The sequence below is a fragment of the Thauera sp. 28 genome (assembly GCF_000310145.2).
Taxonomy (GTDB): Bacteria; Pseudomonadota; Gammaproteobacteria; order Burkholderiales; family Rhodocyclaceae; genus Thauera; species Thauera mechernichensis.
In genome coordinates, this window is the sequence record NZ_AMXA01000004.1 from 172,087 (window position 1) to 225,573 (window position 53,487).

Genomic DNA, 53,487 nt, shown 5'->3' on the forward strand with positions numbered 1-53,487 from the left:
CCGAACACGAGCGCGCCCGCGCGGTAGAAGGCGTCGACCATCGCCATCGTCTGCGTCGGAAACAGTGCGCTCAGCATCGGCAGGCCGATGAGCAAGGCGGCGAAGAGGCCGAGCGCAAGCACGCCCGCCCGGCGCCCCACCGTGATCGGCAAGGTGTCCTGGGGCGCAGCCTCGCGCGCCGGCAGCGCGGCCAGGCCGATGGCAGCGGCCGCAGCGATCACGCCGACCTGCACCCACGCCGAGGGCAGCAGCAGCACGCAACAAGTGGCCGCCGCCATCATGGAGACGCGCGCCGTGTCGGGGCACAGGCTGCGTGCCATGCCCCACACCGCCTGCGCCACCACCGCCACTGCGGCAATCTTGAGCCCCTGCAGTACACCAGGCGGGATGGCCTCGGCATGGGTGGCGATGCCTATTGCGAACAGTGTCAGCGCGACCGCCGACGGTAGGGTGAAGCCCGCCCAGGCTGCCAGTGCCCCGCCATAGCCTGCGCGGCTGAGACCGAGCGCGATGCCGACCTGGCTGCTGGCCGGGCCGGGCAGGAACTGGCAGAGCGCGACCAGATCCGCATAGCTGCGCTCGCTCAGCCACTGGCGCCGGGTCACGAACTCGTCGCGGAAGTAGCCGATGTGTGCCACCGGGCCACCGAACGAGGTCAGGCCCAGGCGCAGGAACACCAGGAATACCGCCCAGGGGCCGCGATCGGGCCCTGCCATCTCGCGCATCGTTACGCCTCTTGGTATATGCCGGGAACGCGCAATCATAAGCGCGATGCTGCCGCGTGAATGTGACACTCGACGTCGCCAGCCGTGCGGCGCCATCGGCGGCGCGGGCGAAAGTCCGGCTATGCTTGCCGCCTGCCGGCCGTGAGGCCGGAACGAGCAGCGGGAATCATCCATGTTCAATGATCTGAGCCAGGCAGCGTTTCGTCCGTTCTTCCTGCTGGCCGGCGTCGCCGCCGTGGCCGGTGGGTTGTCGTGGCTGGCGCCTGGCGAGGATGCCGTGTTCGTCCACGTTCACCTCCTGCTCTTCGGCATGGGCGGTGCGGCGATGGCGGGCTACCTGCTGACGGCGCTGCCGAGCTGGACCGGCCGGCACCACCTGCCGGCGGCCGTGCTGTGGGTCTTGGTGGGTCTGTGGGGGCTGGGGCGCGCCGTCGTGCCCCTGGCGGGGCATCTGCCGGTGGTGGCGCAGGTGCTGCCGGGCGCTGCGTTCCACGTCCTGCTCGCGGCCTGGCTGGTGCATGGCGTAGCCGGTGCCGGCATGTGGCGGCGTGTGCCGCTTGCGCTCGCGCCGCTTGGCCCTGGCATGGCTGAACAGTATCTGCTTGCGAGCCAGCGGGCGGGTGGCTGGGTGGGCGATGCCGGCCTGCTCGGGGTACTCGTCTTCGCCCTCCTGATGGTCGCGATCGGAGGGCGCGCGGTGCCCGCGTTCACCCAGGCAGGGCTGCGCCATCTCGGCCGTGCCGATAGCGTGCGTGCGCCGGACTGGCCGCAATGGGTATCGCTCGGCCTGCTGTCGGCGAGTCTTGCCATGGCGCTTGGCAAGGGTGCGGCTGGATGGACGGGGGCGCTGCTGCTTTGTACCGGCGTCCTGCAGTTCATGCGCTGGCTGGGCTGGTGGCCGTGGCGGCTCGGCGGCCTGCCTGCCGTGTGGATGTTGCATGGCGCCTGGGTCTGGCTGGCGCTTGGGCTGGTGCTGCAGGGGGCGGCACTGCTTGGCTGGGCTTGGCCCGGGGGCCTGGGGCCGGGTACGGCCCTGCATGCCTTGACCATGGGGGCGATGGGCGGGATGTGCCTCGGCATCATGCTGCGCGCAGCAATGCTGCGCACGCGCAGCGGGCTGCAGCCGACCGGCATGCAGATGCTGGCTGCGGCCCTGGTGCTGGTTTCGCCCGTGCTGCGTCTTCAGCCCCTGTCCATGCTGGGCGATGCCTTGCGCCAGCCCGCGGTGTGCTGGTGCTTGGGCTGGGGGCTCTTCGTGCTCGCCATGTGGCCCGCCATGCGCGGCCCGGTCGTGCATCCGGTGCTGAGTGGCCTGCGCCCTCCGGCCGAGGTCGCTCCCAGCTGAGGTTTTACAGACTGCCATGAGGGACGAAATGGCAGCATGGTTGGCGTAGATCTGTCATCGGTGACGGGGTGCATGACGCCATGGAGCCCGGAGATGCACCCGCATGCGGCCAACGCCCGCCTTTATGGGGACGATGCGGCCAGGCACAGTGTTTGCTTATATAGTGATAGAGGCGGGGTCGAGTCGTGCTCACCAAAAGGATCGTTCCCCTCTGCGATCACCCCCCGTGGTGACGGCCGGCGCTGTTCTCCGGCCCCGCTTCCTTTTCAAGCGCGCAAGCCTGCGCCACTACACCGCCCCCAGGAGACGCAGACCATGTCCGATACCCTCAAGGAGCGCCGTCGACTCCTCATTGCCACCTCCAGCGCCGGTGCGGTGGCCGCAGCTGCCACCGCCGTGCCCTTCATCGCCAGCCTGACCCCATCCGAGCGCGCACGCGCGGCCGGCGCGCCCGTCGAGGCCGACGTCGGCAAGCTCGCACCCGGCGAGATGATGACCGTGGAGTGGCGCGGCAAGCCGGTGTGGATCGTGCGACGTACGCCCGAGATGGTTGCGGGCCTCGAGGCCCACGAGGACCGTCTCGCAGATCCCGCGTCAGGTGAGGCGCAGCAGCCCGACTATGCCGCCAACCGCCATCGCTCGATCAACCCGGAATACCTGGTGGTGATCGGCATCTGCACCCATCTCGGCTGCTCGCCGTCGGAAAAGTTCACGACGGGCGCGGCGAGCGGCATCGCCGCCGACTGGCCGGGGGGGTTCTTCTGCCCTTGCCACGGCTCGATCTTCGACCTCGCCGGGCGGGTCTTCCGCAGCCAGCCGGCGCCGACCAACCTCGAGATCCCGCCGCACAAATGGTTGTCGGCCAGCCTGGTGCTGATCGGCGAGGATGACGGGACGGCCTGAGCAGTGCGACCACGCCACTCGACAGCGCCGGCAACAGCCAGGCCGCGGTGGCGTCGAAGGCCGGGCCAACTGCGCGCTGGCACGGCCGCCTGGTACGAAAGGGCCTTTAGAAACCGATTACCTTGCGGTTCGGTTCCAGCAGGGCCGCGCCCATCTCTGCAGGCTTGGCCGCTTTGATGCCGTCCTTGAGGTCTTCCGCGGTCTTGCCGCTGTTGGGCAGGTAGAGCGCGCACACCGATGCCGTGGCGCCTTTCTTGAGCGCGGCGTCGAGCAGTTGCGCCGGCGTCACGTTGTTGGGCTTCAGTGCTTCGCCGCCCGCGTCCTTGAGCGCCAGGTCGCCGGCATGGTCGCAGAGCAGCACATGGACCTGCGCACCCTGCTCCTGCATCTGGTTGGTGAGCACCATGGCCATGCCCTGGGTCATGGTGCTTTGGGCGGTGAGTACCACGGTGACCGGCTGCTTGTCGGCGAGGGCAGCACTGGAAGCAAGCGCAATGGTGAGGGCGACGAGGGTCTTCTTCATGGTGAAACTCCTTTGCTGGGTGGTTAAGCGCTCATTAATATAAGCCAATACTAATCAATGGGCCAGGTTTTTGTATGACGGATGCGATGGCTCGAACGCCATGAAAGGCGCGCGCAACAGGCGCACGGATGACATGCAGCAGCGCAGGAGAGGGGTGAGGAGAGCCGCTCCGGCGCCCCCAGGGGGGCGGCCGGTGTCACGGCTGGCAGCTGTGTCAGCGAACGAGCCGGCTCCAGGCGAGACGGCAGCCGGTGAGACAGAAACCGATGCCCAGCAGTGAGAGCACGATGATCAGTGCATCCCGGAGCAGGGGACGGGCGGCGAGGTAGGGGAAGTCAAGGCGGTGCAGGCCCTGGTACAGCCAGCGCTGGGCGAAGTCGTGGCGGTTGCTGGTGTGTGCAACGTGGCCGCTGCCTGGCGAGATGTAGAGCACCGTGGCGGCTTCGTCCCCGAGTTCGACGCGTACCACGGGGAAGGTGCGCGGGTGGTGGCGCAGGGCGTAGTAGCGGCTGTCCGCCTCCGCTTGCCATGCGATGCGGGCGATGGTGATCCCCGGAATGGCTTGTAGCGCCTGGTCGATGTCGGCCAGCGTGAGGCTGTCCTGCGCGGACTGCCCGTCGATGACGATGCGCGAACCCTGCGCCTGGCGGTCGACGCGCAGCGCATGGCCTCCCAGACCGCTCCATTCCAGTTCGCGGCTGTCGGGTGCCGGCTGCGGCAGTGCGCCCAGCGTGGCGACGGCCGGTAGCGTGTTGCCGACGATCCGCTGTGGGCCGGATGCCAGGCCGAACGGTGCCATCGACAGCCAGCCACTGAGCAACCAGCCGAGCAGGATGAGCGTGCTTGCCATGCCCGCCAGGAGGTGCCAACGCTTCCAGGGATCGCGGTACGGTGTCATCCGGCCGCCGCTGTAACGGCGCTTGATGCGCAGGCGCTGCCAGCCAAGCCAGAAGCCGGTGGCCGTCAGCGCCAGGGCCAGGAAGCTCGCCCACAGCACCACGTTGCGCCACAGCGGGGTGTTCTGCCGCAAAGGCGTGACATAGATCCAGTGCGTCACGCTGCCGAGCCAGTTCCACGCGCGTTCGGCGGTGCTGGTGTCGAGTGCGATCTCGCCCGAGCGGGTGGACACATAGAAGTGGCGTCCGTCGCCAAGCTCGACGCGCCAGAACGGACGCAGGGCGTCGAAGCGGCGGTAGTCGGTCCACTGATCGACCTCCACCGCGGCGACGCGGGCGACTTCGTGCCCGTCCGCCAAAGCCTGCACCAGGCGGCGTGCGGCCTCGGCGTCGGGCGCCGGCAGCACCGCCCCCGTGGCAGCATCGACCGCATGCCAGTGCTGCCCGGCGAGGATGCGGTAGGCCGGGCGGCCGTCGGCTGCGTTCAGCCGGATCGCCTGTGGCTGGCCTGGCAGGCCCAGGGCCTGCCAGGCGGCGGCAGGGGTGACGCGCACGCCTGCTGGGTCGAGCACAGGCAGCGCGGCCAGGCGCTCTGTCTGGTCAAGCTGCGGCCGGGCCACGAACAGCATGACCAGGCCGGAGACGAACCAGAGCAGCGCCATCAGGCCGAGCCCGACGCCCAGCCAGCGGTGGGCCAGATGCAGCCAGCGCGCAAGTCTGCCTTGGGTCATGTCAGAACTTCAGCTCGGCGACCAGCTCGAAGCGCCGCGGTTCGCCGAGGATGAACTGGTTGTTGTAGGTGCGTGTCGCGTACACCTTGTCGGCGAGGTTGCGGCCGAGCAGGCGCAGCGTAGTGCGCGCATCCATCTGCCAGGCGATGCTCGCGTCCGCGACCGTATAGGCTCCAATTGCCAGCGAGTTGGCATTGTTGGCGTAGCTCTTGCCGACGTGGCGCAGCCCGACAGAGGTCTGTACCGCGCCGATGCGATAGTGGCCCCAAAGGTTGGCGACCAGGGTGGGTACGTTGGCGGGCACCTTGCCGGCCCGCGAGACCGCAACACCGCCGACGCGTTCGTTGAACTCGGTGAACTCGGCCTGCAAGCGGGTGATGTTGCCCTCCAGGCGCAGGCTCTTCCACGGCGTGATCGCAGCAGCCAGCTCAACGCCTTGCGAGTACTGGCTGCCGCCCTGGATCGAAAGGGCCGAGTTGTCGGGGTCGCGGGTGATGATGTCGTCCTTGTCGATGCGGTAGAACGCGGCCGTCCACTCGCCGCGCCCGTCGGCCAGCCTTTGCTTGACGCCAACTTCGACCTGCTTGCCGCGGGTCAGCTTGAAGTCGGCGTTGGCCAGGTTGAGCGAGATCATCGATGTGACCGGGTCATGGCCGGTCGCGTAGTTCGCATACAGGCTGGTGTCGTGGCTCAGGAAGTGGGTGAGGCCGACACGCCAGGCGTTGCCCTTGAGCGTGCGGCTGAAGTCGGTGCCTGCCACCAGTTCGTCGCGGTCCACGCGGGCGCGGTCGTGGCGGAAGCCGGCGAGCACGAGCCAGCGCTCGCCGAGCTGCCAGGCGTCCTCGGCATAGAAGCCGTGCAGGGTCGATGCGGTATCGAACTTGGCCAGCGTCGGGTCGGGGCTGAGCCAGTTGCCGTGTTGCGGATCGCGGATGCTGACGTTCGACGACCCGCTGTAGGGTGAGTTGTTGATGTGGCGGAAGTCCACGCGGGCAGCCTCCCAGCCGACCACCGCGCGGTGTGCGCCGTGCTTCAGTGCTGCCTCGAGCCGGTTGCCGGTCTGTACCAGTTCGTGCTGGATATGCAGGTAGTCGCTGCGCTCCACCCGGTCGGCGGCGAGGTTGAGCCTGTAGTTCTCGATGTTCATCCAGCGCCGCTGCGACTCCAGGCGGTAGATCTCGTTGCTCAGCGCGATCCGCTCGTCGAGCTGCCAGTCGGCACGCGCACGCAGGCGGGTGTCCTCATAGCGGATCACGGCATCTGCGGCGTTGTAGTTCTCGCGCCTGAGCTCGGGCAGGATGCGGCCGTTGTCATGCGGCGTGCCCCAGTAGCGCTCGGGGTACTGCACGCTGTGGTCTGCGGTCAGGTCGATGCGCAGGTCACTGCGGGGCTGCAGGCGCAGGCGGTTCATGATCTTGCCGCCGTGCGAGTTGCCGAGGTCGCGGTAGCCGTCGATGTGGGTCCCGTAGGCATCGATGCGGTAGGAGGCGATTTCGCCGAGTGCGCCGGTGGCACCAAGGCCGAGCCGTTTCACGCCATCGCTGCCGGCGGCGACCATGAGCTCCTGCGCAGCAACGCGGCTGGGCTCCTTGCGTACGGCGTTGATGGTCGCCCCCACGGTGCCGCTGCCGAACACCACCGATGCCGGGCCGTGCAGCACTTCGACGCGTTCATAGCCCCAGGCGCTGCCAGGATAGTTCTGGGTGCCTGCCCCGGTCTGAATGCGTATGCCGTCTTCGGCGATGCCGACCGAGTTGGTGCCGGTGTAGCCGCGTGCCGAGAACGACAGGCCGCCGGTGCCGCCTGAGCCGATGTCCGTGATGCCGGTGGCGCGCGTGATGGCCTCGCGCACCTGGAAGTCGCCGCGCTCCTGCATCTGTGTGCTGTCCACGCTGCTTGTCGTGGCCGGCAGTTCGCGCGCGGCGACGCCCGTGCGGCTACCGGTGGTGCTCGGTTCGTCCAGGTACAGGCTGGGGGCGTCGCGGTTGGCGCTGACCTCGACCGGTGACAGCGTCACCTGCGCGAAGACCGGAGCATGAACGACAAGCGCAATGGCTGCCGCAAGACGGGTGGGGGGAAAGCGGAATCGTTTTGCCATGTTGGAGGTCCGGTGCGGGCAGGGCGGATCTCCGACGGACAGGCGTGCGGCGCCATGCGCACGGATGCGCCGTGCGCTGCACTCGAGCCGTCAGGAAAACGAGCAAGTGAAATGGTGTGAGCCATGCCTCTTGTCAGGGACACCCCGCCCCAAACTGTTGAAGGTGATGTGCATGGCAGGTCTCCTGGCTCACGGGTCATCGCCTTGCGCCAGCCTTCCCGGAAAGATTCCAGTGGCAGAGAGGGCGCAGGACTCGCCGATTACAGTTGCGGGGGCAGCTCCGGGTTGAGCGCGCGGGGCGCGGCACCGGATTCCCTTTTCATGTCTGCTGGTTAGGGCAGACAACCATGAACGGCGCGCAGGTTAGCGTGCCGGTCGACGGGCTGTCAAACCTGCGCGCTCGTGCAGCCTGCAGGGTGTTGCCATGCTTGTGCATCCCGATGGTGTCGCCCGGGTGGCACGCCATCGATGCTATCAGTTTATTGCAACAGACTTGCAAAAACGAAGGCAGGCCCCTACCATCGCGGCCTCATCGGCTCACGGCCCTGACTTCCATCCGAGGTTGAACATGCCAACTACCAGCCGCAGGCGCCGGTACGACGGGTTGCCGATGAACTCGGCTGGCCGCTGCATGCGCTTGCACTCGAGCCCGCGACGGCCGACGCCGAGAGCTACTTCGCTCTCATCGAGCACTGGGTGGACAGCCTTGCGCAATGAGTGCGGCGGCGCTGTTCCGGGCGCGTGGCCTGCAGGCGGGGCCGTTCAGCGTCGCCGACCTGCTTGCCCTGGCGGGCATGCCCGAACTCGCGCACGCGTGGGTGCCGGACGACCGTGGCCAGCGTGTTGACCGGCTCAGCGGCGGCCAGCGCCAGCGTCTGCTGCTCGCAATGGCGCTCGCCACGCCCTGTGATCTGCTGCTCCTCGATGAGCCGACCCAGTATCTCGATGCAGCGAGCCGCCATGTCTTCGTGGCTTGGCTGACGACCGCCTCGGCGCGTGCCGGCGGCCCTGCGATCGTGGTCGTCACGCACGACGCCGAGACCGTCGAGTCCGCACATCACGTCCGCCTCCAGGCCATCACCGATGCTTGAACAGCTACTGCTCTTTGCGCCCGGCTTCGTGCTCGGCCTGTTCATGTCTGCCGTGCTCGCGGCGCTCGGCGTAATCCTGCGCCTGCGCGACGAGGCGCTGTCGGCTTTCAGCCACGCACAGGTCGCAGTGCTCGGCGCAATGCTCGCCGTCATCGCTGGCTGGCCGCTACTCATCGGTGCCTGGGGGCTGGCGATGCTGGTGGCCGTTGCGGGGCTGTGGCTCATCAAGCCAGTCGCGGCCGTAGCGAGTTCGCGTCATCTCCTCGTCCTGCTGCTGGCATGGAGTGCTTGTCTGCTGCTCGCTGACAACCACGCCCAGGCACGGCTGTTGTCGGCCTCTGCGGTCGAGGGGCAGTTGCTGCTCGTGCAATGGCGGGACGTCGTCGCCCATGGTGTCGTCGGTGCGCTTGGTGCCGCCGTGCTCGGCGGCGTGTCCAAGGCCTTGCTGGCTCATCAGCTGCTGCCCTGGCTGCCCGGCGCTCCCGGACGTGCGCATGCGCTCGCGCGCGAGCTCGCCGTGGTAGCGATCCTCGCCACCGGCGCCCTGGCCAGCGGCATCTTCGTCACCTTGGCGCTCGTGCTCATCCCGGCCTGGTCGGTGTGGGCAAGTGCCAGAGGTTTGCGCGCCGCAGTGCTGCAGGCCGCCATATTGGGCGCGAGCGCTCATGTGCTGGCCTTCGGCCTCGCGCTCGTGCTCGACCAGGTCTATCCGGCGGTGATGATCGTGGTGCTTGCACTCATGGCGGCCGCCGCGTCGCTGCGCAGAAAAGCCCTCGGCCGCTAGTCTGGATCCGCCTGCGTGAGGCGGTGTGCGACCTCGCAGCGTGATGCAGCCCAAAAACCATGAGCGGCTTGTGACTATTTTTGCCTGCAACCCATCTTGAGGTGGCATAATCGGCAGGCCTGCGGGCAAACGAGTGGCTCTGCGCCGGATGCGGCCTGCAGCCGATCCATGACCCAATATGCATGCTGACATGTCGTTCGTCCGTTCCTACTTTGTGCTTGTATTCGGGTGCCTGGCGGCGCTCGGTTTGCCGGCCGTCGCTGCCGACGCGCCTCCTGCACGCTCGTCCTTCGAGGTCGTACCGGCGTCTCCCGCCCATATCGAGGCCCTGCGCGGCGGTGGGTTCGTGATCTACATGCGCCATGGCGCGACCGATGCCCGCTTCCCCGACCGCATTCCGGTGCAGATAGACGATTGCGCCAGCCAGCGACCGCTCTCCGACGCCGGGCGTGCCGCTCTGGACCGTATCGGCACCAACTTCGCGCGGCTCGGAGTGCCGTACTCGAAGGTGATCAGCAGCCCGTTCTGCCGCGCCAGGGAGAGTGCCCGTCGGGTTTTCCAGGCACCCGTCGAGGTAGACCCGCGTCTGATGTATACCGCGACCATGTCCGAGGCGGAGAAGGCGCCTGCCGTCGCGCGGACGCGGGAGTGGCTGTCTACGCCGGTCGATGTGAGCGGCGACAACCGTGTCGTGGTCGCACATGGACCCAATATCGCCGAGATCATGGATTACCTGCCGCGCGAGGCGACCATGGTGATCTTCAGGCCACTGGGCGCTGCCGACGGAGGTGCTTTCGAGTACGTGGCAAGCATCGAGCCTGGGCACTGGGTGGGCCTGCTGCAGGCGCTTGGGCTGGAGCCGTGACGATGAGGTGGCATGGCGGTGTCCGCATTGGCCGATCGTCCGTGGGCATGCCCTGCGTGCACCGGAGGCGGTCATGAAAGCCGGCCGCAGCGTGCTGCTACTGCTGCTTTTGCCCCTTGGAATCGTCGTGCTGGTGGCGCTGATGGTGAACTACGGCGCGCTCTCCAGTGTGCGCGAGCAGTTTGACTTGTCCTCGGCGGCCCAGGACGAAGATCTGGTCGTGATCGAGGAGGCTGCGAGCTTCTCGCGCGACATGGGTCTTATCCAGCGCCAGATGGCGGTTGCGCTCGATGGCGCGAAGTCCGGGCAACTCGACGAGTTGCAGCTCTACCGCATGCACACCCGGATCGTCGAAGAGCTGGCGGCGCTGGGTGAGCGTGTTCGGCGCCTGGCCGAGTCCGAGCTGGTGATCGACGCCAACCACAACAGCGCGCGGCAGCTCATCCACTCGTTCGGCGAGTACAGGCGATTCATCGTCATGACCACGGATGTGATTGCCGTCGATCCACGGGTGGCCGCAGACTTTCTCGACCAGGCGCAGATCGAGCACCGCGAGTTCTCGATCTTCTCGAGCAGGATCGTGTCCCTGCTCGCCGAGCGGGCGCGCGACCGCAATGCCGCCCAGGTAGCACGCTTCGACGACGCTTTCCGCGGTGTTCTGCTGACCGGCTTGATCATCCTGATCGGCCTGTTCGTGACCGCGAGCCTGCTTGGACGCCGTGCCGGCTCGCACATGGTGGATATCGCCGATGCCTTGAGCACACTTGCACGCAGTGCCGAAGCAAAGATCCCGCTGCCACGCATCGAGGCAATGTACGAGGGCGGGCGAGGCGAATTCGCCCGCATCGCGGGTACCTTGCTCAATTTTCGCAATGCCATCGAACGCCAGCGCAGTGCCGAGGAGCAGGCCTTTCAGCTCGCCTTCTACGACCCGCTGACGCGTCTGCCCAATCGGCGGCTGTTGCGCGAACGCATGCGCAGCGTGTTGCGTGCTTGCGAGCAGCACCTTGGCCACGCGGGCGTCATCGTTCTCGACCTGGACGACTTCAAGCGCGTCAACGACGCCTACGGACATGGTGTCGGTGACAGGTTGCTGGTCGAAGTGGCCGCCCGTCTCGAGTCGGTCGTTGGCGAAGGGAATACCCTCGCGCATCTGGGGGGTGATGAGTTCGCCATTCTGCTGGGGCCGATCGGTGCGGACGCTGGCAGCGCGGTGGGCGAGGTCGAAGCCTGCGCAGAGCGGGTCCTGGCGGCGTTCGCGGGGGCATTCCAGATCGATGGCGAGTCCTTGTATGCGACCGCCAGTCTGGGTGCGAGCCTTTTCGGCACGCCACTCGCCAATCTGGATGACCCCCTCAGGCATGCCGAGAACGCCATGTACCAGGCCAAGAGCGAAGGCCGGGGTAACCTGCGCTTCTTCGATCCGGTCATCCAGGCGCGACTCGAGGAGCGCATCGCGCTCGAGTCCGAGCTTCGGCTCGCGATCGAGCGTGACCAGCTTGAGCTGTTCTACCAGGTACAGGTTGACGAGAACGACAACCTGCGGGGCGTCGAGGCCTTGCTGCGGTGGCGGCATCCGGTGCGCGGCCTGGTACCGCCCGCGGCCTTCATCGGCCTCGCGGAGGAGTCCGGGCTGATCCTTCCGATCGGCCATTGGGTGCTCGAGACCGCCTGCGCGCAACTGCTTGCCTGGGCTGGCGATGCGCGGACGGCGCAGCTGAGCATCGCGGTCAACGTGAGCGCCCGGCAGTTCCGCCAGGATGACTTCGTGCAGCAGGTCGGCGGCGTCCTCGAGCGTACTGGTGCCCCGCCGCGCAGGCTCAAGCTGGAACTGACCGAAAGCACCGTGCTCGAGGATATCGAGTCGACCATCGTCAAGATGAAGGCGCTGCGTGCGTTCGGTGTGCGCTTCTCGATGGATGACTTCGGCACCGGCTACTCCTCGCTGCAGTATCTCAAGCGCCTCCCGCTCGATCAGTTGAAGATCGACCAGGCCTTTGTACGCGACATCATCGATGACGCCGACGATGCCGTCATCGTGCAAGCGATCATCGCAATGAGCCACGCGCTCGGGCTCGAGGTGATCGCCGAAGGCGTGGAGACGCGCGAACAGCAGCAATTGCTTGGCCAGCAAGGCTGCAGGTTCTTCCAGGGCTATCTGTTCGGCAAGCCGGTCCCGCTCGACGAACTGGCACAGCGGCTGCGTTGACGCGCGCAGCGCGGTGCGAGCTCGTGCGCCAACCATTGGCCGGCAGCGTGGCCTTGCTGCAGCGTCAGAAAGCGTCGCCGGGCACGCGCACCGCGCCTTCCATCAGCACGCGGGCCGTGCGGCTCATGACGGCCCTGGAGACCTGCCACTCGCCATCGACCAGCCGCGCCTGGGCGCCTACGCGCAGGGTGCCGGAGGGGTGGCCGAAGCGGACCGAATCGCGCTCACCGCCACCGGCAGCGAGATTGACCAGCGTACCGGGAATGGCCGCAGCGGTGCTGATGGCCACTGCGGCGGTACCCATCATGGCGTGGTGCAGCTTGCCCATCGACAGCGCGCGTACGAGCAGGTCGACGTCCTCGGCTCGTATCGCCTTGCCGCTGGCGGCGAGGTAGTCCCTGGGTGGGGCAACAAACGCGATCTTTGGCGTGTGCTGGCGGGTGGCGGCCTCTTCAGGGGTCTTGATCAGGCCCATGCGCAGCGCGCCGGCCACCCGGATCTTGTCGAGGCGTGCGAGCGCTTCCGGATTGCCGTTGATGTCTTCGCGCAGCTCGGTGCCCCGGTAGCCGATGTCCTCGGCGTTGACGAACACCGTGGGGATGCCGGCACTGATCAGCGTCGCCTTCAGGCTGCCGACGTCGGGCACCTCGAGCTCATCGACCAGGTTGCCGGTGGGGAACATCGACCCGCCGCCGTTCTCGCCAGCGCCGTCCTCGGACGGGTCGAGGAACTCCAGCACGATTTCGGCGGCCGGGAAGGTCACGCCGTCCAGTTCGAACTCACCGGTCTCCTGCACCTGACCGTCGGTGACCGGGACATGGGCGATGATGGTCTTGCCAATGTTGGCCTGCCAGATGCGTACCGCGCACACGCCGTTCCGCGGCACGCGTGCCGGGTCGACCAGGCCGGCGTGGAGGGCGAAGGCGCCGGCGGCGGTGGACAGGTTGCCGCAGTTGCCCGACCAGTCTACGAGCGCCTTGTCGATCGCGACCTGGCCGTAGAGGTAATCCACGTCGTGGTCGGGGCGGCTGCTCTTCGCCAGGATCACGCACTTGCTGGTGCTGGAGGTGGCGCCCCCCATGCCGTCGATGTGAGCGGCATAGGGGTCGGGGCTGCCGATGATGCGCAGGAACAGGCGGTCGCGCGCCTCGCCTGGCTCCTGACAGCGCTCGGGCAGGTCCTGCAGGCGGAAGAACACGCCCTTGCTGGTGCCGCCGCGCATGTAGGTGGCGGGGATCCTGATCTGCGCTGCTTGGGGCATATCGAACGCTCCTGTTCGGCCGTCGTAGCCGGGCCGCCGCGTCAGCCCGCAGCACCCGCCGCCGGCTGCGCGATACGGGCTTCGCGGATCGGCAGGTTGATGACCGCGGCGAGCGCGGCGAGCGCCATGTCGGCGTACCACATCCAGCGGTAGTCGCCGAACTCCACCAGGGCCAGTCCGCCCAGCCAGGCGCCGAAGAAGGCACCCACCTGGTGCGACAGCAGGGTGAGGCCGAACAGGGTGCCGAGGTAGCGCACGCCGAACAGCTTGCCCACCAGCGTGGCCGTGGGTGGCACAGTGGCCAGCCAGGTGAAGCCGAGGCCGGCGGCGAATACGTAGAACACCCAGGGCGCGGACGGCATCGCCAGGTACCACGCGATCAGCAGCACGCGCGAGCCGTACATGGCCGCCAGCACGTACTTGCTGCGGTAGCGCGATACGCAGGCGCCGGCGTAGAGGCTGCCGAAGATGTTGGCCAGGCCGATGATGGCCAGAGACCAGCTCGCTACCGCAGGCGGCAGGCCGCACAGGTCCACCTCGCCCGGCAGGTGGGTAACGAGGAAGGCGATGTGGAAGCCGCAGGTGAAGAAGCCCAGGTGCAGCAGCAGGTAGCTGCGGTCGCGCATCGCGTCTCCGATCGCACGCCCGATACCATGGTCGTCGGCGTGCTGTTCCGCGCGCGGCGCCGCGCGGGTGAGCTTGCCGACCAGCGGCAGCGCGGCCAGGCTCATGAGTGCCATTGCCCACAGGGCGTTGATCCAGCCGAAGGTCTGGATCAGCTTTTGCAGCAGCGGTGCGAACACGAACTGGCCGAAGGAGCCGCCTGCGTTGATGACCCCGGAGGCCGAGCCGCGCGCCTCGGCCGGCAGGCGCTGGGCTGCGGCGCCGATCAGCACCGAAAAGCTCGCCGCACCCGCGCCGAGTTGCATCACCAGACCCATCGCGATGGTGAGGCCGAAGGCCGAGTCCATCAAGGGAATCGCCGCCGTGCCCAAGGCAAGCAGCACGATTGCGGCGAGCAGCACCGGGCGCGGCCCATGGCGGTCGGCCACTGCCCCCGCCAGGGGCTGGATGGCGCCCCAGGTGAGCTGGCCGATGGCCATCGCCAGGCTGATGGCGGCGATCCCCAGGCCGGTGGCGCTGTTGATCGGGCTCACGAACAGGCCGAGCGACTGGCGCGTGCCCATGGTGATCATGAGGATACCGGCCGCGGCCAGCGTGGTGATCAGGACGTCGGGCGAGCGCAGGGAGCGGAACATGGTGGGTCGGACGGAGAGGAGGGGCGGGGCTTAGGCGCCCGTGAAGAATCGTGGCGCGAGCTCTTGCAGACCAAGCGTTTCGAGCAGCACCCGCAGCCGCTCGGCGGCCTGGCGGCGCGGTGCGCCCTTCTGGCTGGCGATGATCAGCTCGTTCTTCATCGAGTGTTCCCAGCCGACGAGTTCGGTCACGTTCACCTGATAGCCATGCGACTCCAGCTGCAGGCAGCGCAGCACGTTGGTGACATGGCTGCCGAATTCGCGGGTGTGGATCGGGTGGCGCCACAGCTCGGCGATCGGCTGCGCCAATGCCTGTTGCTTGTTGCGGCGCAGGGCGGCGGCGACTTCGGCCTGGCAGCAGGGCACCAGCACGATGAAGCGGGCCTGGCGGGCGAGTGCGAAGTGGATGGCGTCGTCGGTCGCGGTGTTGCAGGCGTGCAGAGCGGTCACCACATCGATGTGCGCGGGCAGTCGCTCGGAGCTGATCGAGTCGGCCACGCTCAGGTGCTGGAAGCGCATGCCGGCGGAGAAGCCGAGCTTGTCGGCGAGCCGGCGCGAGCTCATCACCAGTTCCTCGCGCGTTTCGATGCCATGGATGCGGCCTGCGGGCGCCTGGTGGCGGAAGAACAGGTCGTACAGGATGAAGCCGAGGTAGGACTTGCCTGCACCGTGGTCGACGAGCTGGATGTCAGCGCGTGCAGCGAGCGCCTCGGCCAGCAGTGGCTCGATGAACTGGTAGAGGTGGTAGACCTGCTTGAGCTTGCGCCGGCTGTCCTGGTTGAGCTTGCCGTCGCGGGTCAGGATGTGGAGCTGCTTGAGCAGCTCGATCGACTGCCCGGGGCGGATTTCGGGGTGTTCTGATGTCATGGGGCAGGCGTGCGGCTCGGCATGGGCTTGGGTTCGCAAGTGTACGGCGAACCGTGCCCGGCTGCAGCAACTGCCGGCGTCGGGGGCGATGGCCTCGCGCAGGGCGGCATCCTGGCCTAGATTGAAACAGGAGCCTCGAGAGGATTGATCCATGTCGACATGGCAAGCGAAGGAGCAGTTGTCCATAGTGCCCGGCAAGCGTCCGGACGGTCGACAGGCTCGCCCGGCAGTGGCACTCCTTTGGCGGGCCTGGGCGCAGGTGATCTGTATGCTGTGCGCAGCCTTGCTGCTCGCCGCCTGTTCTGCCGGCGAATTGCCGCAAACCAGCGCGCCGCCTGATGAAGCACCTGCAGGGAGCGAGCCGCGGGATGAGGCACCGGCCATCGACGAGCCGGCACCACCGCCCCCGCCTCCGCCCGCAGCTGAGCCTGAACCGCCCAGCGTGATCGACCGCCCGGCCGTTGTCCGGCCACCGGCCGCGGCCAACGGCTCGCCGCCCACCGCCAGCCGGCCTGAGCCGACGGTCTTGCCTGCCTTTCCCTGGCCGCCGCCGCGCTACTCGGCATTCGCCCTGCTCGAACGTGCCTGGCTTGCGCCACAGGAGCCCGCCACACTGGGTGGCGCGGCGCAGCATCTGGAGGACGCCTTCGATCTTGCAGGCTACGTCGAACGCAGCTATTACCGCGTACCCGGTGGATTCGCGCTTGCCTCGCGCGCCGAGAAGATCCACCCGGATGCCAGCCCCTTCGCACCGCCAGCGCGCTGGAGTGCGGATTCAGCAGGCGCCGGACGCAGCTTTCTGGAGCGCATAACGGCGCTGTTCAACGCGCCACCCGGGCGCTACCGCGTCATCGTCTTCGTCGTCACCGACCAGGACTTCGCCGCCACGCCGCAGCCGCCGTCCGAAGCCGTGGCGCGTGAGTGGGTGGGCGGCGGCGGCTTGCGCCTGCCGCCATCGATCGCCGCCCAAGCCTACTCGGCCGAGCATTACGCCAGCGCGCTGATCTATGAGTTCGCGCGCCGCGACGAGCGCGAGGCTGGGCAAGTGCGGGCGCCGAGCGATGTACCCGGGCGTGTGCATCTGGAGAAGGGGGGCTTGTGGCAGGCGCTGGCGCAGTAGCAAAGGGGGCGCAGGCATGACGGTGACGCGTGGCGACGGCCGGTTCCTGCTGCGGCGGTTGGGCATCGTGTCGATGCTGACGGCGCTGGTCAGTCTGCTGGCTACGGCGGGCGGCCTGAGCCTGCTGCCCTACGCCGGTGCGGCGGGGCAGTGGGTGCTTGGCGCCGCCGGTGGGGCGGTGGCCGTGGCGGCGTTCGCCTTTGGCCGGCTGGTGATCCTGCGCCGACCCGGTGCCCGTCGGGTCGGCTTCGTCGTGGCCGGCATGGCTCTGGCTGCGGCGGTGCTGTTCGGCCTGCTTGCGCTCGCACGCCCCGAGGCCGGCGGCTACTTCGTCGCCTGTATGGCGGTGCTGGCGGCCTACGCTGCCTTCGTCAGTCACCGCCTGGCATTCTGGCCAAGCGGCGAGATTGCCGACGAGCCGCGGGTCTCGCTTGGCATCTTCCTGTCCTATCGCCGCGACGACAGCCGCGAGAGCGTCGGGCGCATACACGACCATTTGTGCCAGGCCTTCGTGCCTGAGCGCATCTTCCTGGACGTCGAGCGTCAGTCAGCGGGTGCCGACTACCGCGAGGTGATCGGTACTGCGCTGGACCAGTCCGAGGTCGTGCTCGTCGTCATCGGCCCGGCCTGGCTGACGCTGGCCGGCGCCGATGGCCGGCCGCGCATCGACGATACCGAGGACATGGTCAGGCTGGAGGTGGAGATGGCACTTGCGCGCGGCCAGAACGTGGTGCCACTGCTGGTGCAGGGGGCGCGCATGCCGAGCGCCGCACAACTGCCTGCACCACTGGCCTCATTGGCCTACCGCAACGCTCTGCCGGTGAGACCGGACCCGGACTTTCGCGGTGACGTGCTGCGCCTGGTCGAGGCATTGAGAGCGCTGGCTCAGGTCGCCGCGCGTGAGCGCACGCGTGCGGCGGGCACGGCGACGAGCCTCCGGTAGCTGCCGGGCGGGGTTCCGGTCCATTGCTTGAAGGCGCGATTGAAGGCTGCCGGGTCGTCGAAGCCGAGCTCGGCGCCGATGCTTGCGATGGCTTGATCCGTGCGTGAGATGCGGGCGATCGCCACGTCGCGGCGCAGGGCGTCCTTCACGGCCTGGAAGTGCGTGCCCTCGGCGTCGAGCCGGCGTGCCAGCGTGCGTGGCGAGACGTGCAGGGCGCGCGCGACGTCCTCCACGCTCTGGGGCTGGCCGAGGTTGGCCTCCAGCAGGTCGCGTACGCGGTGGGTGAACAGGCGCTCGCTGACCGAGACGTGGATCCAGTCCATTGGCGCCTTGCGCAGGAAACCCGATAGCGAGGCCTTGTCCTGGCGGATCGGCGCGTCCATGAAGACCGGTTCGATGAAGAGCGCGGTCCGCGCCTGGTCGAAGCGCGCCGGGCCGGCATACATGTTGATGTACTCGCCTGCATGCGCCGGGGCGGGGTAGTTGAGGTCCACACGCGCGAACAGCAGCTTGCGCTCGATCATCCAGGACGCGATGCCCTGCACCAGCATCAGCATCAACTCGAGGATCAGGATGCGGTGGTGACCGAGGTCGGTGCGCTCCACCAGCGCGATGCGGGTCAGTCCGTCCTCTTCCCCCATCTCGAAGTGCAGGTCGTCCAGCACCAGACGAAAGAACCAGCAGAAGCGGTGTAGCGCAACACGCAGGTTCGCGGCGTCGAGCATGCCGAGGCACAGGAACTTGAGCGTGCCGGCGCGCAGCGGCCTGGAGAACATGCCCGGTGTCTCGTCGTCGAGCTCGATTGCCAGCGTGCGATAGAACAACGCGAACTGCTCGACGGTCACGCGCGCCGACTCCTGGTCCAGCAGCGGCGGGGCAATGCCTGCGCGGGCGATGCAGTCGAGCGCGCGCGTGTGGTGTGCACCGAGCCGGTCGAGAAGCTGGCTGACCATGCGGATCGAGACCGTGACGGAGGGGGCACTCAGGCGTTCGCTCATGACAAAGGTGTGTCGAGGGGTTGGCAGGAAATGTCAATCAATAGGCTGGTTCTGTCATCCACAACCTGGCCCGTACTGCCTAGTATGGACTGCAAATCGAGGCAGTAAAAAAATTAATGCCCCGCCAATGCTGAGCTGCGCCGTGTGTGGCGCTGCCAGCGGGCAGATCAAGCACAGCACGCACAGGACGTCTCTGCCGAGGCGCCTGGCAGGAGGAGACAAGTGCATCCAGGCAAGGCCAATCCGATCCTCGAGGTCGAGGGGCTCACATTGTCGTTCGGCGGCATCAAGGCGCTGACCGACGTGGGCTTCGAAGTTGCTCCAGGGTCCATCACCACCGTCATCGGTCCGAACGGCGCAGGCAAGACCTCGCTGTTCAACACGATCTCCGGTTTCTACAAGCCCGCTACGGGACGCATCCGCTTCCAGGGCGAGGACATCACCGCCACCCGGCCGCCCGAGCGCGCCAAGCTGGGCCTGGCGCGCAGCTTCCAGAACATCGCGCTGTTCCGCGGCATGACCGTGCTCGACAACATCAAGCTCGGCCGCCACGCCCACCTGCGCACCAATGTGCTCGATGCGCTGTTCTACTTCGGCCGCGCCCGGCATGAGGAGATGAAGCTGCGCCAGGAGGTCGAGGAACGCATCATCGACTTCCTCGAGATCGACCACATCCGCCACATGCCGGTATCGGTGCTGTCCTACGGTCTGCAGAAGCGGGTCGAGATGGCGCGCGCGCTGGCGATGCGGCCCAAGGTGCTGATGCTCGATGAACCCGTCGCTGGCATGAACCGCGAAGAGACCGAGGATATGGCGCGCTTCATCCTCGACGTGCGCGAGGAGTGGGGCGTGACGGTGCTGATGGTGGAGCACGACATGGGCATGGTCATGGACCTGTCCGACCACGTGGTGGTGCTCAACTTCGGCCAGGTCATCGCCGACGGTACGCCGGCCGAGGTGCAGGCCAATCCGGAAGTGATCAAGGCCTACCTGGGCTCGGGTGACGTCTCGGAATTGCGCCAGCGCCTTCATCAACCTCTTGCAGTGGGGGCCTGAGATGGACTTCGACTGGCTTTTCCTGACCGAGATCGTCTTTGCCGGCCTTGGCGCCGGAGGCCTGTACGCGCTGACCGGTCTCGCTTTCGTAATGATCTACAAGGCCACGCGGGTGGTGAACCTGGCCATCGGCGAGATGCTGATGATCGGCGCCTACCTGTGCTTTGGCCTCGCCACGGCAATGAACCTGCCAATGTGGCTGGCGATCCTGGTCGCGGTGATCGGCAGCGGCATGGCAGGCGCATTGCTCGAACGCGTAGCGATCCGGCCGATGCTCGGCGAGTCGCCGATCTCGGTGTTCATGGTCACCGTGGGGCTGGCTTCCATCCTGGTCGGCGTGGTCGAGCTGATCTGGACCTCCGAGCCGCGCCGCCTGCCCGAATTCATGCCCAGCGCGCCGGTGATGATCGGCGAGGCCTTCGTGCCGCCCAAGGTGTTCTACGGCTTCCTCGTCGCAGCCACGCTGATTGCGGTTGCTCTGGCGGTGTTCCGCTTCTGGCGCGGCGGCGTGGCGCTGCGGGCGACGGCCTCGGACCAGCAGGCTGCCTATTCGATGGGCATCAACGTGCCCAGGGTCTTCTCGCTGTCCTGGACGGTGGCGGCGATGATCGCGGCCATTGCCGGTGTCATCGTCGGCGCGGTGGGCGGCATCTCCTCGACGATGGGCGTGTTCGGCCTGTCGGTGCTGGTAGTGGTGATCGTCGGCGGCCTGGACAGCGTGCTCGGCGCGCTGGTCGCGGGGCTCCTCATCGGCGTCGTCGAGTCGCTCGCCGGTGGTTTCCTCGGCGGCGAATACAAGCTGCTCGCCACCTTCATGATCCTGATCGTCGTGCTGCTGGTCCGTCCCTACGGCCTGTTCGGCACCCACGAAATCGAGAGGTTGTAATGCGCATCGGAACCGCACGCTCCAGCTATCGTCACGACGAGTCGCTGTTCGACAGCCGCACCCAGCACGCCTGGCTGGCTGTCCTCGCCGTCGCGCTGCTCGGCTTCCCCTTCTTCGCCGACGAATACTGGCTGTACCTCGCCTGCCTGGTCGCGATCAACATCGCCAGCACCACCGGGCTCAACATCCTCACCGGCTACACCGGACTGGTGAGCCTGGGGCAGGCTGCCTTCATGGGCATCGGCGCCTACACGGTGGCGGCGCTCGAGCAGAAGCTCGGCACGCCGGTGCTGCTCAACCTGCTCGCCGGCGGCTTCGTCGCCATGCTCGGCGGGTTGGTGGTGGGCCTGCCCTCGCTGCGGGTGAAGGGCCTGTACCTGGCGATCGCCACCATCGCCGCCTCGGTGGTGCTGCACTTCGTGTTCGCCAACTGGCACTCGGTTACCGGCGGCCACGCCGGCATCACGGTGGCGCCGGCGGAGATCCTTGGCGTCAGCTTCGACACGTCGTTCCGTCTGTACTGGCTGTTCGTGCCGATCACCGCCCTGATGGTGCTGGGCGCGGCCAACCTGTTCCGCACCCGTATCGGCCGCGCCTTCATCGCGATCCGCGACCGCGACATCTCGGCCGAGGTGCTGGGCATCCCGCTGCTGCGCTACAAGCTGCTGTCCTTCGGCCTGTCGTCCTTTTATGCGGGGGTGGCGGGCGGCATGTGGGCCTACTTCTTCCGCGTGGTCACGCCGGAGAGCTTCCCGCTGATCATGTCGATCTTCTTCCTCGCCGCCGTCATCGTCGGCGGCATGGGCACCATCCTCGGCGCCATCCTCGGTGCGGTCTTCATGACCATGGTGCCCGAGGCGCTCAAGCTCATCGTTGGCTGGCTGCCGCTTTCGGCCGACGCCACGCTGATCCTGTCGCCGGTGCGCACCATCGTGTTCGGTGCGCTGATCGTCGGCTTCCTGGTGTTCGAGCCGCTCGGCCTGCAGGAGATCTGGCGCCGCATCCGTCGCTTCTTCCACCTCTGGCCGTTCCGCGCCTGAGTTTTCCTCGCCTCACCGCATCACCACATACAAAGAGAAGGAGACAAGCATGAGAAGAACCGTACTCAAGAGCCTGCTGGCCACTGCCGTGCTGGCTGCCACCGCCGGCCTGCCGGCTGCGCAGGCGGCCGACAAGGAGATCGTCATCGGCGGCTCGATCCCGATGAGCGGTGTGTTCGCCTTCGCCGGCATCGGCATCCATGCCGGCATCCAGGACTACGTCAAGATGACCAACGATGCGGGTGGCATCGAGGGCCACATGCTGCGCTATGTGCCCGAGGACAGCGCCTACAAGGTCGACCAGTCGGTGGCCGCGTTCAAGAAGATCACCAGCCAGAACAAGGTGAACTTCTACTACGGCGATTCCACCGCCTTCAGCAAGACCATCAACCCCGAACTCGACCGCGCCGGCAGCATGATCATGTCGGGGGCATCCTTCGCCACCGAGCTCAACGACCCGCAGAAATTCCCCTATCAGTTCATCGCCGGCCCGGACTACACCCAGCAGTTCGGCATCCTGCTGCGCTACATCGCCCAGCAGAAGCCGGGCGCCAAAGTGGCTTTCGTGTACTCCGACACCGAGTTCGGCCGCGATCCGATCGAGAGCAGCCGCGGCGTGGCCAAGGAACTGGGGCTCAACGTCGCCATCGAGATCATGACCCCGCCGGGTGCGGTCGACGTGTCGACCGAAATGGCCAAGCTGCGTCGCGCGCGCGCCGATTACACCATCTTCCATGGCTACATCCTGGGGCCGATCCCCGAGTTCATCAGCCAGTCGCGCCAGCTGGGTCTGCAGACCCAGTTCATGGGCACCTTCTGGACCATGGACAACAGCACCGTGATGCAGATGGGCGAAGCCGCCGAGGGCTTCATGGGCGTGATGCCGTACAACTACTACTACGACGACTCCGCATCGGCGCCGATGCTGGAGAAGATCCGCTCGATGCGCACGGAGTACCAGAACGTGCCCTACATCCAGGGCTTCCTGTCGGCCATGCTGTATGCCGAGTCCGCTCGCCGCACACTGGCCGCCGGTCAGGAGATGAGCGCGGCCAACCTCAAGGCGGCGTTGAACTCGATCGAGAACTTCGACACCGGCGGCCTGATCGGCGTGCCGATCTCCATCCGCGGCAACACCATTCCGGTCGGGCGCATCTACCGTGCCGACGTTCAGGCCAAGCGCATGGTGCCGGCCTCCGACTGGATCGTGCTGGAGTAAGCGATGAGTGCGGCCGAATCCGTCCTCGAGGTGAACAACATCGAGGTGATCTACAACAAGGCGGTCCAGGTGCTGCGCGGCCTGTCGCTGTCGGTGCCGCGCGGGCAGATCGTCGCGCTGCTCGGCTCCAACGGCGCGGGCAAGAGCACTACGCTCAAGACCGTGTCCGGCCTGCTGGGGCTGGAGAACGGTGAGCTGACGCGTGGCGAGATCCGCTTCGAAGGCAAGCCGCTGGCGGCTTCGAAGCCGCACGAACTGGTGCGCGCGGGGCTCTTCCACGTCATGGAAGGGCGCCGCGTGTTCGAGGACCTGACCGTGGAGGAGAACCTCGTCTCCGCCACCTATGCGCTCACCGGGCGCAGCGGCGCGAAGGCCGACTACGAGCTGGTCTACGAGTACTTCCCGCGCCTGTACGAGCGCCGCAATGGCCTGGCCGGCTACCTGTCGGGCGGCGAGCAGCAGATGCTGGCGATCGGCCGCGCGCTGATCGCGCGGCCCAGGCTGATCCTGCTCGACGAGCCCTCGCTGGGCCTGGCGCCGCTGCTGGTCGAGAACATCTTCCAGATCATCGCCCGCATCAATGCCGAGCAGAAGGTGTCGATGCTGCTGGTCGAGCAGAACGCCTCGGTGGCGCTGGCGGTGGCGCACTACGGCTACATCATGGAGAACGGCAAGGTCGTCACCGACGGCCCGGCCGAGCGCCTGGCCGCCGACCAGGATGTGCGCGAGTTCTATCTCGGCATGGGCGGGCACGGCGAGATGAAGAGTTTCCGCGACATCAAGCACTACAAGCGCCGCAAGCGCTGGTTGTCGTGATCGGGAGGATGGCCATGAACAACACCCTACCCATGCTGACCCTGGCGCAGATGCTGCGCGAGCAGGCTCGGCAACATCCGGCGCGCATCGCCATCCGCCAGAAGGATTTCGGCATCTGGCAGGGCATCACCTGGGACGACTACTACCGCCGTTCGAGTCACGTCGGCCTGGGGCTGCGTGCGCTTGGCCTGTCCGCCGGCGGCCACGTCGGCGTCATCGCCGAGAACCGTATCGAATGGGTGCTGACGCAGATGGGCTGCGGCCTGGTCGGCGGCATCGCGGTCGGCGTCTATCCGACCAGCCCGTCGCCCGAAGTGGCCTACGTGCTCAACCACGCCGACGTCGAGGTGGTGGTGTGCGAGGACCAGGAGCAGACCGACAAGGTCGTCGAGGCGCTCGACCAGCTGCCTCACCTGCGCGCCATCGTAGTGATGGAGACCAAGGGCCTGCGCAGTGCCGACGAGCGCGTGCGCGACCGCATCCTGTCCTTCGCCGACCTGGAGACGCTCGGCGTCGAGTACGAGGCCACCCACCGCCACCTGGTCGAGCAGACGCTGGCGGCGCAGCGGCTCGAGGACATCGCGCTGATGATCTACACCTCGGGCTCCACCGGCAAACCCAAGGGCGCGATGATCAGCTACGCCAACATCCGCGGCGTGGCGCCCGGCATCGCCGATCGCCTGGGGCTGTCGGCGGATACCAGCCACCTGTCCTACCTGCCGCTGTGCCACGTCGCCGAGCAGATGCTCACCACCTTCTGCCCGATCTACCTCGGCTCCACGGTCGCCTTCGGCGAGTCGATCCGCACCGTGCAGGAAGACCTGCGCGAGATCGCGCCGACGATGTTCCTGGGCGTGCCGCGCATCTGGGAGAAGCTGCACTCGGCGATCAGCATCAAGATGCAGGAGAGTGGTGCGCTGCAGCGCTGGCTGTTCGCCCGTGCAATGGCCGCCTGCGCGCCCTTCGCGCACAAGGCGGCCGCGCAGCGCACGGCGGGCGAGCGTCTCACCCATGCCTTCTGGTACTGGATCATCCTGCGTGCGTTGCAGAATTTCATCGGCCTGCGCAAGGCGAAGGTGGCGCTGACCGGCGCGGCGCCGATCCCGCCCGCGGTGGTGCAGTTCTTCCGTACGCTGGGCGTGCCGCTGGTGGAGGTCTACGGCCTCACGGAGTCGACCGGCATGATCACCGGCCAACCGCTGGATGCCGCCCGCTTCGGCTCGGTCGGTACGCCCATCCTCGGCGTCGAGCACAGGATCGGCGAGCGTGGCGAGCTGCTTGTCCGTGGCGAGATGGTGTTCGCCGGCTACTACAAGAACCCGGAGGCGACCGCCGACAGCATTCGCGACGGCTGGCTGCACACCGGTGACGTGGTCGAGGAGCGCGACGGCCAGCTCTACATCGTCGATCGCCTCAAGGACATCATGATCACCGCCGGCGGCAAGAACCTGACGCCGTCCGAGATCGAGAAGACGATGAAGGCCAGCCCCTACATCAAGGAGTGCATCGTCGTCGCCGACGGGCGCAAGTTCGTCTCCGCGTTGATCCAGATCGACTACGAGACGGTGGCGAAGTGGGCCGAGGGCCGCCAGATCCTCTTCACCCACTTCCGCTCGCTGGTCGAGCACCCGGAGGTGCGCGCGCTGATCGACGCCGAGATCGCGCGCGGCAATGCCCAGCTTGCGCAGGTTTCGCACATCCGCCGTTTCCACCTGCTGACCAAGGAGCTGGACCACGACGACGGCGAGGTGACGGCGACGATGAAGGTGCGCCGTTCCAGCATCTACAAGACCTACGCCGACGTGATCGAGGCCATGTACCGGGGCGAGGCCGCCCATGCCTGAACACGATCAAGCCGCCTGCGTTCGCCTGGAGCGCGAGGCTGGCATTGCCTGCATCAGCCTGGACCGCCCGGCCGCGCGCAACAGTCTGGACCTGCCCATGGGGCTCGCGCTGCGCGATGCGGTCAGGTCGCTGGCGGCCGAGCCACCGCGGGTGGTCGTGCTGCGCAGCAGCGGCGCGCACTTCATGGTCGGCGGCGACGTGCGCCGCTTCGACAGCCTGCTCGGCCAGTCGCAGGCGGCTTGCACCGAAGAGATCGGTCTGCTCATCGATGCGGTGCACGAGGCCGTCACCGGCCTGACCCGGCTGCCCTGCCCGGTGCTAGGGCTGGTATGCGGCTCCGCCGCGGGCTTCGGCATGTCGCTGGCGATGGCCTGCGACCTGCTGGTCGCGGCCGACGATGCGCGCTTCGTGCTTGCCTACGGCGCCATCGGCACCACGCCCGACGGCGGTGCGAGCTGGCACCTGCCGCGCCGCGTCGGTCTGCAGCGTGCCCTGGCGATCGCGCTGCTCAACCCGCAGATCGACGCCGCGCAAGCCAAGGACATCGGCCTGGTGGCCGAGGTGGTGCCAGCGGCGCAGCTCGCTGAGGCTGGACGGGCGCTGGCGCGCCGGCTGGCCGACGGGCCGGCGGCGGCCCAGGCCGGCGTCAAGCGCCTGTTGCGCGAGGGCCTGGCCACCGACCTGGCGAGCGCGCTTGCCGCCGAGAAGGCGAGCTTTCTCGCCATGTCGGCGACGGCGGACTTCGCCGAGGGCGTACGTGCCTTCTGTGAGCGGCGGCCGGCACGTTTCGGCCAACCGGAAAAGCTCGCGGCTGGCGCCGCTCCTACGGCACCGCAAGGCGTCCATCACCCCCTGTAGGAGCGGCGCCAGCCGCGAGGGGTTGAAGGCGATGGGGCGTGGGTGGGATGACAAAAGGCTCGCGGCTTGCGCCGCTCCTACGGCACCGCAAGGCGTCCATCACCCCCTGTAGGAGCGGCGTAAGCCGCGAGGGGTTGAAGGCGACGGGGCTTGGGTGGGATGACAAAAGGCTCGCGGCTTGCGCCGCTCCTACGGCTCCGCAAGGCGTCCATCACCCCCTGTAGGAGCGGCGCCAGCCGCGAGGGGTTGAAGGCGACGGGGCTTGGGTGGGATGACAAAAAGCTCGCGGCTGGCGCCGCTCCTACGGCACCGCAAGGCGTCCATCACCCCCTGTAGGAGCAGCGCCAGCCGCGAGGGGTTGAAGGCGACGGGGCTTGGGTGGGATGGCAAAAAGCTCGCGGCTGGCGCCGCTCCTGCGGTACCGCGCTGCGCCCGGGCAGGCCGGACATTGGATTACGCCGTCGCTATCGGACGACGGTTTTGCAAGGAGACATCATGGACTTCCAGTTGAACGCAGAGCAGCGCGAGATTCGCGATCTGGCGCGCCGCTTTGCCGAGCGCGAAATCGCGCCGCGCGCCGCCGAGGCCGACCTCGGCAAGACTTTCCCCTTCGAGGTGCACCAGCGTGCGCAGGAGCTCGGCCTGCTGGGCATCAACCTGCCCGAAGCGGTGGGTGGCGGCGGCCTCGGTTGCCTCGAGCTGGTGCTCGTAACCGAAGCCTTCTGCCGTGGCTGCCTGGGCATCGGCACCGCGCTGTGCGTGAATGCACTGGCCACCGAGCCGATCGTGATCGCCGGCAGCGAGATGCAGCGCGAGCGCTACCTGGGTGCAGCGGCCAAGGGGGCGCTGGCGAGCTTCGCCATGACCGAGCCTGGCGCTGGCTCCGACGTTGCCGGCATCCGCACCCGTGCCGAGCGCGTGGACGGCGGCTACCGCCTGAGCGGCAGCAAGATCTGGATCTCCAACGCCAACCTCGCCGAATTCCTCGTCGTCTTCGCCAAGACCGCGCCGGATGCCGGCCACCGCGGCATGACCGCCTTCATCGTGCCGCGTGGCAGCCAGGGCATGGCCATCGGCGAACCCCTGGGCAAGCTTGGCCAGCGCTGCGCGCCCACCTGCGAGGTCTTTCTCGACCAGGTGTTCGTGCCTGATGACCACCGCCTGGGCGAGGAGGGCAGCGGCTTCGCGCTGGCGATGACGGTGTTCGACCACTCGCGGCCAATGGTTGCGGCCTTTGGCGTTGGCCTCATCGAACGCTGCCTCGACGAATCGCTCGCCTACGCCACCCAGCGCAACAGCATGGGCAAGCGCCTGGTCGACCACCAGGCGGTGGCGCACAAGCTGGCCGAGATGCGCATGAAGCTCGAGGCCGCGCGCCTGCTCACCTACCAGTCGGCCTGGCTGCTCGACCAGGGCAGGCCGAACACCATCGAGGCTTCCATCGCCAAGGCCTTCGCTGCCGATGCGGCGATGTGGGCGGCGACCGAGGCCGTGCAGATTTTCGGCGGCATGGGCTACTCGACCGAATACCCGGTGGAAAAGCTCTTCCGCGACGCCAAGGTGCTGCAGATCTACGAAGGCACCAGCGAGATCCAGCGCAACATCATTGCCCGCGAACTGCAGCGGGCCTGAACCTGAGGACCCAGCAATGACCCCAAGCACCCCCTCCAATCCGAACGAAGCGCTCATCCTGGGCGCCGTCCGCACCCCCTTCGGCCGCCGCGGCGGTGCGTTGCGCGAGACCCGCCCGGACGAACTTCTTGCCACCGCCATCGGCGGCGTGCTGGCGCGCACCGGACTTCCAGCCGAAAAGGTTGGCGACGTGCTGGCCGGCTGCGTCAGCCAGGCCGGCGAGCAGGGCGCCAACATCGCCCGCCAGGCGCTGTTGATCGCCGGCCTGCCGGCCGAGGTGCCGGGCGTGTCGATGAACCGCATGTGCGGCTCCAGCCAGTTCGCCACCCATGCCGCTTCGCAGGCGGTGGCCGCGGGCGACCTCGCGTTCGCCATCGGCTGCGGTGTCGAGAGCATGAGCCGCGTGCCGATGTTCCTCGACCTGACCCTGGGGCAGGGCGACTTCCGCGGCTTCGACAATCTGCATCCGAAGATCCTCGCGCGCTTCGCTATCCCGCACCAGGTCGAGAGCGCCGAGCGCATCGCCGACCAGTGGCAGATCTCGCGCACCGAGATGGACGATTACGCGATCGAAAGCCACCGCCGCGCCGAGGCTGCGCGTGCGGCCGGCGTTCACGCCGAGATCCTGCCGGTGGCGGGTGTGGACAAGGAGGGCGGCGCGATCACGCTGGCGCACGACGAAGGCATCCGCGCGGTGATCGACGTCGAGCGCATGCGCGCGATGCAGCCCGTGTTCCGCCAGCCGGGCGAGGGCGGCGTGACCGCGGCCAACGCCAGCCAGATGTCCGACGGCGCCGCTGCGGTGCTGGTCGGCCGGCGCGAGGCGGCCGAGGCGCTGGGCATCCGGCCACGCGCGCGCTTCCGCGCCCGCGTCGCGGTCGGCTCCGACCCGGTGATGCAGCTCACCGGGGTGGTCCCGGCGGCGCGCCGCGCGCTGGAGATGGCCGGGCTGTCGATCCACGACATGGACTGGATCGAGGTCAACGAGGCCTTCGCCAGCGTGGCGCTGTGCTTCGTGCGCGAGTTCGCGCCCGATATGGACCGCTTCAACCCCTGGGGCGGCGCCATCGCCCACGGCCACCCGCTGGGCGGAACGGGCGCCGGCCTGATGGCCAAGATGCTCGCCGGCCTCGAACAGCGCGACGGCCGCTTCGGGCTGCAGGTCATGTGCATCGGCCACGGCATGGCCACCGCCACCGTCATCGAACGCATCTGAGACACAAGGAGCACACGCAATGAAGATCGCAGACTCGGTATTCCTGATTACCGGCGGCGCCTCGGGCCTGGGTGCGGCCACCGCGCGCATGGTGGTCGAAGGTGGCGGCAAGGTGGTGCTTGCCGACCTCAACGACGAGGCGGGCAGGGCGCTGGCGGCCGAACTCGGCGCGGCGGCCTGCTTCGTGCGTACCGACGTCACCGACGAGGCGTCGACGCAGGCAGCGGTCGATGCCGCGGTGAAGGGCTTCGGCGGCCTGCACGGTCTGGTGTGCTGCGCTGGCGTGGCACCGGGCGAGAAGGTGGTGGGCAAGGAAGGCCCGCACCGCCTGGACAGCTTCGTGCGCGGGGTGACGATCAACCTCGTCGGCACCTTCAACCCGATCCGCCTCGCCGCCGACGCCATGAGCAAGGCCGCGCCGAACGCGGAGGGCGAGCGCGGCGTGATCGTCACCACCGCCTCGGTCGCCGCCTTCGACGGCCAGATCGGCCAGGCGACCTACTCGGCCTCCAAGGCCGGCGTGGTCGGCATGACCTTGCCGATCGCGCGCGAGCTGGCACGCTATGGCATCCGCGTCATGAGCATCGCCCCCGGCATCTTCGAGACGCCGATGCTGCGCGGCCTGCCGCAGCAGGTGCAGGATTCGCTCGGCCAGATGGTGCCTTTCCCCTCGCGCCTGGGCCGCTCCAGCGAGTATGCGCAGCTGGTGAAGTCGATCTGCGAGAACCCGATGCTCAACGGCGAGGTCATCCGCCTGGACGGCGCGATCCGCATGGCGGCCAAGTAAGCCCGCTTGCCCGCGTACGATGGGGGTGCCTGCGGGCACCCCGCAAGCACTGAATGAGGACATGAGCATGACCGCAGCACACCACACAGCCATTCCCGCCGATGTCCGCCGTGCCGGGCGCAATCTGATCGGCGACGCCTTCGCGCGCTCGGTACGCCGTAACCCCGAGCGCGAGGCGCTGCGCTTCGAGGGCCGCAGCTGGCGCTACGCCCAGCTCGAGCGCGCTGCCAACCGTGTCGCCAACCGCCTGCTGGCGCTGGGCCTCAAGGCTGGCGACCGCGTCGCCGCCTATGGCCGCAACTCGGACGCCTACGTGCTGCTGTGGCTGGGCTGCGCCAAGGCCGGCCTGATCCACGTGCCGATCAACTACGCCCTGCTCGATGCCGAACTGCACTACATCGTCGCGCAGTCCGGCGCGCGCGCGCTGTTCTGTGACGCCGACATGGCGACCCACGTCGAGGCGCTGGGCCCCACGCTGTCCTGCGAGTGGCGCGGCACGCTGCAGGGCGGGCAGGACCGCGACATCCTCTCCTGGGCCCAGGCCGGGGGCGACGACATTGCGCCGGAACTCGAGCTCGACGAGGAGAGCATCGCCCAGCTGCTCTATACCTCCGGCACCACCGCCGCGCCCAAGGGCGCGATGATGAGCCACCGTGCCCTGCTGGCCGAGTACACCAGCACGCTGCTGGCGACCGACATCCGCGGCGAGGACTGCTCGCTGGCCGCGCTGCCGCTGTATCACTCGGCGCAGATGCACGTGTTCCTGATGCCGCAGCTGCTGGTGGGCGCCACCACGCTGCTGATCCAGGCACCGCAGCCCGAGCGCTGCTTCGAGCTCATCGCGCAGGAAGGCGTCACCTCCTTCTTCGCGCCGCCGACGGTGTGGATCGCCTTCCTGCGCCACCCGGCCTTCGATCCGGCACACCTGGCCTCGCTGCAGAAGGGCTATTACGGCGCCTCGATCATGCCAGTGCCGGTCGTGCACGAACTGGCAGCCAAGCTGCCGGCGCTCAAGCTCTACAACTGCTACGGCCAGAGCGAGATCGCGCCGCTGGCCACGGTGCTGCGCCCCGAGGAGCATGCCGAGCGTCCGGCCTCTGCCGGACGGCCGATCTTCAACGTCGAGACGCGCATCGTCGACACCGACCTGAACGATGTGCCGGCCGGCGAGATGGGCGAGATCGTTCACCGCTCGCCGCAGCTCATGAGCGGCTACTGGGGCAAGCCGGAAGAGACCGCGGCCAGCTTCAAGGACGGCTGGTTCCGTTCCGGCGATGTCGGCTACATGGACGAGGCGGGCTATCTCTACATCACCGACCGCATCAAGGACATCATCAAGACCGGTGGCGTGGTGGTGGCGAGCCGCGAGGTCGAGGAGTGCCTCTACACCCATCCGGCCGTGGCCGAGGTGGCGGTGATCGGGCTGCCCGATGAGCGCTGGATCGAGGCAGTGACGGCGGTGGTGGCGCTGAAGCAGGGTGCGCGGGCGACCGCGGATGAGCTGGTTGCCCACGTCCATGCCCGTCTGGCAGCGTTCAAGGTGCCCAAGCGCGTGTTCTTCGTCGATGACATGCCGCGCAACGCATCGGGCAAGCTGCTCAAGCGCGAACTGCGCGTGCGCTACGCTGGCTAGCCGCCTAGCGGTAAACCCGTGGCGGTGGTCACCGCGCTTTGCTGCGCGGGCAGTCGGTGCAACAATCGGACGGTAATTGCATCCATGAACGCCCACCTGGAGATGACGTCGATGAAGCTACCCCGCCTTGCCGCCACGCTGCCCCTTGCCCTCGGTGCCTGCGCAGTCCTCGCCACCTTCTCCACGCCGGTCGCGGCCCAGACCGTGCGCTGGGCGGCCGCGGGCGACGCCCTGACCATGGATCCGCATTCGCAGAACGAGGGCCCGACCCATGTCATGAACCACCAGGTCTATGACTCTCTGGTGTTCCGCGATCAGGACATGAAGCTCGCGCCCCGCCTGGCCACTTCCTGGCGCATCACCGATGACCCCAGCGTGTGGGAGTTCAAGCTGCGCGAGGGGGTGAAGTACCACAACGGCAACCCCTTCACTGCCGACGACGTGGTGTTCTCGATCATGCGCGCCAAGCACGAGAACTCGGACATGAAGGGGCTGCTGACCAGTGTGGTCGAGGTGGTCAAGGTCGACGACCACACGGTGCGCATGCGCACGGACGGCCCCAACCCGTTGCTGCCCAACAACCTCACCAACCTCTTCATCATGGACAGGGAGTGGGCCGAGGAGAACAAGGTCACGCTGCCGCAGAACTACAAGGCCGGCGACGAGACCTTCGCGGTACGCAACGCCAATGGCACCGGCCCCTTCCGGCTGGCCAAGCGCGAGCCCGACGTGCGCACCGAACTCGAGCGCAATGAGGACTACTGGGGCAAGGGGACCTTCCCGATGGAGGTCAGCAAGGTGGTGTTTACCCCGGTGCGCTCGGCAGCCACGCGCGTCGCTGCGCTGTTGTCGGGCGAGGTCGACTTCCTGCTCGACCCGCCGGTGCAGGACCTCGAACGCCTGTCCGCCGCCAAGGGCCTGGTGGTGCGCTCAGGGCCCGAGAACCGCACGATCTTCCTCGGCATGCAGCAGGCCCTGCCCGAGCTGCGCAGCTCGGATGTGAAGGGCAAGAACCCGTTCGCCGACAAGCGCGTGCGCGAGGCGATGAACATCGCGATCAACCGCGAGGCGGTCAAGCGCGTGGTGATGCGCGGCCAGTCGGTGCCCGCGGGTATCGTCGCGCCGCCCTTCATCGATGGCTACGACAAGGCGATGGACGTGGTGCCGGCAACCGACGTCGCGCGCGCCAAGGCGCTGCTTGCCGAGGCAGGCTACCCCAATGGCTTTTCGGTGACGCTCGCCTGCCCGAACGATCGCTACGTCAATGACGAGGCGATCTGCCAGGCGGTGACCGGCATGTTCGGCCAGATCGGCGTGCGCGCCCGCCTCAGCGCTCAGCCCAAGAGCATCCACTTCGCCGAACTGCCCAAGGGCGAGTACGACCTCTACATGCTTGGCTGGGGCGTGCCGACGATGGACTCGCACTACGTCTTCCACTACCTGTTCGAGACCAAGACCGACAAGGGCGGCTCGTGGAACTTCACCGGCTACTCCAAGCCCCGCGTCGACGAGCTGATCAGTGCGATGACGCGCGAGGTCGATCCCGGCTCGCGCGCAGGCATGGTCGCCGAGGTGTGGAAGACGGTGCAGGACGACGTCGTCTATCTGCCGATCCACCACCAGATGCTGAACTGGGCGATGAAGGACAATATCGACTTCCCGGTGCAGTCCGAGAACTATCCCTACTTCAAGCTGCTTAAGTTCAAGAAGTGAGGGGCGTGAGGTGCCGTCGCCTTCAACGTCTCGCGGCTGTCGCCGCTCCTGCGGGGTACGCCGAGCTGGCCTCGCCGTAGGAGCGGCGCAAGCCGCGAGCCTTTCATCGGGCCAGCCCAGGCCGCGTCGCCTTCAAAACCTCGCGGCTGGTGCCGCTCCTGCAAGGGGCGGCGTGCGGGGCTCGCCGCGGGAGCGGCGCCAGCCGCGAGGTTTGTGGTCCCTTGCGGCGGCGTCTGGCCCGGCCATGATCTCCCATCGTTCGCGCTCCTGATGCTCGCTTTCATCCTGCGTCGCCTGCTGCAGTCCGTCCTCGTCATGCTCGCCGTGGCGCTGGTGTCCTTCGGGCTGTTCCGCTACATCGGCGACCCCATCAACAACATGGTCGGCCAGGAGGCGACGATGGCCGAGCGCGACGCCCTGCGCGATTCGCTCGGCCTCAACGACCCGGTGCCGGTACAGTTTCTGCGCTTCGTGGCCAATGCGGCGCGCGGCGAGTTCGGCGTGTCCTACCGCATGGCGCGGCCGGTGGCCGACGTGATCGCCGAGCGCCTCCCCGCCACGCTGGAGCTGGCGCTGATCTCGGGCGTCGGCGCGCTGGTGATCGGTATCGCGCTCGGCGTGTATACCGCGCTGCGCCGTGACGGCTGGCTGAGCAATGCGATCATGGGCCTGTCCCTGGTCGGGGTGTCGCTGCCGACCTTCCTCATCGGCATCCTGCTGATCTATGTGTTCGCGGTGGAGCTCAAGGTCCTGCCGGCCTTCGGTCGCGGCGAGGTGGTCGACCTCGGTTGGTGGACCACCGGGCTGCTGACCACCTCCGGCCTCAAGTCGCTGATCATGCCGGCGATCACGCTCGGTCTGTACCAGCTCACGCTGATCATGCGCCTGGTGCGCGCAGAGATGCTCGAGGTGCTGCGTACCGACTACATCAAGTTCGCACGCGCACGCGGCCTGTCGAACCGCGCGGTGCATTTCGGCCATGCGCTCAAGAACACGCTGCTGCCGGTGATCACCATCACCGGCTTGCAGATCGGCTCGATCATCGCGTTCGCGATCATCACCGAGACCGTGTTCCAGTGGCCCGGCGTGGGCCTGCTCTTCATCACCGCCGTGCAGTTCGTCGACATCCCGGTGATGGCCGCCTATCTGGTGCTGATCGCGCTGATTTTCGTCGTCATCAATCTCATCGTCGATCTGCTGTATTTCGTCGTCGATCCGCGCCTGCGCGTGCAGCGCAGTGGCCGTGGGCATTGAGCCGGCGCCAAGGAGCAGGTCCCGAGCATGCCTTCCACATCCCATCTTCCGCCCACCGTCGCCGCCCGACCCGCTTCGCGCTGGGCGCGCCTGGTCGATAGCGACCTCTTCTACAGCTTCATCCATTCACCGGTGACGATACTTTCGGCGCTGGTCACGCTGGTGATCCTCGCCGCCGCCCTGCTGGCGCCGGTGATCGCGCCGCAGAATCCCTTCGATCCCGCCACGCTCAACCTGATGGACGGCTTCACCCGGCCCATGCAGGCCAACGAATTCACTGGCAACGTCTATTGGCTGGGCACCGACGCCCAGGGCCGTGACCTGTTCTCGGCCATTCTCTACGGCTCGCGCGTGTCGATCCTGGTCGGTTTCGCCGCGGTGGCCTTCGCCGCGGTGCTGGGCATCACCCTCGGCCTCATCGCCGGTTACCGCGGCGGCTGGGTGGACAGTCTGATCATGCGTATCGCCGACGTTCAGCTGAGCTTCCCCGCCATTCTGGTGGCCTTGCTGATCTTCGGCGTGTTCAAGGGCGTTGTGCCGCCTGCGCTGCAGGACAGGATGGCGGTGTACGTGCTGGTGGTGGCGATCGGGCTGTCGGACTGGGTGCAGTACGCGCGCACGGTGCGCAGCTCGACGCTGGCCGAGAAGAACAAGGAGTACGTGCAGGCCGCACGCGTGATCGGCGTGCCGGCGCCGATGATCCTGCTGCGCCACATCCTGCCCAACGTGATGGGGCCGGTGCTGGTGATCGCCACTATCGGCCTGGCGCTCGCCATCATTCTGGAGTCGACGCTGTCCTTCCTTGGCGTCGGCGTGCCGCCGACCCAGCCCAGCCTGGGTACGCTGATCCGTGTCGGCCAGGACTTCCTGTTCTCGGGAGAGTGGTGGATCGTGTTCTTTCCGGGGCTGACCCTGCTGCTGCTGGCCTTGGCGGTGAACCTGCTCGGCGATTGGCTGCGTGATGCGCTCAACCCGAGACTGCGCCGATGAGATCCCGGTCCCCTGTGATTTACCAGGTGCCGGCGCGCGAAGACGTGCCGCTGCTGTCGGTGCGCAATCTGCGCATCGAGTTTCCCTCCCGGCGCGGCACCCTGGTGGCGATCGACGACGTGTCCTTCGACATCGCGCGCGGTGAGGTGCTGGGCGTGGTCGGCGAGTCCGGTGCCGGCAAGTCGCTCACCGGTGCCGCCATCATCGGCCTGCTCGAGCCGCCCGGGCGCATCGCCGGCGGCGAGATCCTGCTCGACGGCGAACCCATCCACGCCCTGCCTGCCGAGCGCATGCGCCGCCTGCGCGGGCGGCGCATCGCGATGATCTTCCAGGACCCCCTCACCAGCCTGAACCCCTTGTATACGGTGGGCCAGCAGCTGGTGGAGACCATGCTTACCCACCTCGATCTGTCCGATCGCCAGGCGCGTGAGCGCGCGATCGAACTGCTCGAGGAGGTGGGCATCCCGGCTCCACGCGAGCGCATCGATCACTACCCGCACCAGTTCTCCGGCGGCATGCGCCAGCGCGTGGTGATTGCACTCGCCCTCTGTGCCGAGCCCGAGCTCATCATTGCCGACGAACCGACGACCGCGCTCGATGTCTCGGTGCAGTCGCAGATCATCGCCCTGCTGCGTCGGCTGTGCCGCCAGCATCGCACAGCGGTCATGCTGGTCACCCACGACATGGGCGTGATCGCCGAGACCGCCGACCGCGTCGCGGTGATGTACGCCGGCCGGCTGGCCGAGATCGGCCCGGTCGAAGAAGTCGTGCGCCGGCCTGCACACCCCTACACGCGCGGCCTGATGGGCTCGATCCCGGTGCTGGGGGCGGACGTTCGCCGCCTGGTGCAGATCGACGGCGCCATGCCGCGGCTGACTGCGATACCCGCCGGTTGTGCCTTCAACCCGCGCTGTGGCGAGGCCTTCGCGCGTTGCCGCGAGGTCCGGCCCGAGCTGCTGCCCGCCGGCGCGACGCGGGCGGCCTGCTGGCTTTATGCCGATGACCTGGCGTCGACGCCGGGCACCGAGCCTGTGGAGGGCGCGTGATGAGCATCATCGAGCGCGCGGTGAGCAAGGCCAGGCGCGAGGACCAGGCTGCAGTGGAGGACGCCGAGGGGCTGATCCACCAGCCGGTTGAACACGACGTGGCACACGACGTGGCGGGGCCGGAGCGGGACGCCGTCCCGGCTTCGCAGGCGAGCGCGGCTGCTGGCGATGGCGCGCCTGAAGTCGACGCCGTGCCAGCTGCGTCGGGTGTCGAGCTTGCGAAGGCCGGGGTCCAGCCCTTGCTGAGGGTCGAGGATCTGCGCTGCGCCTTCGACGTCTCGAAGCCCTTCCTCAACCGCCTGCTCGAGCGCGCGCCGCGGCGCTGGCTGAAGGCGGTCGATGGCGTGTCCTTCGACATCACGCGCGGCGAGACCTTCGCCCTGGTGGGAGAGTCGGGCTGCGGCAAGTCGACGGTGGCGCGGCTCATCGTCGGCCTCTACGAGCCGTCTGCAGGGCGCATCGTGTTCGATGGCCACGACCTCGCGCTGGTGACGCGCGCGGCCGAGCGCCAGAAGCTGCGCCGCCGCTTCCAGATGATCTTTCAGGATCCCTACGCCAGCCTGAACCCGCGCTGGCGGGTGGAGCGGATCATCGCCGAGCCGATCCGTGTGTTCGGCCTGGAGACGGAGCAGGCGGCCATCCGCGCGCGCGTTGCCGAGCTGCTGACCCAGGTTGGCCTGTCCCCGGCCGATGGCGCCAAGTATCCGCACGAGTTCTCCGGTGGCCAGCGCCAGCGCATCTGTATCGCGCGTGCGCTGGCCAACCGGCCCGAGTTCCTGGTCTGCGACGAGCCGACTTCGGCACTCGACGTGTCGGTGCAGGCGCAGATCCTCAATCTCATGCGCGACCTTCAGGATGCGCTCGGTCTCACCTACCTGTTCATCAGCCACGATCTCGCGGTGGTGCGCCACATGGCGAACGAAGTGGGGGTGATGTACCTCGGCCGCATCGTCGAGATCGCTGCCAGCCGGACGCTTTTCGAGCGCCCCCGCCATCCGTACACGCGCATGCTGCTGGCGACCATCCCCAGCCTGGAGATGCGCGGCCAGCGCGAGGACCTGGTGCGCGGCGAAGTGCCCAACCCGATCACGCCGCCGCCCGGCTGCAGCTTTCATCCGCGTTGTCCGCTGGCGGACGCGCGTTGCCGCAGCGAGGCGCCCGCCCTGCGTCCGCTGGACGGCGGCCAGCGTGTCGCCTGCCACGCCGTCGAGGAGGGGCGTGAGGGTGAATGGGACGGTGCTGCCGTTGTGCAGGAGGTGGTGCGGTGAGTGCCGGCGATACGCCTGCGCTCGCCGTCGTCATCGGCAGCGGCGGCATCGGCGCTGCCGTGGCCGAGTGCCTGCGCGCCGACCCGGCCTACGCCGAGGTCGTGGTCCTCGGCCGCAGCAGCACGCCTGCGCTCGACCTGCTCGACGAAGCCAGCATCGCCGCCTGTGCCGGGCATGTGGCTGCGCGCGGCGTACCGAGGCTGGTGTTCGACGCCACCGGCTTCCTCCATGGCGAGGGTATGCGCCCGGAAAAGAGCCTGGCCCAGCTCGATCCTGTCCACCTGGCCCATGCCTTTGCGGTCAACGCCATCGGCCCGGCGCTGCTGATGAAGCACTTCCTGCCCTTGCTGCCGGCGACCGGGCGCGCAGTGTTCGCGACCCTCTCCGCCAAGGTCGGCAGCATCGGCGACAACCGGCTCGGCGGCTGGTACGGCTACCGTGCCTCCAAGGCGGCGCTCAACCAGTTCGTGCGCACGGCTGCCGTCGAGCTGCGCCGGCGCAATCCGGGTGCGCTGTGCGTGGCCTTGCATCCGGGTACGGTCGATACCCGGCTGTCGGCGCCCTTTGCCAAGGCCGGCCTGCAGGTGCAGCCGCCGCGGCTGGCGGCCGAGCGCCTGCTCGGCGTGCTGTCCGGCCTGGGGGCAGAGGACTCGGGGGCATTCTTCAGCTATCTTGGTGAGCGCCTGCCCTGGTGAGGGCGATTGTGGAAGGGATGCGAACATGAGGACCAAGGCCATCGTGACCGGCCACAGCCGCGGCCTGGGGGCGGCGCTGGCCGACGAACTGCTCGCGCGCGGCGTCCACGTACTGGGACTGTCGCGGCAGGGCAACCCCGAGCTGGCTGCGGCGCATCCGCTGCAGCTGCGTGAATGCAGCCTGGACCTTGGCGACAGCGCGGCGCTTGCTGCCTGGCTGGCCGGCAGCGCCTTGCAGGACTGGCTCGCTGATGCAGCGTTGGTGCTGTTGATCAACAATGCCGGCACCCTGCAACCGATGGCGTTGTTGCCGGCGCAGGAGCCTGCAGCCGTGGGCCGGGCCATCGCGCTTTCTGTGGCTGCCCCCTTGATGCTGGCTGCGGCCCTGGTGCCGGCCAGTCCGGCGGCGCACGAGCGCAGGATCGTGCATGTCTCGAGCGGTGCGGCGCGCAAGCCGTATGCGGGCTGGAGCGTCTACTGCGCCGGCAAGGCCGCGCTCGACCACCACGCGCGCGCGGTGCAGGCCGAGGCGGTACCGGGCCTGCGCATCTGCAGCCTGGCGCCGGGTGTGCTCGACACCGCCATGCAGGCGGAGATCCGCGCCGCCTCGGCTGAACGCTTTCCGCAGCGCGAGCGCTTCGTCGACCTGCAGCGCAGCGGCGCGCTGGTGGCGCCCGAGGTGTGCGCAATGCACCTGGTCGATTACCTGCTCGACGACGACTTCGGCCGCGAGGCGGTCGCCGACTTGCGCGACCTGATGCGCTGAGCGGCGGGCCCGCAGCGCGCAGCGATCAAGTGCCGGTGTTGAAGCGTCGAATATTGCGTTGGGTGGTCTGGGTGCGCAGGCATCCTGGCCTGGTCGCAGCCTTCGGTTTCGTGTCGGGCGTGCTCAGCTTCACCCTGATCGAGCGCCATGAAGGTGTGGGCCGGGTGATGGCGATCGCCATGCTGGCGGGCTGGCTGTTGCTGGTGCTCGAGCGTGTGCTCAGCCAGGCCGTTGCAACGCGCTTCGGCCATGCCCCGCCGCCAGCGCTGTTGCGCTACCTGACCCAATTCACGCACCAGGAAAGCCTGTTCTTCGCGCTGCCCTTCTTTGCCGCCAGCACGTCCTGGAACAGTGGCCAGGCCCTGTTCTCGATTGCGGTGGCGGCGGCGGCGCTGGTCGCGATCATCGACCCCATCTACTACCGCAGGCTGGCGACACGACGCTGGCTGTTCCTCGGCTATCACACCTTTGCCCTGTTCGCCCTGCTGCTGGTCGCGCTGCCGCTGATCCTGCGCCTGCCGGCCATGGCCAGCTACCAACTAGCCCTCGGCATTGCGGTGCTGCTGTCCTTTCCGACCCTGGCCGGCCTGATCACGCTGCCGCGCTGGTGGCGGCCGCTGCTCGTGCTCGTACTGCTTGCGGGCCTGGGGGCGGCCGGCTGGTTTGCCCGCTTGTGGGTGCCGCCAGCGACGCTGAGGCTGACCGAGGTGGCGGTGACGACGGCATTCGACACCGTCGGGCGCAGCCCGGAGCTGGCATTGCAGCGCATCGGCGCGGCGCAGCTGCGCGAGCACGGCCTGTACGCCTACACCGCCATCCATGCGCCCCTCGGCCTGAGCGAGCGCGTGCGCCACGTCTGGCTGCACGAGGGACGCGAGGTCGACAGCATCGAACTCGAGGTCAAGGGTGGGCGCGCCGAGGGCTACCGGGCGTGGACGCGCAAGCTCAACTTCCCGGAGCGCCCGGAAGGGCGCTGGCAGGTGCGTGTGCTGACTGCGGACGATCGCATGATCGGTACCCTGCGCTTCCAGGTCGATCCTTGAGCGTGCCGCTCAGCAGATGCGCTCCCACAGGCTGAGCTCGTCCTCGAACTGGTCGAGCTCGAGACCCTTGAAGTCACTGCGCGAGACGATGCCCACCACCTTGCCGTCCTTGACCACCGGCACATGGCGGTAGCCGCCGTCGCACATCATGCGCAGGGCCTCGATCGCGGTGCGCTCCGGTTCGATGGTGTCGGGCTTGGGCGTCATCACCTCGGACAGATGCACATGCGCGGCGTTGGCGTCCCGGGCCAGCACCTGCACCGCATCGCGACCGGTGAAGATGCCTTTCAGGTGGGCGCGGGCATCGGTCACCAGCACTGCGCCGACACGGCGTTCGCACATCTGCTGGCAAGCGGTCTGCACCGTGTCCGAAGGTCGCATCATCAAGGGCGTCTGGTCCTTGACGATGAAGGAGATGTTGCGGTTTGTCATGGCGGGCCTCCGTGCAAGCGCATGTGATTCAGGTCACAGCATAGGCTCCCAAGGCCTTGACCATATTGACCTTTGGCAAGCTTGTTCGCTTGCGGTGTGCGCTGTGTCTCGCGCCGATGACGGCAGGGCTGCGCTGCCCGCATGAGCAGGTGTAGTCTTGTCGTCATGAAGACGACTCCTGCACTGCCGCCCCCAGGGCCGGCCGCAAGCGGCGCAGAGGAAGCTTTCCCGCTCAGCCTGCGGCGCGTTGCCATCGACACCTATCGCGAGAACGTCGCCTACCTCAATCGCGACTGCGAGATCTATCGCGCCGAGGGCTTCCAGGCGTTGGCCAAGGTCGAGGTGCGCGCCAATGGCCGGCGCGTGCTGGCGACGCTGAACGTGGTGGACGACCCGCGCATCGTGCGCTGCAACGAGATCGGGCTGTCGATTGACGCCTTCGCCCAGCTCGGTGTGGATAACGGCCACCCGGCCATGGTGGCGCAGGCCGAGCCGCCGTCGTCAATTCCCGCGCTGCACCGCAAGATCGCGGGCGAGCGCCTGGGCCGCGACGACTTCCGCGCCATCGTGCGCGACATCGCCGAGCATCGCTACTCCAAGATCGAACTCACCGCCTTCGTCGTCGCCAGCAACCAGGGCGAGCTCGACCGCGAGGAGGTGTACTTCCTCACCGAGGCGATGGCGGCGGTCGGACAGCGCCTGGACTGGCGCGAGCGCCCGGTCGTGGACAAGCACTGCATCGGCGGCATCCCGGGCAATCGCACCTCGATGCTGGTGGTGCCCATCGTCGCCGCCCACGGCATGCTGTGCCCGAAGACTTCGTCGCGCGCGATCACCTCGCCCGCCGGCACCGCCGACACCATGGAGGTGCTCGCCAGGGTCGAGCTGCCGGTCGATGCGCTCGCCGACATCGTGCGCGAGCACCGCGGCTGCCTGGCCTGGGGCGGCACCGCCCACCTGTCGCCAGCCGACGACGTGCTGATCTCGGTCGAGCGCCCGCTGTCCATCGACTCGCCCGGGCAGATGGTGGCCTCCATCCTGTCCAAGAAGGTGGCGGCGGGCTCCACTCATCTCGTGCTCGACATTCCGGTGGGGCCGACCGCCAAGGTGCGCTCGATGCCCGAGGCGCAGAAGCTGCGCAAGCTGTTCGAGTTCGTCGCTGCGCGCATGAATCTGGTGATCGACGTCGTCATCACCGACGGCCGCCAGCCGGTCGGCAGCGGCATCGGGCCCGTGCTGGAGGCGCGCGACGTGATGCGGGTGCTCGAGAATGATCCGCGTGCGCCCAACGACCTGCGCCAGAAGGCGCTGCGCCTGGCCGGGCGCATGCTCGAGTTCGACCCCGACGTGCGCGGTGGCGACGGCTTCGCGATCGCGCGCGACATCCTCGATTCCGGCCGCGCGCTGGCCAAGATGGACGCGATCATCCGTGCCCAGGGCGGGCGCCCCTTCGACCACAACGCGCCGGCGCTCGCCCGCCTCAGCTTCGAGGTGGCGGCCGATGCCGACGGCGTGGTCACCGGCATCGACAACCTGCAGCTCGCCCGCATCGCCCGGCTGGCCGGTGCGCCCAAAGTGCAGGGCGCAGGGGTGGATCTGCTGAAGAAGCTGGGCGAGCCGGTTGCCTGCGGCGAACTGTTGTACCGCGTGCATGCCGACTACCCGGCCGACCTCGAGTTTGCGCGCCAGGCCAGCCTGCGCGCATCGGGCTTCTCGATCGGTGACGCTGCAGGGCTGTCGCATCTGTTCGTGGAGTTCTGAGCCTGCCTTGGGCGCTGCCGCGCCTGGCTGCAATGCTCGGGCTGTCAGCCCAGGTGCAGCTTGAGGACGGCGCTCTCGATCACGACTTCGGCGGCGATACCCGATTCCACGCACAGCGGCTGTCCCGGCCAGGCGTCCAGTGCCGGAGGCGCGACCGACAGCGCGAAGCGCCCTTGTGCCATGTCCGTTGCCGTGAGCGACTGGCTGCCAAGGTGGAAGGACGGCGCGGGGGCGCCGCCGTCCGTGGTGCCGTCTCCGGCGTCGTCGTCCAGCCAGGCCGCATCCAGCGTCAGCGCGAGCGCCCTGCCATCGAGGTCGCCTGCGTCCTGGCGCATGCGCCAGTCCTCGCCGGCGCTGCCGCTCAGCCAGATGCCACGCCCTTCCTGCAGCCCCAGCTCGATGCGCAGCGCCTGCGCCTGCAGGTCCAGGGCAGGCCAGCGCACGGCGAGCATCAGCACGCCTGCCTTATCGGTGTCGAAGTCGAAAGCCTGTGCGAGCAGGGCGGGTGTGCCGCGTCGGGCGTCAGCGGGCAGTACGCGCAGGCTGCCACGCAGTCGGGCCGACAGTGGATGCCAGCCCAGCACCAGGCCGGCCACGCGGCTCGGGGCGAGCAGCGCCAGGCGGCCTTCGACGCGGTGGTCCTCCTCCAGCAGCAGGCCCTGGCGCGCAGCAGCCGTGGTTGCGTCGCGGCCCGGCCCCACGCCAGGCATGTCCGCGCAGCGCATGCGCCCGCCGAGCTGCAGGCTGCGCCGGTTGCCGGCAGGTGGGGCGGGCAGTTCGAGTGCCAGCCGGGTGCGGCGGCTGCCGTCGAAAACCAGCCTCGGCGCACCGGGGGCCATGGCCTGGCCGTCGGCCAGCAGGTCGTATTCGGCGTCGAGGGCGAGCGCCGCATGCAGCACGTTGACCGTGCAGGGGGCATCGGATTCGATGTCCAGACGCAGGCCGGGCAGTCCGGCGCCGGGCGCCAGCTTGCTGCAGGCGGCGATGATCTGTTCGAGGGCGGCCGCCCATTCCTGGGCGAGTTCGGCGGTGGGCAGGCTCACCGCAGTGGTGTGCTCGCCGGCGGCGATCGTCTGCCACAACAGACGCTCGCTACCGCTTTCCTCCAGCACCAGGCGCAGGCGCGGGCTCGTCGGGCGGGCGGCAATGCGTACGCTGGGGACAAGCTGCGAGCTGCGCCGCAACTGCTCGATGATCCCCGCCTGGGCCGCCACCAGACCATGGTCATGAGACTGGATGAGGCCGCCAGCGGCGGGGACGCCGAGCGCACGCGCCTGCGGCAGCGTGCGGGGTCTGGCGGTGGCCGGTTTCTTGAGCGTTGCGCTGGCCTGCAAGGGCACCGGGGCATCGAAGCGCACCACCAGCGGCGAGCCCTGCCAGGCGGGGGCCAGTGTCTGCCCGGTCCTGCCGCGCTGGCTTGCCTCTGCGCTCACCGCTTCGCCGTCGGCACGGTGCAGGCCGAAGGCGTACTGAGTACCCGCATGCGGGCCGTCGATGCGGACGACCGTTGCCGGCCAGACGAAGCTCAGTCGTGCCTGGGTCCGTTCCGTGTCCTCGGTGCTCGAGAACCAGTGACTGTCGTCGGTGGCAAGCGTCATCTCGCCCGGTGTGAAGCGCAGTTCGAGCCGGCTGTCGGCGAGCTGCAGTGCGCGGGCTTCGCGACAGGCCGGCGGTAGCGGTAGCCACAGCGAAAGGCGGAACACGAAGGCACCGCCACCGATCGCCTGCGGACGATCGAGTGTGAGCGAGTTACCGGCGCTCAGCCGTGTCGCTGCGTTGAATGCCGCGCTACGGTAGAGGCCGAAGGGCGCCTGTGCGGGCGAGTTCATCTCAGCCCCCGCCCAGGCGCAGGTTGTTCAGGCTCACCACGGTGTTCAGGTTGCGGTCGACCGTGTTGATGCGCTCGGTGATGGTGGCGCGGCTCTGGTCGAAGCCGGCGAGGTCGGCGCGAAAACGGCCGATATCGTTTGAGAACTGTCCGTATTGTGCGTCGAAGGCGTTGAGCCGGCTATCGAAAAGGGTGTAGCGGCTGTCGAAGTCGGCGTAGCGTGCATCGATGGCGAGGCGGTCCTGATGCACGCCTGCGGCAAGCGCCTGCATCTGCTGCATCTGCTGGTTCACCGTGGCCGCCTTGCCGTCGATCTCCACGGCCAGCGCGCTCAGGTGTTCGAACTGCGTGAGCGTGTCCTGCGCGACCGCATCGATGCGGGCGTCGAGGGCGTTGCGTGCCGTGTCGGCGAAGGTGAAGCTGCCAAGCGAGCGCGCCGTGACGCCGCTCGCGGCAACGCCGAGCTGGCGCACCACATCGTCGCGTACCGCAGGGGCCAGCGCGTCCACCCCGCTGCCGAGGAAGCGGTCGACCGTCTGCGTCAGCTGCTGACGACCCAGCCATTCCGCGGTACGCCCAGCCTTGCCGGCGAGGAAGGACTGGCCAAGGTTGAGCAGCCGCCCCAGTGCCTGGCCGTCAGCCTCGGGCGTGTTCGCGGTATCGGCGAGGGCACGTCCCAATGCGTCGCCGTCGGCCACCACCTCGGCCATGAAGCTCAGCCAGGGGCCGACCCAGTTGACCCAGGTCAGCGTGCGTACGCCGCGCGCCAGGCTGGTGCCGCTGTCCTCGTCGGCGAGCACGTCGGCCTGCACCAAGGCGCTGTCTGCCGGCCAGGCCAGACGCCAGCGGCCGGGATTGACGCTGTCGAGCATGGCGTGGCGGTGGTCGCGCACGTAGAGGTCGATTGCGCTGCGCAAGCTGTAGCTGCGGTCGCGCAGGTATTCCTCGGCGATCGCACGCAGTGCCGGCGCCAGGGTGAGCGGGTGCGGCGCGTGCACATCGAGGCGCGCGAGTGCATGCTCGAGCGCCGCCTGCTGGTTCTCGGACAGGGGCTCGGTGGGCGGGGTGAGCAACTCGAGTTCGGCCGTGCCGTCAGCGCCGCTGAGCACGGTCACCGCCTGGCCTTCGATACGGCGGAAGCCGTACATGTACACAAGATGACCTCTACCACTCTGCACCACCACCGGCACGCCGGCGCGCGGCGTGCCGCCGAGGTCGCACACGCGCACCCGCAGCGTACGCGGCTGGCCCAGCCATGCCGCCTGCGGCAGCACCTCGATGCTGACGCCGAGCCCGGTTTCGGCTTGGGGGGCGAGTGGGTCGCCGCCGTAGAACAGCGCCACCCAGCGCACCGGGTCGAGCCCGAGCGCGGCGACGCAGATCTCAGTGAAGCGTTCAGGCCCGATCAGGCGGATTGCGCGCACCTGCAGGATGTCGGTGAAACGGCCGCCGAGCGCCGCGCGCGCGTCGAGCAGGCGCTGGCCCAAGCGCACGCCGATGTCGGGCTCGCCCGGAAACTCGATGTCGCGGTCGAGCTGGGCAGGGCTCGTTGCCCGGTTCAGAAAGTCGAGCACCTGCGCCGCCTGCGCGGCAGACAGATCGCTCGGTTGCAGATGGACGATCGGCATGGCCTTGGCGTCGGTTCGTGGTGGCGGGCCCTTCGCCTTCAGCGGATCCTGCTCGCCAGGCCGCTGAGCGAGGCGTTGATTGCGTTCAGGCGCGACCCAAGGTCGGCTACCTGGACGACGTCGATCTTGTTGATGCCGTCGCCGAGCGAGCGCAGTCCGGCGCTGATCTCCTTGCCGGTCTGTTCCGCGGCCTTGACGCGGTTCTCCAGCACGGTGACCGCCTGCTTGGCAGTGGCGGCATCCAGTGCCGTGTCCTGCGCCGCCTTCGCGGTCTGGCTGACCTGCTGGGTGACGCTGGCCTGGCGGGCGTAGCCAGCGGCCACGCCGGTGTCGGCGAAGCCCGTCGCGAACTGCATCTGCAGTGCGCCTTGCATCATCGCCTTGCCGTGCTGCATCAGCGTGTCGTTGCCCGGGTTGATGACATTGGCCGCCTTCTCCAGGGCCTTCATGTCGCGGATGCGGCCGAGCACGCCGGCATCGGTCGCACGCTTGTCGAGTTCGCTGACCATGCGGTGCACAAGGTCCGGTACGCGGATGTGGACGTCGAGCAGTCGCGACCAGTCGGGCAGCACCGGATCCACCCAGTCGATGTGGCCGAAGGACCAGTTCGGGATCCATTCGCGGAAATTGACCTGAATGGTGGCGACGCCGCGTGTCGGGTCAGGCGAGGTGGCGACGGCATCGGGCTTGGCGAAGGCCATCACGGTAGCGCGGTAGTGGCGCCATTCGCCCGGGTTGAGGCTGATGCCGCCGATGATGCGCCCTCCGGTGTACTGGTCGATGTAGGCATCGGCAAAGCCGCGCACGCTGCGGTTGCCTTCGTACATCGTGCTGATCGAGCGGAAGGCCATCTGCGCTTCCGGGTCCTGCGGCGAGGCGGCCTCCTGCAGCACCCGCATCACGGTCTTGCCGCTGTTGCCGGCCTGGGCCTGGAGCACGCCGGCAAAGGCCGCTTCGGTGCTGGCAGTGATGCCCTTGGTGAAGTGCGAGCGCAATTGCACCCGCACCTGGCCGGCGTTGTTGAACTGCACCGCGAGCGCGTTTTCCTCGGCGTTCTCGCGCACGATGAAGCCGGGTACGGCGCGCAGCCGGCCCCAGGTGGTGACGATGTCGAGCCAGGGCCGTGGCTCCGGCAGCGGGCCGCCATCGAGCGCGGTGGCGGTGAACACCAGTTCGGCGACCTGGCCGACGAGGTAGTGTTCGTTCGTCGTGCTCACCCTGAGCAGGTAGTTCTCGCGCAGCGGGGCGGTCTCGGCATCGATGCGTGCGACCACTTCGTCCAGGCCTTCGAGCGGCGCGACGCGCGCTGCGAGCTCGGCGATCGCGGCCTGCACCTCCGTTGCCAGTGCAGCGACGTCGGCCTGCACGTCCTGCAGCCCGGTGTCGAGGGCCTCGATCTGCGCGCCATAGGCGCCGAGCACGCTGACGAGCGCATTCCAGTCTTCGGCCCGGATCAGGTGGCCCGCCGCCTTGCCGCCAAGCCCGTCGACGATTGCCTTGGCTTGTTCCAGGGTCATGATGTGCTCTCCTTGACGATTCTGCCTTCGACCATCAGTTGCAGCGGCACCCCGGCCGGGCGGGCGCGCTCGACCAGCTTCCACACCCGCTCGATGAGCGCCGGGTCGGCGGCGGCGTCGGGCTCGGGCAGGCACAGTCGGATGCGGATGCCCACCGCCGGGCCGTCCGGCAGCAGCGCCCACAGCCGTGCCGAGGGCGGGTAAGTGAAGGCGAGGTGGTCGAATTGCCCTTCGCCCTCGGGGTCGGCGACGAAGGTTGGTGCGCTGCGAAAATGCCCCGGCAGCACAGCCTTGCGTGCCGGCGCGGGAAACAACTGGCCCTCGGTCGACCACCATGGGCTGTCTCCTGCGGGGGGCGCGGCGGCGGTGGCTAGTTGGAGGTAGCGCCAGCGCTCGTCGCTGCGGCCGCTGGGCGGCGGCAGCAGGGGCGCGACGCCATCGACCACGCGCAGTTCGTCCGCCTTGATGCGCAGGCGCAGTTCGGCCGGCGGCACCTCCGCATGTGCGCTGAAGCTGCCCGCGGCGGCATCCCACTGGCCGAGTTCGGCACGCACGCCCGGGGTGAACAGCACGGCGGAGATGTTCGCGTCGGCCCCGGCGCCCACGGCTGCGTTGCGGCGGTCAGCCAGCCCGGGGTCGGCGAAGCGCCGCTGCACGGCGTCCCAGCGCAGCCAGCGCGCCTGGTCGCGGTCGTAGCGCCAGTGGCCGCGCGGCATGCTGGTGAAGTCGCTCGGGTAGGCCGTGTCTGCTCGCCCCTCCGCCAGCCAGGTGCCGGCTTCGGTATCGTGGCGTGCGAGGTCGCGTCCGTCGTAGCGGAACAGGCCGTTGTCGGCGGCGATCCACAGCATGCCGCGTTCGTCCACCACCAGGCTGCGCACCGCGCCGATCAGCTCGGGGAAGGCCTCCAGCCGCGTCCCTTCGCCGTCGGCGACATGCCAGCGCGCCAGGCCCTCGGCGCCGCCCAGCCACAGGCTGCCGTCGGCTGTCGCCGCCAGTATGTCGAGCGGCGGCAAGGGGCTGTGCAGGCCGGCGGCTGCGGCAGGCTCGGCCTGCCAGTCGGGCAGGTGCTCGGAGACTGCTACGCCTTCGTAGCGCCAGCACCGTCCCTGGCGGAACATGAAGAGCGCGTCGGCGGTGGCGACCAGCTCGCGGTCGTGGTCGATGAGGAAGGTGTGGATGTCGAGACCGACATGGCGGCGTTCGATCGCCGGGTGCTCTCCGGGCTGTTCCAGATCGAGCACGCTCAGACCGTCCGCGCCGCCGGCGTAAAGCGTCGATCCATGCGTGGCCAGCGCGCGCACGGCGCCGTCGATGCCGTCGACGGCCTGCCAGCGCAGGCCGCCGGCTTGCGGCCACAGCCGACAGCGGAACAGGCCGGCATCGGTGCCCAGCCAGGCCGAGTCGCCGGCGCAGCACAGGGCAAGGTAGGGGCCGTCGGGTGCGTCGGCCTCGATCGCCGTGAAGCTGCTGCCGTTGAAGCGTTGTACGCGCCAGGTCTGTTGCGTGCGCTGGCGCGCCCACAGGCTGCCGTCAGGGGCGGCCGAGAGGCTGAGGATGCGCCCTGCGGGCAGGCTGGCGGCCTGTTGCCAGGGGCCGTTGGCCGAGGGGTCGCGGCCGGCGTTGGCGGCCGATTCCGCTGCGCTGGCGAACAGGTGGGCGTCGCGCGCCAGCCAGCCGCGCCGGGTGGGCGTCAGGCGTAGTGCCTGGTCGGGCGCCAGTGTGCCCGTCCATGCCAGGCCGATGCCGACCGGGTGGGTGCCGGGGGTGTAGCGCTCGATCATCGGCGTTGCCGTGGCGGCGCAGGGCGGGTCGGCGGCAATGCCGGCGAGGACGAAGCCGGGGGTCGTCGGGGCGTCGAGCCGCCAGCGTGCGAGCGGGGCGATGCGGTCGCCTTGCTGAACCGTGGGCGGAGCGGTCAGCGCGCGCACCCGGCGCAGCACGACCACCGGTTCCTCCAGTGCGAAGCGGCTGCGCTGGCGGGCGAGCGGCGCCGCCATGTCCTCGGGCAGGGCGGCATCGACCAGGCGTTGCAGCGCATCGGGGGTGGTGAGCCCGAGCCGCCAGGCGTCGACGATGTCGGGCAGGCGCTGGCGGTATTCTTCGACGTTCTCGCGCAGGCTGGCGGGCTCCTGCCAGGGCGGCAGATCGAGCAGCGCGCCGATGCGGGCGAGGTCGCGGACCCAGGGGTAGCGCTGCAGTTCGGCGCGGTCGCGCGGCTCGCGCACGTTGGCGGCAGGCAGGCCGCGTTCCCGGCGGTCGGCCTGGTAGTGGCGCGCCCACAGTGCGGCGTCCGCGGTGTCCCACCAGTGCGCGCGCAGAACGTTCTGAAGTTCGGCAGCGGCTTCGCCCTGGGCTGCGGCCACTGCGGCCAGCCAGTCGGCGAGCAGGCCGCCCTCGTCGTGCTGCGGACGCCACAGGCTGGGCAGCAGCGCCAGCAGGCGCTCGTGCTGGCTGGCGTAGGCCGGATCGCGTGCGCTCATGCGGGCCTCCGAGGGTGGGTGGCGTGGCGTGCCGGGGGCGTCCTCATGGCGCATCCTTCGGCTTCACTTCGACCACGATGCCGGCGAGTGACAGGCGTTCGCCGGTGGCGAGTGCGAAGCCCGGGGCAGTGGGGCCGTCCAGCACCTGGCTGAGTGCGTTGGGGCGGGTGAGCACCCAGTGCACCGTGTAGGGGGCGACGTCGGCTGCGCTGGCACCCGCCGTGCCGGCGAGCTGCTGGGCCAGTGTGGCGCTGCTCCAGCCCGCATGCGGGAGCGGCAGGAGGCGGCTGAGCCGGCTCCAGTCGAGCACGCGCTTGGCATCGTCGCTGGCGTTGCCGGCTGCGGCGAGCTCGTTGAGCGCGGCGATGGCGGCCTCGGTGGCGCTGCTCAGCCTGGCCTGGTCGGGGATCGCGGCGCTGCGCGGGTAGCGCAGCACCAGGCGCAGGGCGGTGGCGAGCGCCGGGTCGACGATGCGTACTTCGCCCAGTTCGGTCGATAGCGAGGCCAGGTTCAATACCCCTTGCGCGCTGTCGAGCACGTCGGCGCCGTCCGCGTGGGCGGCCGTGATGCGCACGTCGTCGACGCCGTCGACGCCGATCGCAAGCCCGACCAGGCGCGTCAGGCTGCCGTCGCTGGCCAGCGGCAGGTGGGCGAAGTAGTCGGCGTAGCGCTTGCGGATGCTGTCCTGGACCGCGCGCAACTCGGTGTCGAGCAGGCCCGGGGCGGTGGTGAGACGCAGGTCGAGCGTGATCTTGGCCGGCGGGCTGCCGTCATGGATGTGCACCTGCACGCCGGCCGGGCGCGCGCTGCGCACGGCCTTGTCCAGGCGGGCGCGGTGGTCGGGGTCGAGCACGCCCTGCAACTGGATATCGACGCGGCCGGGCGAGGGTTCGAGGATCTCGGCGCGCAGGCCTTCGGCGGCCACCGCGGCTTCCAGCGCGCTGCGTGTGCCGCGTGCCGAGCCGGCAAGAAAGCGGCGCGCGCGGCTGCGCAGTTCGTCGTCGTTCTCGTCGCGCTCCTGGCGTGCGGTGGCGGCCGGATTGGTGACCGCCTCGACGCCGGCGATCGGGCGCACCATCAGCACCAGGCTGTCGGCACCAAGGGCGTCGTTGGCGGCGACGAGGTCGCGTGCGGCGACCTTGGCCGCGGCCTGGCCGTCGACCAGGGTGAGGTCGGCGGTGGTCTCGTACTCGATTGCACCGTCAGCGGTGGCCACCCGGGTGCCGGCGGGGATGGTGATCTCGCCCGCGGTGTTGCGTGCGCGGGTAAAGCGCAGTTCGCCGCTGTTGCGCCCTGCGCGTACGCGGCGGATGCCGAGCAGGCCCACGACGTGGTCGAGCGCTCCGCCGCTGGCGGTGTCGAGAAAACCCGCACGGTAGACCGTTTCCATCTGTGCATACAGGCCGGCAGTCTCGAGCGCGACGGCTTCCATCAGCGTGCGCACGACCGAGCCGGGATAGAGATCGTTGACGCGCATTTCGCGCTGGCGCGGCAGGTAATGCACCTCGAAGGCCGTACCCTCGTCGGGGCGGGCACCACCTGGCCGCCATTCGAGTTCGGCGCCGTCGGCCGACAGGGCGTAGTCGGCATCGGCGGCGAAGCGGTAGGTCTCGCCGTTGTGCGCGCCCCACACCGCGGTGATGCGGTCGACTGGCGGGCGTTCCAGTGCATGGCGGTAGGGTTCGCGCGCGGCCTTGGCCGGCGGATAGGGGTGGGCCTCGCCGCTCACGCCGCCCAGCAGGCGGTTGAGTAGGCTTTCGGCCACTTCGGGATAGGTTTTGCGGCGGAAAGACATGGCGTCCTCACACGGCAAGTTCGATGGAGAAGGGGCCGATCGTCACCAGTTCGGTGGCGGCGACCGGCTTGACCCGCAGCAGCACATCGACCGTGGAGCGGCTGCCGGGCGAGGGCTCGACACGCAGCTCGGCCACCTTGTCGATACGCGGTTCGGCCTTCAGCGCCTCGAGGATGAAGAGCCGCAGCAGGTTGCGGCGCGGGCTGTCGTTCTCACGCCCGATCAGCTCGTGCACGCGCGAACCGTAGTCGGGGTGGCCGAGCGCGGCGAGTTCGCCACGCGGTGTGAGCAGGCGCAGGATGACGGCCTGGGCGAGGTTCTCCAGGCCGTCGCGGGCGACGAGGTCCCAGGCCGAGCGCGGCCGCCGAGCAGTTTCGCTGGGGCGGTACACCGGACGCAGCTCTCGATGCACCGCATGGATGGCGATATCGCACAGCAGGTGCGCAGTGGAGGGAGGGCGGAAGCTGGGCATGGCGTTCATCCGATCAGGACCGTGCCGCTGGCGATCACGCTGCCGGCGGGCAGGTCGGCTGGGTCGTTGCAGGTCTGCGCCATGTCGCTCATGCGCGCCGCCGGTTTGCCGTTGATGTGCACCGTGGATGAGCCGGCGAGGATGGTGGCACTGTTCGACGGCGGTGTCTGGAACGGACCACCGGCCGGGATGTGGCCGGGCGTATTGGTGGCGGTCGAGTCCTTGGTGGCGGCGGCCTTGCCTTCGATGAGCACGTCGGCCGACAGGCCACCGTCGAGCGTGCCGACGAAGGGGCTGGGCAGCGGTGTCGGCACCGGGCCGCCGGGACTGGGCAGCATCACGATGTGGATGTCGGTGGCGAGGATGCGGTCGCCTTCTTTTGCGGCTGGCAGGCTCATCGTCGCGTCTCCCTCGTCAACCTAGTTGATCTTGACCATCGCGCCCTTGAGCACGAGGTTTCCGCCAGCCTCCAGCGTGGCGTCGCCGTCCGCCTTGAGGCGTAGCCTGCCCGCGGCGGAGACATCGAGATTGCCCGGGGTGTCGATCTGGACGCCGCCGCCACCGTCGATGCTGATCGTGGTGTCGGCGACCTGCAGCCGCATCACCGGGTCGTCGTCCTGGACCTCGAGCTTGAAGCGCTCGCCCATCAGGCTGACGCTGAAGCCCTGCGGCGACGACTGGCGGATCTCGACGCGCACGCCGCCATCGCGGGCGTCGGCACCCGAGGGCAGTTGCAGCACCCAGTCGTTTTCGCTGTTGTCGGGCGGCGTGTCGGCCTCGTTGTAGAGCGTGCCGCACACCACAGGGCGGTTGAGCGCGCCACCGACGAAGCTGAGCAGCACCAGGTCGCCGACCTCGGGCAGGCTGGCGAAGCCCTTGCGCGGGGTTGCGACCGGAACCTGGCGCAACACCAGCTCGGTGTCGCGCAGCACCACGTCGGCACTGTAGGCACCGCCCCCCGATGCGGCCGGGAATACCGCCTGCACGATGCCGATCTCTGTCTGGCGGCGGCTGGCGAGTTCGCGCCGGATCATCTGCTGGATGGTGTCGTAGAGCGTGCTCATGCCGGCACCCCCGTCGCCCGGGTGATGAAGCCCCGGCCGGGCTCAAGCCGGTGCGTCACCGCCACCGCGATCCAGTCGCCGTCGCCGCGCCCGCCGGGGCAGCCTTCGAGCCTGAAGGGGCTGGCGATCTCC

45 protein-coding genes and 1 riboswitch (1 of these 46 only partly in view) are annotated in these 53,487 nt (G+C 68.6%); of the genes, 28 read left to right on the forward strand and 17 right to left on the reverse strand.

Annotated elements, in window-relative coordinates:
* Positions 1-725, reverse strand: partial view of a chromate efflux transporter gene (gene chrA, locus C662_RS05400; RefSeq protein ID WP_002925904.1) — the 5' portion only. Its footprint begins 481 nt before the window's first position; the window shows 725 of its 1,206 coding nt (coding positions 1-725); the start codon lies at positions 723-725; the stop codon falls past the left edge of the window.
* A 172-nt stretch (positions 726-897) separates the two neighbouring features.
* Between chrA and C662_RS05405 the strand changes: the two genes are divergently transcribed.
* Positions 898-2,070 (forward strand): NnrS family protein, encoded by a 1,173-nt coding sequence (locus tag C662_RS05405; RefSeq protein WP_002925906.1) that lies wholly within the window; start codon positions 898-900, stop codon positions 2,068-2,070.
* A gap of 315 nt (positions 2,071-2,385) precedes the next feature.
* Positions 2,386-2,973, forward strand: a complete 588-nt coding sequence (gene petA / locus C662_RS05410) for a ubiquinol-cytochrome c reductase iron-sulfur subunit (RefSeq protein ID WP_002925908.1) — start codon at positions 2,386-2,388, stop codon at positions 2,971-2,973.
* 106 nt (positions 2,974-3,079) lie between these two features.
* Here petA and C662_RS05415 read toward each other — a convergent pair whose 3' ends face one another.
* From C662_RS05415 to C662_RS05425, 3 genes are all read right to left on the reverse strand, one after another.
* Positions 3,080-3,496 (reverse strand): hypothetical protein, encoded by a 417-nt coding sequence (locus C662_RS05415; RefSeq protein WP_002925909.1) that lies wholly within the window; start codon positions 3,494-3,496, stop codon positions 3,080-3,082.
* A gap of 214 nt (positions 3,497-3,710) precedes the next feature.
* Complete coding sequence (locus tag C662_RS05420; protein WP_002925911.1) at positions 3,711-5,123, reverse strand: PepSY domain-containing protein; 1,413 nt, start codon at positions 5,121-5,123, stop codon at positions 3,711-3,713.
* A 1-nt stretch (position 5,124) separates the two neighbouring features.
* The gene (locus C662_RS05425; protein ID WP_002925913.1) at positions 5,125-7,221 is read right to left on the reverse strand and encodes a TonB-dependent receptor; all 2,097 of its coding nucleotides are present in this window, start codon (positions 7,219-7,221) and stop codon (positions 5,125-5,127) included.
* Between the two features lie 157 nt (positions 7,222-7,378).
* Positions 7,379-7,586: riboswitch (cobalamin riboswitch) on the reverse strand.
* A gap of 348 nt (positions 7,587-7,934) precedes the next feature.
* On the opposite strand from C662_RS05425, the gene C662_RS20640 reads away from it, so the two are divergent.
* The 4 genes from C662_RS20640 (at position 7,935) to C662_RS05445 (ending at position 12,170) form a co-directional block, all read left to right on the forward strand.
* Positions 7,935-8,312: an ATP-binding cassette domain-containing protein gene (locus C662_RS20640; RefSeq protein ID WP_002925914.1), complete on the forward strand. Its 378-nt coding sequence runs from the start codon at positions 7,935-7,937 to the stop codon at positions 8,310-8,312.
* Entirely contained in the window at positions 8,305-9,096 is a 792-nt protein-coding gene (locus C662_RS05435) for a hypothetical protein (protein ID WP_002925917.1), read from the forward strand. Before C662_RS20640 ends, C662_RS05435 begins: the two co-directional genes overlap by 8 nt.
* A gap of 190 nt (positions 9,097-9,286) precedes the next feature.
* Positions 9,287-9,961: a histidine phosphatase family protein gene (locus C662_RS05440; protein ID WP_232433222.1), complete on the forward strand. Its 675-nt coding sequence runs from the start codon at positions 9,287-9,289 to the stop codon at positions 9,959-9,961.
* Between the two features lie 73 nt (positions 9,962-10,034).
* On the forward strand, positions 10,035-12,170 hold the full coding sequence (locus C662_RS05445; RefSeq protein ID WP_002925921.1) for a putative bifunctional diguanylate cyclase/phosphodiesterase: 2,136 nt from the start codon (positions 10,035-10,037) through the stop codon (positions 12,168-12,170).
* A 64-nt stretch (positions 12,171-12,234) separates the two neighbouring features.
* Here C662_RS05445 and prpF read toward each other — a convergent pair whose 3' ends face one another.
* Genes prpF through C662_RS05460 form a run of 3 tightly spaced genes read right to left on the reverse strand, consistent with a single transcriptional unit; the run spans position 12,235 to position 15,554 of the window.
* Complete coding sequence (prpF, locus tag C662_RS05450; RefSeq protein WP_002925923.1) at positions 12,235-13,431, reverse strand: 2-methylaconitate cis-trans isomerase PrpF; 1,197 nt, start codon at positions 13,429-13,431, stop codon at positions 12,235-12,237.
* A gap of 41 nt (positions 13,432-13,472) precedes the next feature.
* Positions 13,473-14,690 carry an MFS transporter gene (locus C662_RS05455; protein WP_002925926.1) on the reverse strand — a complete coding sequence of 406 codons (1,218 nt, stop codon included), beginning with the start codon at positions 14,688-14,690 and terminating at the stop codon, positions 13,473-13,475.
* Positions 14,691-14,720: 30 nt separating this feature from the next.
* Positions 14,721-15,554 carry a class I SAM-dependent methyltransferase gene (locus C662_RS05460; protein WP_002925928.1) on the reverse strand — a complete coding sequence of 278 codons (834 nt, stop codon included), beginning with the start codon at positions 15,552-15,554 and terminating at the stop codon, positions 14,721-14,723.
* Between the two features lie 442 nt (positions 15,555-15,996).
* Here C662_RS05460 and C662_RS05465 point away from each other — a divergent pair, with 442 nt between their 5' ends.
* Together C662_RS05465 and C662_RS19755 are read left to right on the forward strand one after the other, a co-directional pair.
* Positions 15,997-16,674 (forward strand): hypothetical protein, encoded by a 678-nt coding sequence (locus C662_RS05465; protein WP_232433223.1) that lies wholly within the window; start codon positions 15,997-15,999, stop codon positions 16,672-16,674.
* 16 nt (positions 16,675-16,690) lie between these two features.
* Complete coding sequence (locus C662_RS19755; RefSeq protein ID WP_002925930.1) at positions 16,691-17,617, forward strand: toll/interleukin-1 receptor domain-containing protein; 927 nt, start codon at positions 16,691-16,693, stop codon at positions 17,615-17,617.
* On the opposite strand, the gene C662_RS05475 is transcribed toward C662_RS19755, so the two are convergent.
* Positions 17,560-18,615 carry an AraC family transcriptional regulator gene (locus tag C662_RS05475; RefSeq protein ID WP_002925931.1) on the reverse strand — a complete coding sequence of 352 codons (1,056 nt, stop codon included), beginning with the start codon at positions 18,613-18,615 and terminating at the stop codon, positions 17,560-17,562. The genes C662_RS19755 and C662_RS05475 overlap by 58 nt on opposite strands.
* Before the next feature lie 222 nt (positions 18,616-18,837).
* On the opposite strand from C662_RS05475, the gene C662_RS05480 reads away from it, so the two are divergent.
* From C662_RS05480 to C662_RS05570, 19 genes are all read left to right on the forward strand, one after another.
* Entirely contained in the window at positions 18,838-19,671 is an 834-nt protein-coding gene (locus C662_RS05480; RefSeq protein ID WP_002925932.1) for an ABC transporter ATP-binding protein, read from the forward strand.
* Between the two features lies 1 nt (position 19,672).
* Positions 19,673-20,557 carry a branched-chain amino acid ABC transporter permease gene (locus C662_RS05485; RefSeq protein ID WP_002925933.1) on the forward strand — a complete coding sequence of 295 codons (885 nt, stop codon included), beginning with the start codon at positions 19,673-19,675 and terminating at the stop codon, positions 20,555-20,557.
* Positions 20,557-21,597, forward strand: a complete 1,041-nt coding sequence (locus C662_RS05490; protein WP_002925934.1) for a branched-chain amino acid ABC transporter permease — start codon at positions 20,557-20,559, stop codon at positions 21,595-21,597. Before C662_RS05485 ends, C662_RS05490 begins: the two co-directional genes overlap by 1 nt.
* 49 nt (positions 21,598-21,646) lie before the next feature.
* Entirely contained in the window at positions 21,647-22,816 is a 1,170-nt protein-coding gene (locus C662_RS05495; protein WP_002925935.1) for an ABC transporter substrate-binding protein, read from the forward strand.
* Between the two features lie 3 nt (positions 22,817-22,819).
* On the forward strand, positions 22,820-23,632 hold the full coding sequence (locus C662_RS05500; protein ID WP_002925937.1) for an ABC transporter ATP-binding protein: 813 nt from the start codon (positions 22,820-22,822) through the stop codon (positions 23,630-23,632).
* Between the two features lie 14 nt (positions 23,633-23,646).
* Positions 23,647-25,476, forward strand: a complete 1,830-nt coding sequence (locus C662_RS05505) for an AMP-dependent synthetase/ligase (protein ID WP_002925938.1) — start codon at positions 23,647-23,649, stop codon at positions 25,474-25,476.
* Positions 25,469-26,335 (forward strand): enoyl-CoA hydratase/isomerase family protein, encoded by an 867-nt coding sequence (locus C662_RS05510; RefSeq protein ID WP_002925939.1) that lies wholly within the window; start codon positions 25,469-25,471, stop codon positions 26,333-26,335. The genes C662_RS05505 and C662_RS05510 overlap by 8 nt, the downstream gene beginning before the upstream one ends.
* Before the next feature lie 495 nt (positions 26,336-26,830).
* Positions 26,831-27,967, forward strand: coding sequence for an acyl-CoA dehydrogenase family protein (locus C662_RS05515; protein WP_002925940.1), 1,137 nt, complete (start codon positions 26,831-26,833; stop codon positions 27,965-27,967).
* A 16-nt stretch (positions 27,968-27,983) separates the two neighbouring features.
* A complete protein-coding gene (locus tag C662_RS05520) occupies positions 27,984-29,183 on the forward strand; it encodes a thiolase family protein (RefSeq protein WP_002925941.1) in 1,200 nt (399 codons plus the stop codon).
* 19 nt (positions 29,184-29,202) lie between these two features.
* Entirely contained in the window at positions 29,203-29,970 is a 768-nt protein-coding gene (locus C662_RS05525) for a 3-hydroxyacyl-CoA dehydrogenase (RefSeq protein ID WP_002925942.1), read from the forward strand.
* Positions 29,971-30,031: 61 nt separating this feature from the next.
* Positions 30,032-31,603 (forward strand): acyl-CoA synthetase, encoded by a 1,572-nt coding sequence (locus tag C662_RS05530; protein WP_002925943.1) that lies wholly within the window; start codon positions 30,032-30,034, stop codon positions 31,601-31,603.
* Between the two features lie 111 nt (positions 31,604-31,714).
* Positions 31,715-33,316, forward strand: coding sequence for an ABC transporter substrate-binding protein (locus tag C662_RS05535; protein WP_002925944.1), 1,602 nt, complete (start codon positions 31,715-31,717; stop codon positions 33,314-33,316).
* A 270-nt stretch (positions 33,317-33,586) separates the two neighbouring features.
* Positions 33,587-34,570, forward strand: coding sequence for an ABC transporter permease (locus C662_RS05540; protein ID WP_002925946.1), 984 nt, complete (start codon positions 33,587-33,589; stop codon positions 34,568-34,570).
* 27 nt (positions 34,571-34,597) lie between these two features.
* Complete coding sequence (locus C662_RS05545; protein WP_002925948.1) at positions 34,598-35,560, forward strand: ABC transporter permease; 963 nt, start codon at positions 34,598-34,600, stop codon at positions 35,558-35,560.
* Positions 35,557-36,606 carry an ABC transporter ATP-binding protein gene (locus tag C662_RS05550; RefSeq protein ID WP_232433224.1) on the forward strand — a complete coding sequence of 350 codons (1,050 nt, stop codon included), beginning with the start codon at positions 35,557-35,559 and terminating at the stop codon, positions 36,604-36,606. The genes C662_RS05545 and C662_RS05550 overlap by 4 nt, the downstream gene beginning before the upstream one ends.
* Complete coding sequence (locus tag C662_RS05555; RefSeq protein ID WP_002925952.1) at positions 36,606-37,874, forward strand: ABC transporter ATP-binding protein; 1,269 nt, start codon at positions 36,606-36,608, stop codon at positions 37,872-37,874. Before C662_RS05550 ends, C662_RS05555 begins: the two co-directional genes overlap by 1 nt.
* Positions 37,871-38,569, forward strand: coding sequence for an SDR family NAD(P)-dependent oxidoreductase (locus C662_RS05560; protein WP_002925953.1), 699 nt, complete (start codon positions 37,871-37,873; stop codon positions 38,567-38,569). Before C662_RS05555 ends, C662_RS05560 begins: the two co-directional genes overlap by 4 nt.
* Positions 38,570-38,594: 25 nt before the next feature.
* The gene (locus C662_RS05565; RefSeq protein ID WP_002925954.1) at positions 38,595-39,335 is read left to right on the forward strand and encodes an SDR family oxidoreductase; all 741 of its coding nucleotides are present in this window, start codon (positions 38,595-38,597) and stop codon (positions 39,333-39,335) included.
* A 35-nt stretch (positions 39,336-39,370) separates the two neighbouring features.
* Complete coding sequence (locus C662_RS05570) at positions 39,371-40,378, forward strand: DUF5924 family protein (RefSeq protein ID WP_269745267.1); 1,008 nt, start codon at positions 39,371-39,373, stop codon at positions 40,376-40,378.
* A gap of 9 nt (positions 40,379-40,387) precedes the next feature.
* Here the strand turns inward: C662_RS05570 and C662_RS05575 are convergent, their stop codons facing one another.
* A complete protein-coding gene (locus C662_RS05575) occupies positions 40,388-40,810 on the reverse strand; it encodes a CBS domain-containing protein (RefSeq protein WP_002925957.1) in 423 nt (140 codons plus the stop codon).
* Positions 40,811-40,975: 165 nt separating this feature from the next.
* Between C662_RS05575 and C662_RS05580 the strand changes: the two genes are divergently transcribed.
* Positions 40,976-42,571, forward strand: coding sequence for a thymidine phosphorylase family protein (locus C662_RS05580; RefSeq protein WP_002925959.1), 1,596 nt, complete (start codon positions 40,976-40,978; stop codon positions 42,569-42,571).
* A 44-nt stretch (positions 42,572-42,615) separates the two neighbouring features.
* Here the strand turns inward: C662_RS05580 and C662_RS05585 are convergent, their stop codons facing one another.
* From C662_RS05585 to C662_RS05620, 8 genes are read right to left on the reverse strand one after another with little or no spacing between them, the layout of a single operon-like run.
* Entirely contained in the window at positions 42,616-44,400 is a 1,785-nt protein-coding gene (locus C662_RS05585; RefSeq protein ID WP_002925961.1) for a hypothetical protein, read from the reverse strand.
* Position 44,401: 1 nt separating this feature from the next.
* On the reverse strand, positions 44,402-46,027 hold the full coding sequence (locus C662_RS05590; RefSeq protein ID WP_002925964.1) for a hypothetical protein: 1,626 nt from the start codon (positions 46,025-46,027) through the stop codon (positions 44,402-44,404).
* A gap of 38 nt (positions 46,028-46,065) precedes the next feature.
* Positions 46,066-47,544 (reverse strand): hypothetical protein, encoded by a 1,479-nt coding sequence (locus tag C662_RS05595; RefSeq protein WP_002925965.1) that lies wholly within the window; start codon positions 47,542-47,544, stop codon positions 46,066-46,068.
* A complete protein-coding gene (locus C662_RS05600) occupies positions 47,541-50,024 on the reverse strand; it encodes a hypothetical protein (RefSeq protein ID WP_002925968.1) in 2,484 nt (827 codons plus the stop codon). Before C662_RS05600 ends, C662_RS05595 begins: the two co-directional genes overlap by 4 nt.
* A 43-nt stretch (positions 50,025-50,067) precedes the next feature.
* Positions 50,068-51,819, reverse strand: a complete 1,752-nt coding sequence (locus tag C662_RS05605) for a baseplate J/gp47 family protein (protein ID WP_002925970.1) — start codon at positions 51,817-51,819, stop codon at positions 50,068-50,070.
* 7 nt (positions 51,820-51,826) lie between these two features.
* The gene (locus tag C662_RS05610; RefSeq protein ID WP_002925972.1) at positions 51,827-52,291 is read right to left on the reverse strand and encodes a GPW/gp25 family protein; all 465 of its coding nucleotides are present in this window, start codon (positions 52,289-52,291) and stop codon (positions 51,827-51,829) included.
* Between the two features lie 5 nt (positions 52,292-52,296).
* Positions 52,297-52,689, reverse strand: a complete 393-nt coding sequence (locus C662_RS05615; RefSeq protein ID WP_002925974.1) for a PAAR domain-containing protein — start codon at positions 52,687-52,689, stop codon at positions 52,297-52,299.
* A gap of 21 nt (positions 52,690-52,710) precedes the next feature.
* On the reverse strand, positions 52,711-53,355 hold the full coding sequence (locus C662_RS05620) for a phage baseplate assembly protein V (RefSeq protein WP_002925976.1): 645 nt from the start codon (positions 53,353-53,355) through the stop codon (positions 52,711-52,713).
* Positions 53,356-53,487 lie beyond the last annotated feature (132 nt).

What these genes read in the sequence shown, in the direction of transcription:
- C662_RS05620 (WP_002925976.1), bottom strand. Translation starts at nt 53,355, where the DNA reads ATGAGCACGCTCTACGACACCATCCAGCAGATGATCCGGCGCGAACTC.
- C662_RS05535 (WP_002925944.1), top strand. Translation starts at nt 31,715, where the DNA reads ATGAAGCTACCCCGCCTTGCCGCCACGCTGCCCCTTGCCCTCGGTGCC.
- C662_RS05615 (WP_002925974.1), bottom strand. Translation starts at nt 52,689, where the DNA reads ATGAGCCTGCCAGCCGCAAAAGAAGGCGACCGCATCCTCGCCACCGAC.
- C662_RS05485 (WP_002925933.1), top strand. Translation starts at nt 19,673, where the DNA reads ATGGACTTCGACTGGCTTTTCCTGACCGAGATCGTCTTTGCCGGCCTT.
- petA (WP_002925908.1), top strand. Translation starts at nt 2,386, where the DNA reads ATGTCCGATACCCTCAAGGAGCGCCGTCGACTCCTCATTGCCACCTCC.
- C662_RS05425 (WP_002925913.1), bottom strand. Translation starts at nt 7,221, where the DNA reads ATGGCAAAACGATTCCGCTTTCCCCCCACCCGTCTTGCGGCAGCCATT.
- C662_RS05610 (WP_002925972.1), bottom strand. Translation starts at nt 52,291, where the DNA reads ATGCCCAGCTTCCGCCCTCCCTCCACTGCGCACCTGCTGTGCGATATC.
- C662_RS05600 (WP_002925968.1), bottom strand. Translation starts at nt 50,024, where the DNA reads ATGAGCGCACGCGATCCGGCCTACGCCAGCCAGCACGAGCGCCTGCTG.
- C662_RS05520 (WP_002925941.1), top strand. Translation starts at nt 27,984, where the DNA reads ATGACCCCAAGCACCCCCTCCAATCCGAACGAAGCGCTCATCCTGGGC.
- C662_RS05545 (WP_002925948.1), top strand. Translation starts at nt 34,598, where the DNA reads ATGCCTTCCACATCCCATCTTCCGCCCACCGTCGCCGCCCGACCCGCT.
- C662_RS05540 (WP_002925946.1), top strand. Translation starts at nt 33,587, where the DNA reads ATGCTCGCTTTCATCCTGCGTCGCCTGCTGCAGTCCGTCCTCGTCATG.
- C662_RS05555 (WP_002925952.1), top strand. Translation starts at nt 36,606, where the DNA reads ATGAGCATCATCGAGCGCGCGGTGAGCAAGGCCAGGCGCGAGGACCAG.
- C662_RS05530 (WP_002925943.1), top strand. Translation starts at nt 30,032, where the DNA reads ATGAGCATGACCGCAGCACACCACACAGCCATTCCCGCCGATGTCCGC.
- C662_RS20640 (WP_002925914.1), top strand. Translation starts at nt 7,935, where the DNA reads ATGAGTGCGGCGGCGCTGTTCCGGGCGCGTGGCCTGCAGGCGGGGCCG.
- C662_RS05440 (WP_232433222.1), top strand. Translation starts at nt 9,287, where the DNA reads ATGTCGTTCGTCCGTTCCTACTTTGTGCTTGTATTCGGGTGCCTGGCG.
- C662_RS05415 (WP_002925909.1), bottom strand. Translation starts at nt 3,496, where the DNA reads ATGAAGAAGACCCTCGTCGCCCTCACCATTGCGCTTGCTTCCAGTGCT.
- C662_RS05435 (WP_002925917.1), top strand. Translation starts at nt 8,305, where the DNA reads ATGCTTGAACAGCTACTGCTCTTTGCGCCCGGCTTCGTGCTCGGCCTG.
- C662_RS05525 (WP_002925942.1), top strand. Translation starts at nt 29,203, where the DNA reads ATGAAGATCGCAGACTCGGTATTCCTGATTACCGGCGGCGCCTCGGGC.
- C662_RS05590 (WP_002925964.1), bottom strand. Translation starts at nt 46,027, where the DNA reads ATGCCGATCGTCCATCTGCAACCGAGCGATCTGTCTGCCGCGCAGGCG.
- C662_RS05500 (WP_002925937.1), top strand. Translation starts at nt 22,820, where the DNA reads ATGAGTGCGGCCGAATCCGTCCTCGAGGTGAACAACATCGAGGTGATC.
- C662_RS05580 (WP_002925959.1), top strand. Translation starts at nt 40,976, where the DNA reads ATGAAGACGACTCCTGCACTGCCGCCCCCAGGGCCGGCCGCAAGCGGC.
- C662_RS05605 (WP_002925970.1), bottom strand. Translation starts at nt 51,819, where the DNA reads ATGTCTTTCCGCCGCAAAACCTATCCCGAAGTGGCCGAAAGCCTACTC.
- prpF (WP_002925923.1), bottom strand. Translation starts at nt 13,431, where the DNA reads ATGCCCCAAGCAGCGCAGATCAGGATCCCCGCCACCTACATGCGCGGC.
- C662_RS05510 (WP_002925939.1), top strand. Translation starts at nt 25,469, where the DNA reads ATGCCTGAACACGATCAAGCCGCCTGCGTTCGCCTGGAGCGCGAGGCT.
- C662_RS05505 (WP_002925938.1), top strand. Translation starts at nt 23,647, where the DNA reads ATGAACAACACCCTACCCATGCTGACCCTGGCGCAGATGCTGCGCGAG.
- C662_RS05420 (WP_002925911.1), bottom strand. Translation starts at nt 5,123, where the DNA reads ATGACCCAAGGCAGACTTGCGCGCTGGCTGCATCTGGCCCACCGCTGG.
- C662_RS05490 (WP_002925934.1), top strand. Translation starts at nt 20,557, where the DNA reads ATGCGCATCGGAACCGCACGCTCCAGCTATCGTCACGACGAGTCGCTG.
- C662_RS05550 (WP_232433224.1), top strand. Translation starts at nt 35,557, where the DNA reads ATGAGATCCCGGTCCCCTGTGATTTACCAGGTGCCGGCGCGCGAAGAC.
- C662_RS05455 (WP_002925926.1), bottom strand. Translation starts at nt 14,690, where the DNA reads ATGTTCCGCTCCCTGCGCTCGCCCGACGTCCTGATCACCACGCTGGCC.
- C662_RS05405 (WP_002925906.1), top strand. Translation starts at nt 898, where the DNA reads ATGTTCAATGATCTGAGCCAGGCAGCGTTTCGTCCGTTCTTCCTGCTG.
- C662_RS05565 (WP_002925954.1), top strand. Translation starts at nt 38,595, where the DNA reads ATGAGGACCAAGGCCATCGTGACCGGCCACAGCCGCGGCCTGGGGGCG.
- C662_RS05595 (WP_002925965.1), bottom strand. Translation starts at nt 47,544, where the DNA reads ATGACCCTGGAACAAGCCAAGGCAATCGTCGACGGGCTTGGCGGCAAG.
- C662_RS05515 (WP_002925940.1), top strand. Translation starts at nt 26,831, where the DNA reads ATGGACTTCCAGTTGAACGCAGAGCAGCGCGAGATTCGCGATCTGGCG.
- C662_RS05585 (WP_002925961.1), bottom strand. Translation starts at nt 44,400, where the DNA reads ATGAACTCGCCCGCACAGGCGCCCTTCGGCCTCTACCGTAGCGCGGCA.
- C662_RS05575 (WP_002925957.1), bottom strand. Translation starts at nt 40,810, where the DNA reads ATGACAAACCGCAACATCTCCTTCATCGTCAAGGACCAGACGCCCTTG.
- C662_RS05495 (WP_002925935.1), top strand. Translation starts at nt 21,647, where the DNA reads ATGAGAAGAACCGTACTCAAGAGCCTGCTGGCCACTGCCGTGCTGGCT.
- C662_RS05475 (WP_002925931.1), bottom strand. Translation starts at nt 18,615, where the DNA reads ATGAGCGAACGCCTGAGTGCCCCCTCCGTCACGGTCTCGATCCGCATG.
- C662_RS05460 (WP_002925928.1), bottom strand. Translation starts at nt 15,554, where the DNA reads ATGACATCAGAACACCCCGAAATCCGCCCCGGGCAGTCGATCGAGCTG.
- C662_RS05445 (WP_002925921.1), top strand. Translation starts at nt 10,035, where the DNA reads ATGAAAGCCGGCCGCAGCGTGCTGCTACTGCTGCTTTTGCCCCTTGGA.
- C662_RS19755 (WP_002925930.1), top strand. Translation starts at nt 16,691, where the DNA reads ATGACGGTGACGCGTGGCGACGGCCGGTTCCTGCTGCGGCGGTTGGGC.